This is a genomic window from Paraburkholderia sp. D1E (assembly GCF_052682275.1).
Genome location: NZ_JBQYMB010000001.1, coordinates 5,840,571 through 5,898,241 on the forward strand (window position 1 = coordinate 5,840,571; position 57,671 = coordinate 5,898,241).

At 61.0% G+C, this 57,671-nt stretch carries 46 protein-coding genes and 1 pseudogene (1 of these 47 only partly in view); 29 read left to right on the forward strand and 18 right to left on the reverse strand.

The annotated features are described in order from the left end of the window. Positions 1-1,225 carry the 3' portion of a dicarboxylate/amino acid:cation symporter gene (locus ACUN0E_RS26340; protein WP_445568418.1) on the forward strand. The gene continues 74 nt to the left of window position 1, outside the view, so 1,225 of the gene's 1,299 nt are visible here — the last part of the coding sequence; the start codon falls outside the window, past its left edge; its stop codon occupies positions 1,223-1,225. A gap of 184 nt (positions 1,226-1,409) precedes the next feature. On the opposite strand, the gene ACUN0E_RS26345 is transcribed toward ACUN0E_RS26340, so the two are convergent. Continuing rightward, positions 1,410-2,297, reverse strand: coding sequence for a helix-turn-helix transcriptional regulator (locus ACUN0E_RS26345; RefSeq protein ID WP_445568419.1), 888 nt, complete (start codon positions 2,295-2,297; stop codon positions 1,410-1,412). Positions 2,298-2,574: 277 nt separating this feature from the next. On the opposite strand from ACUN0E_RS26345, the gene ACUN0E_RS26350 reads away from it, so the two are divergent. The 3 genes from ACUN0E_RS26350 (at position 2,575) to ACUN0E_RS26360 (ending at position 7,051) form a co-directional block, all read left to right on the forward strand. Continuing rightward, the gene (locus tag ACUN0E_RS26350) at positions 2,575-3,645 is read left to right on the forward strand and encodes an extracellular solute-binding protein (protein WP_445568420.1); all 1,071 of its coding nucleotides are present in this window, start codon (positions 2,575-2,577) and stop codon (positions 3,643-3,645) included. 161 nt (positions 3,646-3,806) lie between these two features. Continuing rightward, positions 3,807-5,393: a DUF3138 family protein gene (locus tag ACUN0E_RS26355; RefSeq protein ID WP_408228831.1), complete on the forward strand. Its 1,587-nt coding sequence runs from the start codon at positions 3,807-3,809 to the stop codon at positions 5,391-5,393. An 8-nt stretch (positions 5,394-5,401) separates the two neighbouring features. After that, positions 5,402-7,051 (forward strand): amidohydrolase, encoded by a 1,650-nt coding sequence (locus ACUN0E_RS26360; protein ID WP_445568421.1) that lies wholly within the window; start codon positions 5,402-5,404, stop codon positions 7,049-7,051. 253 nt (positions 7,052-7,304) lie between these two features. Here the strand turns inward: ACUN0E_RS26360 and tnpC are convergent, their stop codons facing one another. Beyond that, a complete protein-coding gene (gene tnpC, locus ACUN0E_RS26365; protein WP_445565280.1) occupies positions 7,305-8,723 on the reverse strand; it encodes an IS66 family transposase in 1,419 nt (472 codons plus the stop codon). A 249-nt stretch (positions 8,724-8,972) separates the two neighbouring features. Between tnpC and ACUN0E_RS26370 the strand changes: the two genes are divergently transcribed. Beyond that, the gene (locus ACUN0E_RS26370) at positions 8,973-9,353 is read left to right on the forward strand and encodes a DUF5594 family protein (RefSeq protein ID WP_445568422.1); all 381 of its coding nucleotides are present in this window, start codon (positions 8,973-8,975) and stop codon (positions 9,351-9,353) included. A 125-nt stretch (positions 9,354-9,478) separates the two neighbouring features. Here the strand turns inward: ACUN0E_RS26370 and ACUN0E_RS26375 are convergent, their stop codons facing one another. Continuing rightward, positions 9,479-10,870, reverse strand: coding sequence for an aminotransferase-like domain-containing protein (locus ACUN0E_RS26375; RefSeq protein ID WP_445568423.1), 1,392 nt, complete (start codon positions 10,868-10,870; stop codon positions 9,479-9,481). Positions 10,871-11,221: 351 nt separating this feature from the next. On the opposite strand from ACUN0E_RS26375, the gene ACUN0E_RS26380 reads away from it, so the two are divergent. From ACUN0E_RS26380 to ACUN0E_RS26415, 8 genes and pseudogenes are all read left to right on the forward strand, one after another. Next, positions 11,222-11,704, forward strand: coding sequence for an MSMEG_0572/Sll0783 family nitrogen starvation response protein (locus ACUN0E_RS26380; protein WP_408228843.1), 483 nt, complete (start codon positions 11,222-11,224; stop codon positions 11,702-11,704). 19 nt (positions 11,705-11,723) lie between these two features. Further along, positions 11,724-12,758: a Nit6803 family nitrilase gene (locus ACUN0E_RS26385; RefSeq protein WP_445570520.1), complete on the forward strand. Its 1,035-nt coding sequence runs from the start codon at positions 11,724-11,726 to the stop codon at positions 12,756-12,758. Beyond that, positions 12,751-13,821, forward strand: a complete 1,071-nt coding sequence (locus tag ACUN0E_RS26390; RefSeq protein ID WP_445570521.1) for an MSMEG_0568 family radical SAM protein — start codon at positions 12,751-12,753, stop codon at positions 13,819-13,821. The genes ACUN0E_RS26385 and ACUN0E_RS26390 overlap by 8 nt, the downstream gene beginning before the upstream one ends. 2 nt (positions 13,822-13,823) lie before the next feature. Then, complete coding sequence (locus ACUN0E_RS26395) at positions 13,824-14,423, forward strand: MSMEG_0567/Sll0786 family nitrogen starvation N-acetyltransferase (protein WP_445568424.1); 600 nt, start codon at positions 13,824-13,826, stop codon at positions 14,421-14,423. Next, positions 14,420-15,403 carry a sll0787 family AIR synthase-like protein gene (locus tag ACUN0E_RS26400; protein ID WP_445568425.1) on the forward strand — a complete coding sequence of 328 codons (984 nt, stop codon included), beginning with the start codon at positions 14,420-14,422 and terminating at the stop codon, positions 15,401-15,403. The genes ACUN0E_RS26395 and ACUN0E_RS26400 overlap by 4 nt, the downstream gene beginning before the upstream one ends. Continuing rightward, a pseudogene (locus ACUN0E_RS26405) lies at positions 15,400-15,565 on the forward strand (MSMEG_0565 family glycosyltransferase); the annotation flags it as partial. The gene ACUN0E_RS26400 and the pseudogene ACUN0E_RS26405, both read left to right, overlap by 4 nt. A 41-nt stretch (positions 15,566-15,606) precedes the next feature. Next, a complete protein-coding gene (locus ACUN0E_RS26410) occupies positions 15,607-15,891 on the forward strand; it encodes an MSMEG_0570 family nitrogen starvation response protein (protein ID WP_445570522.1) in 285 nt (94 codons plus the stop codon). Between the two features lie 25 nt (positions 15,892-15,916). Next, positions 15,917-17,206 (forward strand): MSMEG_0569 family flavin-dependent oxidoreductase, encoded by a 1,290-nt coding sequence (locus tag ACUN0E_RS26415; RefSeq protein ID WP_445568427.1) that lies wholly within the window; start codon positions 15,917-15,919, stop codon positions 17,204-17,206. A 97-nt stretch (positions 17,207-17,303) separates the two neighbouring features. Here ACUN0E_RS26415 and ACUN0E_RS26420 read toward each other — a convergent pair whose 3' ends face one another. From ACUN0E_RS26420 to ACUN0E_RS26445, 6 genes are all read right to left on the reverse strand, one after another. Beyond that, positions 17,304-19,415, reverse strand: coding sequence for a phosphocholine-specific phospholipase C (locus ACUN0E_RS26420; RefSeq protein ID WP_445568428.1), 2,112 nt, complete (start codon positions 19,413-19,415; stop codon positions 17,304-17,306). Positions 19,416-19,496: 81 nt separating this feature from the next. Further along, positions 19,497-19,832 (reverse strand): hypothetical protein, encoded by a 336-nt coding sequence (locus tag ACUN0E_RS26425; RefSeq protein WP_445568429.1) that lies wholly within the window; start codon positions 19,830-19,832, stop codon positions 19,497-19,499. A 223-nt stretch (positions 19,833-20,055) separates the two neighbouring features. Further along, positions 20,056-20,886 carry an alpha/beta fold hydrolase gene (locus ACUN0E_RS26430; protein ID WP_445568430.1) on the reverse strand — a complete coding sequence of 277 codons (831 nt, stop codon included), beginning with the start codon at positions 20,884-20,886 and terminating at the stop codon, positions 20,056-20,058. 8 nt (positions 20,887-20,894) lie between these two features. Beyond that, positions 20,895-22,487: a benzoate-CoA ligase family protein gene (locus ACUN0E_RS26435; RefSeq protein WP_445568431.1), complete on the reverse strand. Its 1,593-nt coding sequence runs from the start codon at positions 22,485-22,487 to the stop codon at positions 20,895-20,897. Between the two features lie 95 nt (positions 22,488-22,582). Then, positions 22,583-24,181, reverse strand: a complete 1,599-nt coding sequence (locus ACUN0E_RS26440) for a 3,4-dehydroadipyl-CoA semialdehyde dehydrogenase (protein ID WP_445568432.1) — start codon at positions 24,179-24,181, stop codon at positions 22,583-22,585. An 8-nt stretch (positions 24,182-24,189) separates the two neighbouring features. After that, positions 24,190-24,669 carry a DUF4863 family protein gene (locus ACUN0E_RS26445; protein ID WP_445568433.1) on the reverse strand — a complete coding sequence of 160 codons (480 nt, stop codon included), beginning with the start codon at positions 24,667-24,669 and terminating at the stop codon, positions 24,190-24,192. Between the two features lie 183 nt (positions 24,670-24,852). Here ACUN0E_RS26445 and ACUN0E_RS26450 point away from each other — a divergent pair, with 183 nt between their 5' ends. The 4 genes from ACUN0E_RS26450 to boxA all read left to right on the forward strand — a co-directional run bounded on the left by ACUN0E_RS26450 (position 24,853) and on the right by boxA (position 30,467). Continuing rightward, the gene (locus ACUN0E_RS26450; RefSeq protein ID WP_408228871.1) at positions 24,853-25,857 is read left to right on the forward strand and encodes a helix-turn-helix transcriptional regulator; all 1,005 of its coding nucleotides are present in this window, start codon (positions 24,853-24,855) and stop codon (positions 25,855-25,857) included. A gap of 117 nt (positions 25,858-25,974) precedes the next feature. Further along, complete coding sequence (gene boxC, locus ACUN0E_RS26455; protein ID WP_445568434.1) at positions 25,975-27,645, forward strand: 2,3-epoxybenzoyl-CoA dihydrolase; 1,671 nt, start codon at positions 25,975-25,977, stop codon at positions 27,643-27,645. Positions 27,646-27,736: 91 nt separating this feature from the next. Beyond that, positions 27,737-29,164, forward strand: a complete 1,428-nt coding sequence (boxB, locus tag ACUN0E_RS26460) for a benzoyl-CoA 2,3-epoxidase subunit BoxB (protein WP_445568435.1) — start codon at positions 27,737-27,739, stop codon at positions 29,162-29,164. A 64-nt stretch (positions 29,165-29,228) separates the two neighbouring features. Next, positions 29,229-30,467, forward strand: a complete 1,239-nt coding sequence (boxA, locus tag ACUN0E_RS26465; protein WP_445568436.1) for a benzoyl-CoA 2,3-epoxidase subunit BoxA — start codon at positions 29,229-29,231, stop codon at positions 30,465-30,467. A gap of 86 nt (positions 30,468-30,553) precedes the next feature. Here the strand turns inward: boxA and ACUN0E_RS26470 are convergent, their stop codons facing one another. Next, on the reverse strand, positions 30,554-31,318 hold the full coding sequence (locus ACUN0E_RS26470; RefSeq protein ID WP_445568437.1) for a TetR/AcrR family transcriptional regulator: 765 nt from the start codon (positions 31,316-31,318) through the stop codon (positions 30,554-30,556). A 302-nt stretch (positions 31,319-31,620) separates the two neighbouring features. Here ACUN0E_RS26470 and ACUN0E_RS26475 point away from each other — a divergent pair, with 302 nt between their 5' ends. The 9 genes from ACUN0E_RS26475 (at position 31,621) to ACUN0E_RS26515 (ending at position 43,255) form a co-directional block, all read left to right on the forward strand. Next, complete coding sequence (locus tag ACUN0E_RS26475; RefSeq protein ID WP_445568438.1) at positions 31,621-32,901, forward strand: Zn-dependent hydrolase; 1,281 nt, start codon at positions 31,621-31,623, stop codon at positions 32,899-32,901. A gap of 143 nt (positions 32,902-33,044) precedes the next feature. Continuing rightward, entirely contained in the window at positions 33,045-34,394 is a 1,350-nt protein-coding gene (locus ACUN0E_RS26480) for an NAD(P)-dependent oxidoreductase (RefSeq protein WP_445568439.1), read from the forward strand. A 65-nt stretch (positions 34,395-34,459) separates the two neighbouring features. Further along, positions 34,460-35,806, forward strand: coding sequence for an NAD-dependent dihydropyrimidine dehydrogenase subunit PreA (gene preA / locus ACUN0E_RS26485; RefSeq protein WP_408228905.1), 1,347 nt, complete (start codon positions 34,460-34,462; stop codon positions 35,804-35,806). A gap of 118 nt (positions 35,807-35,924) precedes the next feature. Continuing rightward, on the forward strand, positions 35,925-37,436 hold the full coding sequence (locus ACUN0E_RS26490) for an NCS1 family nucleobase:cation symporter-1 (RefSeq protein WP_408228908.1): 1,512 nt from the start codon (positions 35,925-35,927) through the stop codon (positions 37,434-37,436). 63 nt (positions 37,437-37,499) lie between these two features. Continuing rightward, a complete protein-coding gene (gene hydA / locus ACUN0E_RS26495) occupies positions 37,500-38,951 on the forward strand; it encodes a dihydropyrimidinase (RefSeq protein WP_408228911.1) in 1,452 nt (483 codons plus the stop codon). Between the two features lie 353 nt (positions 38,952-39,304). Next, positions 39,305-40,087: an amino acid ABC transporter substrate-binding protein gene (locus tag ACUN0E_RS26500; RefSeq protein ID WP_445568440.1), complete on the forward strand. Its 783-nt coding sequence runs from the start codon at positions 39,305-39,307 to the stop codon at positions 40,085-40,087. A gap of 22 nt (positions 40,088-40,109) precedes the next feature. Next, the gene (locus tag ACUN0E_RS26505) at positions 40,110-40,787 is read left to right on the forward strand and encodes an amino acid ABC transporter permease (protein WP_325044858.1); all 678 of its coding nucleotides are present in this window, start codon (positions 40,110-40,112) and stop codon (positions 40,785-40,787) included. Then, the gene (locus ACUN0E_RS26510) at positions 40,787-41,587 is read left to right on the forward strand and encodes an amino acid ABC transporter ATP-binding protein (RefSeq protein WP_445568441.1); all 801 of its coding nucleotides are present in this window, start codon (positions 40,787-40,789) and stop codon (positions 41,585-41,587) included. Before ACUN0E_RS26505 ends, ACUN0E_RS26510 begins: the two co-directional genes overlap by 1 nt. A 495-nt stretch (positions 41,588-42,082) precedes the next feature. Further along, on the forward strand, positions 42,083-43,255 hold the full coding sequence (locus tag ACUN0E_RS26515; RefSeq protein WP_445568442.1) for a transposase: 1,173 nt from the start codon (positions 42,083-42,085) through the stop codon (positions 43,253-43,255). Positions 43,256-43,386: 131 nt separating this feature from the next. Here the strand turns inward: ACUN0E_RS26515 and leuA are convergent, their stop codons facing one another. The 3 genes from leuA to ACUN0E_RS26530 all read right to left on the reverse strand — a co-directional run bounded on the left by leuA (position 43,387) and on the right by ACUN0E_RS26530 (position 47,095). Further along, positions 43,387-45,105 carry a 2-isopropylmalate synthase gene (gene leuA, locus ACUN0E_RS26520; RefSeq protein ID WP_445568443.1) on the reverse strand — a complete coding sequence of 573 codons (1,719 nt, stop codon included), beginning with the start codon at positions 45,103-45,105 and terminating at the stop codon, positions 43,387-43,389. Positions 45,106-45,426: 321 nt separating this feature from the next. Further along, positions 45,427-46,305: a class I SAM-dependent methyltransferase gene (locus ACUN0E_RS26525; protein ID WP_445568444.1), complete on the reverse strand. Its 879-nt coding sequence runs from the start codon at positions 46,303-46,305 to the stop codon at positions 45,427-45,429. Between the two features lie 154 nt (positions 46,306-46,459). Next, positions 46,460-47,095: a cadmium resistance transporter gene (locus tag ACUN0E_RS26530; RefSeq protein WP_445568445.1), complete on the reverse strand. Its 636-nt coding sequence runs from the start codon at positions 47,093-47,095 to the stop codon at positions 46,460-46,462. Between the two features lie 353 nt (positions 47,096-47,448). Here ACUN0E_RS26530 and ACUN0E_RS26535 point away from each other — a divergent pair, with 353 nt between their 5' ends. Next, positions 47,449-48,012 carry a hypothetical protein gene (locus ACUN0E_RS26535; RefSeq protein WP_445568446.1) on the forward strand — a complete coding sequence of 188 codons (564 nt, stop codon included), beginning with the start codon at positions 47,449-47,451 and terminating at the stop codon, positions 48,010-48,012. Between the two features lie 72 nt (positions 48,013-48,084). Here ACUN0E_RS26535 and ACUN0E_RS26540 read toward each other — a convergent pair whose 3' ends face one another. The 3 genes from ACUN0E_RS26540 to ACUN0E_RS26550 form a co-directional block, all read right to left on the reverse strand. After that, the gene (locus ACUN0E_RS26540; protein ID WP_445568447.1) at positions 48,085-49,956 is read right to left on the reverse strand and encodes a glycosyl transferase family 1; all 1,872 of its coding nucleotides are present in this window, start codon (positions 49,954-49,956) and stop codon (positions 48,085-48,087) included. A gap of 269 nt (positions 49,957-50,225) precedes the next feature. After that, a complete protein-coding gene (locus ACUN0E_RS26545; protein ID WP_445568448.1) occupies positions 50,226-51,503 on the reverse strand; it encodes a DUF3443 domain-containing protein in 1,278 nt (425 codons plus the stop codon). A gap of 48 nt (positions 51,504-51,551) precedes the next feature. Next, entirely contained in the window at positions 51,552-51,974 is a 423-nt protein-coding gene (locus ACUN0E_RS26550) for a DUF2844 domain-containing protein (protein WP_445570523.1), read from the reverse strand. A gap of 503 nt (positions 51,975-52,477) precedes the next feature. Here ACUN0E_RS26550 and bamC point away from each other — a divergent pair. Beyond that, positions 52,478-53,710 carry an outer membrane protein assembly factor BamC gene (bamC, locus tag ACUN0E_RS26555; RefSeq protein ID WP_408228942.1) on the forward strand — a complete coding sequence of 411 codons (1,233 nt, stop codon included), beginning with the start codon at positions 52,478-52,480 and terminating at the stop codon, positions 53,708-53,710. A gap of 180 nt (positions 53,711-53,890) precedes the next feature. Further along, positions 53,891-54,046, forward strand: coding sequence for a hypothetical protein (locus tag ACUN0E_RS26560; RefSeq protein ID WP_408228945.1), 156 nt, complete (start codon positions 53,891-53,893; stop codon positions 54,044-54,046). A 584-nt stretch (positions 54,047-54,630) separates the two neighbouring features. Here ACUN0E_RS26560 and ACUN0E_RS26565 read toward each other — a convergent pair. Together ACUN0E_RS26565 and ACUN0E_RS26570 are read right to left on the reverse strand one after the other, a co-directional pair. Then, positions 54,631-55,557 (reverse strand): DMT family transporter, encoded by a 927-nt coding sequence (locus ACUN0E_RS26565; protein ID WP_445568449.1) that lies wholly within the window; start codon positions 55,555-55,557, stop codon positions 54,631-54,633. 371 nt (positions 55,558-55,928) lie between these two features. Continuing rightward, positions 55,929-57,527, reverse strand: coding sequence for an L-lactate permease (locus ACUN0E_RS26570; RefSeq protein WP_445568450.1), 1,599 nt, complete (start codon positions 57,525-57,527; stop codon positions 55,929-55,931). Positions 57,528-57,671: the final 144 nt, after the last annotated feature.

The window sequence follows — 57,671 nt, forward strand, 5'->3', positions numbered from 1 at the left end:
CCATTTCCTGCCTGCGGATGCGGTGGCGATGAAACCGCTTGGCGATGCATTCATCAAACTTGTGCGCATGATCATCAGCCCGGTGATCTTCTGTACCGTCGTGACCGGCATCGCCAGCATGCACGATATGCGCAAGGTTGGCCGCGTGGGCGGTAAAGCGCTGTTGTATTTCGAAGTGGTGTCGACACTCGCGCTCGCCATCGGCTTGCTGGCCGCGCACGTGCTGAAACCAGGCGCGGGCTTTAACGTCGATCCCGCCACACTCGACGCCGGCGCAGTGTCCAGTTACACCGCGCAAGCCGCGCACGGCGAGGGGCTCGCGGGTTTCTTCATGCACATCATCCCGGAGACGTTCGTCGGTGCGTTCACGCAGGGCGATATTCTGCCGGTGCTGCTGATCGCCATGCTGTTCGGCACGGCGCTCGCGGTCATGGGCGAACCCGCCAGACCAGTCATCAGCCTGATCGAACTGCTGTCGAAAACGTTCTTCCGGATCGTGCGCATGATTACGAGCCTCGCGCCAATCGGCGCGTTTGGCGCCATCGCATTTACGATCGGAAAATATGGCATCGTCTCCTTGCTGCCGATGATGAAACTGATCGGCACGTTCTATCTCACCGCGTTCCTGTTCGTCTCGTGCGGCCTCGGCCTGATTGCGCGAGCATGCGGTTTCAGCCTGTGGCGTTTCGTCGTGTACATCAAGGATGAACTACTGATCGTGCTTGGCACGTCGACATCCGAAGCGGCGTTGCCGCAATTGATGGAAAAACTTGAACGGCTCGGTTGCTCTCGTGGGATCGTTGGACTAGTCGTGCCGACCGGCTATTCGTTCAATCTCGACGGCACCAATATCTATATGACGCTTGCGGTGTTATTTCTCGCCCAGGCCACTAATACCCATTTGACCATCGCTCAGGAGATCACGTTGCTCGCGGTGACGATGCTGACGTCGAAGGGTTCGACCGGCGTCACAGGGGCAGGTTTTATCACGCTGGCCGCGAGTCTTTCGGTCGTGCCAACCGTGCCGGTGACGGCGATGGTACTGATTCTCGGCATCGACCGTTTCATGTCCGAGTGTCGCGCACTGACCAATACGATCGGTAACGGTGTGGCGTCGATCGTGATTGCCGCGTGGGAAAAGGAATTGGATCGCGACAAGCTCAGGGCGGCGTTGGGGAGGCCTGTTGCTGTGCCTTGTGCAGACGTCGAGGGACGCTCTGTCTGACCATGTCGTGATGGTTACCTCGTACGTGTGTGCCTGCGGCGTTGGCCTTTGCTTGTTTTGTTATTGGTTTATTAGTGTTGCCCCTGTGCGGGGCGGCACCTACTTTTCTTTGCCGGCCGCAAAGAAAAGATAGGCAAAAGAAAGCGGCTGACACCGCTAGCTCATAAGCGGGGCCTTCGCACAGTTACGGTAGTGGTGCATCTGGAATCTGTGCTTTCGCACATTCCGCGTTCGTGACAAGGCGCTCATCTGCTCCCACTCCGTGCACCGCGGACAACAAGCCGCGTCGCGAATTCACGCCGAGCTTCGCGAAGGCGCGCTTTGCGTAAGTTTCGACTGTGGACTCCTTTACGCCTATTGCCTCTGCTATCGACAGTGTCGTCATGCCCTTGACGAAGGACGAACACACGCTGGTCTCCCGCGACGAGAGCAGTATCGAGCGGCGTGTCAGATATGCCTGGAGTGCATCCGCAGGCGCGATCCTTTTGATGTTGTCGTCGAGCGGCACGCCGACCATGCGTGTATGCAACTCTGCCAGCGGCAACAGTACCTGGCCGAGATGCTTGAGCACGCTCAACTCATAGAGCGAGAACGCCGGCAAACGCCGTGCGCGGCAGGTGGACAGCGAATAGGCGATGCCGTTGGACGGCCGCACCACGATGCACTCGTCGTGAATATTCGCAACGTCGTAGATCAGACAGCGCAGCTCGGTGTCTTCGATCGTCTGTGCCGACCGGTGAATCAATTCGGCCTGCCGGGCATCGGAAACGCGGTCGTTGAGTGGGTCGCGGTCGGCGAAACTGCCAAAGTACGTTTCCATGGTCCGCTGCAGGTTTTCGTGGTCAGGCGCATAGCTGCCGATCCACTCGATGCGCCGGGCGCGTGTTTCCTGCGACGTAACGCGCGCCCGTTGCAGATGCAACGAATCGCAATCGACAAATTGCCTCACGCAATCGAACAGTTGCCCCAGAAAGCGCGACGAACCGGCAGAATCGACCACTGGACCCAAGGCGTTCGACAGCGCGGCCAATTGTCCGACAGACAGTGGTATGGAGGAGGGGGAAGCGGTCATGACCTTATATTTTCAGCGGAGCATCGCGGCAAGTTGACACTGATAACACGAAAAAATCGGCGCGCCCACTGCGGCTTACCCCTCCACCAACCGGGTGCAAGCGCCTGAACGCCGAGAACCCCAAAGTTGCACGTTTATATCCTGCGTGTCCCCCCTCAGTCGGGACAGACGGCGTAATTTCGTCTCCCTAGACTCTGCCCATCGTTGCATCATCATGAACCGGGGATGGAGGTCGAGGATGGAAATCAGCGGGTGGAGTAAGAGACTGGCGCGGCCGATGCGGGCACTATCGGTATGTTTGCTGACCGCAGCGGCGCATGCGGACCCGGTGGTCGTGAACGTCTACAACTGGGGCAATTCGATCGGTAAGGATACAGTCGCCAACTTCGAGAAGGCGACCGGTATCCACGTGGTGTATCAAGAGTTCGACAGCAACGAGACCTTACAAGCCAAATTGCTCTCCGGCAGCTCCGGCTACGACGTGGTAGTGCCGTCTGACGCCTTCTGGGCGAAGCAGTTGGCCGCCGGCATCTATCAGCCGCTCGACAAAACCAGGCTGCCGAATTACGCACTGCTGGACCCCAAACTGATGGCGCTGCTCGCCGCCGACGACCCCGGGCATCAATACGGCGTGCCCTGGAGTTGGGGGACGGACGGTTTCGGGATCAACGTAGAGAAGGTGCAGGCTGCGCTTGGCAAGGATGCAAAGCTCGACGGCCTCGATCTGCTGTTCGATCCCAGGAACGCGGCGAAGCTGAAAAGCTGCGGCATTTCACTGATCGATTCGCCACGCGATGTATTCGGCAGTGTGCTGCTGTATATGAAGCGTGATCCGAATAGCGCTAATCCCAAGGATTACCAGGACGCGATGAGCGTGTTGAAGGGTATTCGGCCGTATATCGCGCAGTTCAGCACCGGCAGCTATATCGGCGACCTGGCGAACGGCGATATCTGTCTCGCGCTCGGCTGGTCGGGCGACGTGAATACCGCGCGACGCTCCGCGCTGGATGCGCATCGCTCCTATCACATCAAATACATTCTGCCGAACGAAGGCGGCCCGATCTGGTTCGACGTGATGGCCGTGCCGAAAGATGCGCCGCATCCCGATGCCGCGCTGAAGTGGATCAACTTTGTGCTGTCCGAGAAGGAAAGTGCGAACCTGACTAACGACACCTCTTATCCCACCGGGGTCGCGAGCGCGTCGAAACTGGTGCATGCGGAAGTGCTGGCCGATCCGGCGGTTTTCCCGCCACCGGCCGACTTCAACAAGCTGTTCGCGGTCAAGCCCTTACCGACCGAGATCAACCGGCTCGTGACACGCCTGTGGCAACAGTACAAGACGGACTAGCGGCCTGAACGGGTTACGACGACGCTGCACAACCTGACGACAGCAGTGCGTTTGGAACGTAACTGAGTCCCGCAACCCCACGCTCATACAACAAGCACGCTTTCTGCCGCCGCGTCTCGCGACGCGGTGCGGATCAACTCGTCCCTTCGATATCTTCCATCATGAAACTGAAAGTCATTGTTCTGGTGAGTACGCTCGCGTTCCAGTTGACTGCCCTTGCTGCACAGACGGACGCTTCTGCACATCCGTCCGTTGCCGCGCAACTTGATGCATTGCAGGCGCAAATCACTTCGCTGCAAGCGGAGATTCATAGCCTGCAGGCTCAGGCCAAGGTTAAGGCAACGCCGCAGATAGCCGCGGCCGCATCTGCACCGGTGTCTGCCACAGCCGCTGCTTCTGCTTCTGTTTCCGCTTCTGCTTTTGCTTCGGCACAGGACTCCGCAGCATTGGCGCGTGATTTTCAGTCGATGCATGAGCAGGTCAACAATCTCACGCTGAAAACGGACTCGCTTGAAGATGCGGCCACCACCGGCCCGCTCGCCGGCCTGAGCGTGACTGGCTATATCGACCCGCTTTACCTGTACAACCGCGCGCAGCGTTCAGGTGGCTTCCAGTTCCTGAATCATGACCCGGGCGTCTACGACTACTTCGAAAGTCAGATCGGCGATGTCTATCTCGACATCAAGAAGACCTTCGGTGTCGGGCCGCTCGCGCCGGCGGCGGAGATCGTGATCCAGCCCAATCGCGGCGTGGGTTCGACCTTGAGCAGCGGGCACGGCAGTGTCGGCAACAACATTCTGACGCAGGCCGATGTGACGGTGCCGCTGAACTCGCTGACCACTTTCACGGCGGGTCTGTTGCAAAGCCCGATCGGCTATGAGCCACTGCCGTCGAATCAGATGCTGACCCTGACGCACAACCTGCTGTACGACTTCAGCGAACCGGCGGGCATGGTTGGCATCGGCCTGAAGGGGAACAACGCGATCTTCACGCATTTCTGGCAGGTGTACATCGCGAACGAACAGTTGCGCACCGCGGGGGCGATCGTCAAAGGTCCCAACAACACCTCGCAGAGCAACTGGGTGCCGTCGCTCTCTGCGCGCTTCGACGATGCATTGTCGACCGCGCTCGACATTGGCGTGGCCGGCATGTTCGGCCGCTCGACACTGTTCTCGCCGTGCGCGAATCCGGGCGGCTATGGTTACCAATGCAACGCATCGACGCCCTTCGGCATGATGCGCTACGTCGAAACCGATTTGACTTACACGCGCGACAAGCTGCAACTGAACGCGCAACTCGACTACGGCGAACAGCAGAAGGGCGCTTACGACGGCGGCACCGCGCGCTGGTACGGCATTTCATTGCAGGGCCACAAGAAGTGGACTTCCACGTGGCTCGGCCATATGGGCGCGACGCTGCGCTTCGACTACCTGAACGACACGGCCAATGGCGGCGGCGCGCCAAACATTCTGTATGGACTCTCGGGCGGTAATCCTTCGGTGAATGCGACGAGCGGCTTCGGCATCGACCCTGCGTGCTTCTCCGCCTCGACGCGCAATGGCACTGAGTGCAAAGGCGCGACGCACTACGACATCACGGCCGACCTGCTGTTTTTTCCGACCCAACAGATCACGCTCAAGTTCGAGTACCGGCACGACCAGGCCAACCATCCGGTGTTCCTGATGAACGACGGTACCTATTCACGTGCCAACGACATTCTGGCGACCCAATTCATCTATTCATTCTGACGACTATCATGGCTAACTTCTCACACGATGCCGCACGCGACGCGCTGCGCTACCGCAACTGCACCTTCGTCAACGGTGCGATCTACACCGGTGGCCCGACGCCGGCCTTTGCAGAATGTCTTGCCGTGCGCGACGGTTTGATCGCATACGTCGGCCGTCGCGCGGGTTTGCCGGAGGCGCTTCACCAGGCAGAGCAAATCGATTTGCGTGGGCGCATGATCGCGCCGGGCTTTACGGATTCGCACGCGCATCCTGTCGAAGGATTCCAGCTGACGTGTGACGGCGATCTCGGCGACGCGCATTCATTCGACGCAATTGGCCATCAGGTCCGCGAATGCGCCGCTCTGCATCCGCAGCGAAGCTGGGTGATGGCGGGCAACGTTGCACTCGAAGCGCTCGGCGAGCGGCTCAACCGCGCGGCGTTAGACACGATGGTGCGTGACCGTCCGTTGCTGCTGATTGGCCACGACGTGCATTCCGGCTGCCTGAACACAGCCGCATTACGCGCCCTCGGCGTGAGCGCAACGACCCTGGACCCCGAAGGTGGCATTTACGAACGCGACGAGCACGGCGAACCCACGGGTGTCGTGCATGAAGCCGCGCTGTATGGGCTGTTTCGCCATCTCCCGCAAATGGGCGCAGACGAATCCGCGCTGGCGTTGCAGAAGGCGCAACGCCAGGCCCACGAAAACGGCATTACGGGGTGGTTCGAAGCGATGGTGGGGCAACGCCTTGTTGATGCCTACGTGCGTGCACGGGACAATGGCGAATTGAAGGCGAACGTGAGCCTGGGGTTGCTGGTGTCGCCGAATATGTCGCTGGCGCCGCAGATTGCCAAGCTGATCGACTGGCGCCATCAGTACGACGGCGGCCGCGTACGTTTGCACACGGCCAAGATCTTTATCGACGGCGTGCTCGAAAGCCACACAGGCGCATTGCTGGACAACTACGAAGACGCCGACCATAACGGCGCTGCGCATTGGGATCCCGCGCAACTGCGCGAGGCTGTATTTGCCGCTGACGCTGCCGGCTTCGATCTACATTTCCACACGATCGGCGACCGCGCGGTACGAATGGCATTGGACGCACTTGAGGCGCTGAACCACGAACGCGGCCGCCGCGACCGCCGAGCGCAACTGGCGCACGTACAACTGATCGACTCACAGGACGTACCGCGTTTCGCCGAGACCGGTGCCATCGCATCGATTCAGGCCGTCTGGGGCAGTGTCGCACCGGATCTGCAGGATCTGTACACGCAATTGCTGGGAGAACGGCGAATGAGCCGCCACTATGCGTTTGGCGATTTGCAGCGCAATGGTGCGATGTTATCGGGCGGTTCCGACTGGCCGGTATCGACACAAAACCCGCTGGTGGCAATAGAAACCGCGTTGCGCCGTGCGAGGCCTGGCGATATCGACGACACGCCGTTCCTTCCCGAGCAAAGCGTCGATCTCGCAACGATGATGCAGGCGTACACGCACAATTCCGCGTACAGCTTGCGTTTCGACGACCAGGCGGGCCAACTGAGCGTGGGCCGTCCGGCATCGCTCGCGGTACTGAGTGACGACGTACGCGAGGTGGCGCCACATCGGATAGCGGAGGTGGCGACGACGATGACGTTGTTCGAGGGCGAGACGGTGTACGGCAAACTCGATTAATTGAGGCGAGCTAGAAAAGGGAGGGCAAGCGGAGAATTACGCACCCGCCCACGCACCCCGCAGGTTTCCGTGGCATACCCATCCACGACGCACGCAGTGTGGAGTGGGCGCTGATGAGCCCTTTGTCACCACGGCTGAATGTGCGAGGGCACGGATTCCAGATGCACCACTACCGTGGCTGCGCGAGGGACCCGCTTAAAAATTAGCGGTGTGAGCCGCTTTCTCTTGCTTACTTCTCTTTGCGGCGGCGTAACTATTCAGCGGCCGGCAGGGGCGAAACGACCAAACCGGCAAAGCTCAAGGCCAGCGCATCGATCAGCGAGCGGTTCTGCTTACGCAAAGTGGCGAGATAGGAGCGGATTGTGCAGAACGCCTCCATGCCGCAGACAGAGCGGAAACACCCTGATATTTTCTGCTTGAGTTTGGGCATGCGGATATCGCGCTCGGCCAGATTGTTGTCGAACGGCACACGGTGATCTGCAATAAAACGCCATACCTGGCGCGTCTGTGTGTGCAGGCGGCGCAGCAGATTGTAGGCAAAGCTCTGCCTGATCTTGCCGCGCCGCTCCTTGCGCCTGGACTCGCGCGCCTGCTGGGGATTAAGCCTGTCTCCCAGAGCAATCAGCGCCCGACTTCGCCTGGCGTAATAGCGCTGGCGCGATCGACTCAGTGCCGTGTTGCCGCAGGCCAGACTGAGCTCACTCTCGCGTTTGGCCTGACACAGCAGATCAATCATCTGCTGGGCCCACGCCTGCCCGGTGGACTCCAGCACAAACACCAACTCGCGCAGATGGTGGGCATTGCATAGCGCATGGTCGCAGTCATAGTAGGCATACGGTCGCCAGCCGTCATGTACCGCGATGCCCGTGAAGCCAGGCAGAATGCCGAAACTGTCGAGTGCCTCGCGACCGCGCTTGTGGTGCGCACCGTACCAGCTCAGCGTGCGCGTTGACGCGGTATGCAGCCAGTGGGGCGTACGTCCCACGCGCATGCTGCTCTCATCGAAATGCACGACCGGCTGCTTATGCAGTGCCTGGCTGATCTGTTCAACTGCGGGCGCCAGCAGATGTGCTGCCTGATCAATGCTGTGCTGCACGGTGCCGGTACTCACACGCAGACCGAACAGATCCGTCAGCGCCTGAGCGGTGCGTCCCACTGGCAGTTGCTGGTACTGCGTCAGATAGACTGCCGCGGCGCGCACCTGGGCACCGTACTGCACCGCCTGGCTTACGCCTTCGGGAAACACGCCCGAATGACGTTTGCCGCAGCGACACTGTGCGATCTGCACGCGATGTTCGGTCACCTCAAAACGCGTGGGCGGCAAATCGATCACCTGACGTCCTTCAGTCACCACGGTGATCCGTGTGGAATCAAGCCGTGCCCCGCATGCATCGCACACCCGCGCCACCGGGTGAATCTCAATGTGATCGGGTTGCGCCACGCGTTTTAGCGTCTTGCCTTTATGACCGGGCTGCGCTCCCGGGCGTGCACCGCTTACGCCGCGCAACGACTTCGGTTTGCGCTTCGGGCCGTCGCTTGATGGTGGCTTGCTGGAGTTATGACTGTCCTTCTCAAGCTTCGCCTCAAGCTCGTTCAGACGCCTCACAAGATCGACGATCAGTGCGTCCTTCTGTTCAGGCGTCAGATCCTTGATGTCGGGCATCTTCGTCATGTCCTTCACTATGCATGGCCTGGTTCCAGTTTACAACCGCTGAATAGTTACGCGGCGGCAAAGAGAAGTAAGTGCCGCCCCGCACAGGGGCAACGCTAATAAACCAATAAGAAATCAAGGAAAGGCCAACGCCATAGACAACAAGGACGCCACAGCTACGCAGCAAACATGCGACAGGCGAGTAACAGGGCCGAGGCCCACCCGCATGCTACGATACTTCGCTCGTTGTGAAGAACGTCGGAGACATAGATGCGTCCAGAGAGTGCCGTCCGTTTCGATGAACAGTTTGCGCCTCGCATCGCCGAGGCGATCGCCGCATGTTTTGCCACCACTGTGCATACCGAAGTACTGCCTTACGGCGGACATGGGCGTCCCACACGCGTGCGAATTCACGCAGCACCGATCGAGGGCCTCAGCCACTACCCGCATCCCTTGAATCTGTTTCTGACCTGGGATAACGACGAGATCGAACAGTTGATGGGCGCGGAAGGGCCGACGCGCTTCGCCGGCTATCTGGCTGCGCTGCCGCGCAAGCTCGAAGCCTGGCGCCATGTGCGCGAACTGGATTTTCTCTCGCACACACAGGCTGAGCCGGTGGTATTGATCGGCGGGCTCGATTTCGGGTCTTAGAACGCCGCCGTGCCGATCCGGAAGAAACTCACGCTTTGCACCAGACTCGATGCCTTGCTGTGCACCGTATTCATATGACAATAATGGTCGGCGCAACGCATCTATGCCGAAGCAGGCGGACGATTTCACATCACTGGAGAATGCAGATGATGCGGATGGTCGAGTGTCTCGCCCACGATGCACAGCGCCTCTTCGCATTCGTCGCGCGTCTTCGAGCCGCCGAGACACACACGCATGGCGTTCGGCGGATTGCCGTCGGTGGAAAACGCCGCGCCTGCAACCGCGGCGATGCCCTGATTGCGCAGTTGCAACGCGAGTTCCGATGCACTCCAGCCACTTTCGACCGGCACCGGTAACCACAAATGAAAACCATCCGGATGCGCTTCGTAAGGCCACGCTTCGAGCATGCGCGAGGCAATCGCCTGGCGCGCGCGCGATTCATTGCGAATCGCGTTGAGCATGTCGAGCGCGGTGCCGTCGACGATCCATTGCGTCGCGAGCATGACCGTGAACGGACTCGCCATCACCGTGGTCGCGCGCAATGCGCCAGCGAGGCGCTGTGTTTGCCTTGCAGTCGGTGCGTGCAGATGCGCGACCCGCAAACCGGCGCCGAGGCTCTTCGATAAACCCGTCACGTAGTAGGTCAGTTCGGGTGCGAAGCTCGCGAGCGCATCGGGCGCATTCTGCGGCAGCATCGCGTAGGCGTCGTCTTCGATGATCGGGACGTTGTAGCGCAACGCAACGTCTGCGAGGGCCTCGCGCCGTTTGTGCGTGAGCGTCAGCGTGCTCGGGTTCTGCAGCGTCGGATTGCAATAGAACGCGCTCGGCTTGTCGGTCTTGCAGAGCGCTTCGAATGCGTGAGCGAGCGGACCTTCGTCGTCGCGCGGCAGAGCTTGCAGACGCACGCCGAGTTGCGCGGCGATCGCCTTGATGCCGGGGTAGGCGAGCGTGTCGAGGCAGATCGTGCCGCCGGGCCGTGCCAACTGCGAGACGAGCGCCACCAGCGCGCTATGAATGCCAGGGCACACCAGCACGTTCTGCGCGTCGCAATGCGGCACGCGCCGCTTCAGCCATTCGGCGCCCGCGTCCTTGTCGGCGGCGGAACCGCCGAAGTCCTGATAACGGAGTAACTGGTAAGGATCGCAGCCGGTCATCAGGCGCGCGGCCGAGTCGCGCAAATGCGCGGCGTAATCGGGCGGCTCGGGTGGCGTGTTCATCGACATCTCGATGCTGGTGCCGCCGGCCAGCGGCAAGGTCGCGGTGCGGCCGCGCACGAAGGTGCCGCTGCCGGCGCGCGAATCGAGCAAACCGCGCTTTCGCGCTTCCGCATACGCGCGTGCCACCGTTGTGTAGTTCAGTGCGAGTTCCCGGGCGAGATCGCGCAGCCCAGGCAGGCGGTCGCGCGGACGCAGACGGCCGGTGGCGAGATCTTCTTCAATCAGTTCGGGAATCGCGAGGTAGGCCGGTTTGCGGATATCGGCGAGACGTTTGATCCAGTGGTGTGTCGGGCTGCTCATCGCCTTGGGCTTTGGGTGAAGGTCATTAAAGTTGATCGGATGCTGAGGCACTCAATGATCGGATTGATCGCCAGTGGTGAATGAGTGCACCACGCCGACACGTCTTTGCCGGCAAACCGCACCCTGCTGGTGCGATATCGCGGCGCTGAGTGCGAATGCTCGTGACGCCCCGGCTGCATGCAACCTTCGCGCCAAAAGAATTTTCGAGTCGCATGTCGAATCGAGCCGGAATTGATTGCTGATTGATCGCATTTGTGTGGCCGATCAATGGCACGGGCGTTGCATTAGGAGAAGCGCGCACAGATTGAACGCGCGTCATCTTTTACTTAGCAAACCTGATCGGAGAGTGTCATGCCAGCCGTCAACAAACCGCTGCATCAGAAAGGCGATTACCTTGTCGACTACGAAGAGAAAGTCTTCGAAGACGTAAAAGCGGAACCGGGCGAGAAGGCGCTCGTCACGTTTCACACGGTTGCGTTCGAAGGCTCGATCGGTTTCGTCAACTTGCTTCAGGCCACCCGTCTGCAACGCAAGGGTTTCGAGACGTCAGTACTGCTGTATGGACCGGGCGTCACGCTCGGTCTGCAACGCGGCTTTCCAACCCTCGGCGACGAAGCGTTCCCCGGTCACCTGAACTTCAACAAGCAACTGATGAAATTCATGGAAGAGGGCGGCAAGGTGTACGCCTGCCGCTTCGCACTGCAAGCCTTGTATGGACACGGCGAAGCGTCGCTGATCGAAGGCATCCGCCCGGTCAGTCCGCTCGACGTGCTCGATATCCAGCTGCTTCATCGCAAGGACAACGCGCTGATCATCCACACGTGGACGGTTTGACGAGAGGCGGGTGACCACTATGTCCGACAAGCGCATCGTGCGTTCCGCCGCAGTCCAGATCGCACCGGACTTCGAACGGAGCGGCGGCACCCTCGAGAAGGTATGCGAGGCCATCGAGAAGGCCGCACGCGAAGGCGTGCAACTGATCGTGTTCCCGGAAACCTTCGTGCCGTACTACCCGTACTTTTCTTTCGTGCGGCCGCCGGTTGCATCCGGCGCCGATCACATGAAGCTCTATGAGGAAGCCGTGATCGTGCCGGGCCCGGTGACGCAAGCGGTGGCTGAGCGGGCGCGTTTGCATAGGATGGTGGTGGTGCTAGGCGTCAACGAGCGCGACCACGGCAGCCTCTACAACACGCAACTGATCTTCGACGCGGACGGCCAACTGGTGCTCAAGCGCCGCAAGATCACGCCGACGTTTCACGAACGGATGATCTGGGGCCAGGGCGACGCGGCGGGTTTAAAAGTCGCTCAAACGGCCGTGGCGCGTGTCGGTGCGCTCGCTTGCTGGGAGCACTATAACCCCCTCGCGCGCTACGCATTGATGACGCAGCATGAAGAGATTCATTGCAGCCAGTTTCCCGGTTCGCTGGTGGGGCCGATCTTCGCCGATCAGATCGAGGTGACCATCCGGCATCACGCGCTGGAGTCGGGCTGCTTTGTGGTCAATGCAACGGGCTGGCTTACCGAAGCGCAGATCGCGTCGGTCACGCCGGATACGAATCTGCAGAAAGCGCTGCGCGGCGGCTGCAATACCGCGATCGTGTCGCCCGATGGGCAACATCTGGCCCAGCCGCTGCGTGAAGGTGAGGGCATGGTAATCGCCGATCTCGACATGACGTTGATCACCAAACGCAAACGCATGATGGATTCGGTCGGCCATTACGCGCGGCCTGAATTGCTCAGCCTTGCGATCAACCGGCGGCCGGCGGAAACCGTCGCACCGATGGCGGTGTGGTCCAGTGCTTCGAGTACTGGTTTTGATTCAGACGAGGGATGGCGCGATGAACTCCAGCGAGACACTGTCGGCAGCGAGCCGGCAATTGATGACTGAATTGCAGTCGGCCGGTTTGCGGCTCGTGTCTCCGGATGCGGGCGCCGCGAGCCGGCGCGGCGGCGCAGGCCCATCGGACCACAAGGCCGTAACGGTGGACGGCGTGACGATCATGGTGCCGGTGCATACGAGCACCGCATGGCACTCGCCGTTCGTCGCGCAGACGCCGGACGCGAACGGCTCGAGCGCGTTGTTGCGGGGCATGATTCCGATTGCCAATATCAGCTTTCCGAAAGCACCGCGTTTTTACGGCATGCAAACGCTCGACGGTGTGCCGTACTCGCACATCGCCACCTTGCATAGTGCGGACGTGCTGGCCACGACGGTGCTACAAACCTGCATCCGCTACGAGAGCCGTCACAAGAGTTGCAAGTTCTGCGCAATCGGGCAGTCGCTCGCGGCAGGCCGCACGATCGCCCGCAAAACGCCGGAACAATTGGCCGAAGTGGCGCGTGCAGCGGTGTTGCTCGACGGCGTCAAGCACATGGTGCTGACCACCGGCACGCCGCCCACGCCTGATCGTGGCGCGCGGATTCTGTGCGAGAGCGCGTTCGCCATCAAGGCGGCGGTGGATCTGCCGATTCAGGCGCAATGTGAGCCGCCTGACGACGATCGCTGGTTCACGCGCATGAAGGCGAGCGGCATCGATACGCTCGGCATGCATCTCGAAGTGGTGGCGCCCGCATTGCGCAAACGCATCATGCCGGGCAAAGCGGGCGTGCCGATGTCGCGTTACATGGAGGCGTTCAAGGCCGCGGTTGCCGTATTCGGGCGCGGCCAGGTCAGCACGTACATACTCGCCGGTCTCGGCGATAGTGCCGAAGCGATTCTGACCGTGTCGCGTGAACTGATCGAACTCGGCGTCTATCCGTTCGTGGTGCCGTTCGTGCCGATCAGCGGCACACCGCTCGAAGATCATCCGGCGCCCACTCCTGAATTCATGAAGTCGGTCCTGCAGCCGCTCGGTGGCATGCTCAACGCCGCCGCGATGCGTTCGAGCGATATCAAGGCGGGATGCGGCAAATGCGGCGCGTGTTCATCGCTGTCATCGTACGAGGAGTGATCATGTTCGGGGAAGCGATTGCAGGCGAGGCACTGGATGGCGACGTTGTTTTTGCACCGTATACGCCGAGCGAATTCCGTATCAAATGGACCACCCTGGATTGGGAAGCCGACGAAGCGTACAAGTTGAGGCGCGCAGTGTTCTGCATTGAGCAGGGCATTTTTGTCGGCGATGATCGCGACGATATCGATCGACACGCGCAGCAACTGGTGGCAGTCAGTTGCGTGGCCGGCATGCCGGAGCAGGTGGTCGGCACTGTGCGGATTCATCGCGATGAGGGCAACGTGTGGTTCGGTTCGCGACTTGCCGTGCATGCGGCGTTTCGCCGTCACGGCAAGATCGGTGCTACGCTGATTCGTCTCGCGGTGAGCAGCGCCCATGCGCTCGGCTGCGAGACTTTTTTCGCGCATGTGCAGAGCCAGAACGTGCCGCTCTTTTGCGCGATGCATTGGGACGTGCTTGCTAAAGAAACGCTATTGGGGCGACCTCATCATCTGATGCAGGCGCAGCTGGATTGGTATCCGCCATGCGTGACGCCGTATGGCGGCTTGGTGACTCACACGCAACCACATGGCCTTCAGTCCGCACGGAGAGCCGCATGAACGTGGCCGATCTCGTTGCCAGCTTGCGCGAAAGCCGCGGGTTTCGGCACAAGACTGATATCGCCGATGTGGTCAGCTCGCTCGCACGGCATCTGCCTGGCGGTGCGCAGGATCTCGCACAGGCCGTCGCACTTGGCGACGACTGCGCGGCACTCGCCGATGGCGATGGCTATCTACTGTTCGCAATCGAAGGCATGGTCAGCGATTTCGTGAGCGCGATGCCGTGGTTCGCCGGCTATAGCAGTGTGATGGTCAACGTCAGCGACATCTACGCGATGGGTGGTCGGCCCCTTGCGGTGGTTGATGCGCTGTGGAGTGAGGGCATTGGCGCGGCCGGGGACATGCTTGCAGGCATGGCGGCGGCCTCTGTCGCTTATGGCGTGCCGATTGTCGGCGGTCATACGAATACGCGCAGCAATGCAGCGCAACTGGCGGTGTCGATTGTGGGGCGAGCGAAGACGCTGCTTTCGAGTTTCAACGCGAAACCGGGTGACCGGCTGATGATGGCTGTCGATTTGCGAGGCCGGTTTGAGGAACCTTATCCGTTCTGGAATGCATCGGTGGACGCGCCGTCTGGACGCCTTGGAGCGGATCTGGAACTGCTGCCGAAATTGGCGGAAGGTGGCTTGTGCGACGCGGCGAAAGACATCAGCATGGCCGGCACGCTCGGCACGGCGCTGATGTTGCTCGAATGCTCGCGGGTGGGCGCGCGGATAGATATCGATCGTATTCCGAAGCCTGCAGATGTTCCGTTGGAGCGCTGGGTCACAGCGTTTCCGAGTTTCGGCTATCTGCTATCGGTGCGGGAAGAACAGGTGGAAGCCGTGCAGGCGCAGTTTGACTCGCGTTCGCTCGCGTGCGCGGTGATTGGTTCGGTCGATGCAACGCGTGAAGTGGTTTTGCGTCAGCACGAAGAGACTGCGGTGTTGTGGGATTTCAATCGCGAGCCGTTCATGATCGCGACGGACGGTCCGCGGTGAACAGGTTGCGTAGCGCATTGCTGACGCATTCAGTCAACCCGCGCGGTGGCGTGATGCATACGCTCGAACTGGCGACGGCGTTGACTGCGCTCGGCCATGATGTGACGCCCTTTGCACCGGTCGTGCCGGGCGAAACGCTGCTTTACTTGCCGCTTCCTTGCAAAGCGCACGCCGGCTATTCATTGATTGATAGAGGATTTGCGATGCCTGTCATGCACTTTCGGATTCAGTGGCCCGATGGCGACGAAGCGAACTGTTATTCGCCGTCGCTCGTCATCGGCGATTTTTTCAAGCCTGGAGAGACCTATGCGCTGGACGATTTCGTCGAACGTTCACGGCAGGCGTTAGGTATCGCGTCGGAACGCGTACGCGAGAAATACGGCTTTGCCTGCTCTGCGGCGATGGACCAGCTTGCGCAGATCGAACGCGATGCTGAGCGCTTTCGCGATCACCCAGAGGCGACCGTCAAGGTTCTCGAATTCATCTAGACACTTATTTTGCAGAGGACGCATCATGTCGAATCCAACACATCATGCGCGTGCCGATGGGCATTACAGTGTGCTCATCGTCGGCGGCGGGCAGGCGGGCCTATCGGTCAGCTATTTCCTCAAGCAGGCGGGTATCGACCATCTGGTCGTGGAAAAGAACTCAATCACGCATACGTGGCGCCAGCAACGTTGGGACGCCTTCTGTCTCGTGACGCCGAACTGGCAATGCGCATTGCCGGGCTATCCATACCGGGGCGACGATCCGCACGGGTTCATGAAGAAAGACGAGATCATCGACTATCTCGACGGCTTCATCGCGCACGTCGATGCGCCGGTGATCGAGCATGTGGAAGTGAGGCGCGTTAAGCAACGCAACGATGGGGTCTATACGATCGCGACCACGCAAGGCGATTTCACGGCGGAGCAGGTCGTGGTGGCTTCGGGCGGCTATCACACGCCTATCGTGCCGCGTCTCGCCGAGCGCTTGCCCGCAGGCATCGTGCAGTTGCAGTCGTCGGCTTATCGGAATCCACAGGCCTTGCCTGAAGGCGCGGTCATGGTGGTCGGCACGGGGCAATCCGGCGCGCAGATCGCGGAGGACTTGCATCTGGCGGGGCGCAAGGTGGTTCTCGCGGTTGGCGAGGCACCGCGCTGCGCGCGCTTCTATCGGGGTCGTGATGTGGTCGATTGGCTTGCCGACATGCAGTACTACGACATGCCGGTCGAAAAGCATCCGCTACGCGAAGGCGTACGTGACAACACCAATCACTATGTGACCGGCCGGGATGGCGGCCGCGACATCGACCTGCGCAAGTTCGCTGCTGAAGGCATGGAGTTGTACGGCAGGCTCGACGATCTGCGCGACGGGCAATTCCATTTCGCGCCGACGCTCGCTGTCAATCTCGACGCCGCAGACGATACGTATAACCGGATCAATGCGAGCATCGACGGCTTCATTGAAAAGCATGGCATCGACGCACCCGCGGGCGAGGTCTACGAACCCCTCTGGCGGCCGGCCGAAGAACGTACCACGCTCGATCTGGAGGCTAGCAGTATTTCGGCGATTATCTGGTGCATCGGCTTCACGCCGGACTTCAGCTGGCTCGACGCGCCCGTGTTCAATGGCCGGGGATATCCGGCGCATACGCGCGGCATTACATTGAACGATGGTTTGTATTTCGTCGGCCTGCCGTGGCTGCATACGTGGGGTTCAGGACGCTTCTCCGGTGTCGCGCGCGATGCGGAGTTCGTTGTGCAAGCGATTCACGAGAAGATGTGTGAGCGCGCCTCGGCGAGGGCGGCTGTAGCGGCTTGAGACTACGGTTTAAGCGTTGCGATGCGTACGCATGAAAAAGCGGCCGTTGCTTTCTATCGCAGCGACCGCTTCTTTTTGGTAAAGGCTTAGTGGAAACTTAGCTGCCCAGTGCCGGATCGCTCATGCTGCTCTTGCCGGTTTCCACGTGTCCGGCGAAACGTCGCGCGAACGACGGGTCTGTGTCGACGGTAATTGCGAGGTCGTACCAGCCATAGGCGTTGCGCAGATCGAGGTATAGCTGTTCAGTGTCGCCACCGCGCACCGAATGTTTGACCACGTTGCTCGCATCATAGGCATTGACGATGGTGAACTGGCAACGTGCGCTGCCCACGTTCTCCAACCGCAATTGCAGGTTGCCGTTCGCGACGTCGTAGCCTTCGGCGACTTCCGGCCGCGCGATATCGGAGCCGTGCCACCAGCTTCTCGCAACCGGCTTGCCCGCGAAGCGGCGCAGAAAACCGTTCGGGCCATAGACCGTGTAATCGTACGTACCGTCGACATTCAATGGCAATTGATCCTGCAGCCGCTTGCCGGCTTCGACCGTATACGTAAGCGGCGCGGCGAGACCATTCGCTGCATAGACGAGAAACACGGCGCCCGTGCGGCCCGAATTGACGAAACGCATCGTCAGCTTGTTGGCCGAGCCTTCACCATGCACGCGCACGAACAGCTCGTACGGGAGGGCGCGGGCCGGGCGTACGCCGGGTTCCTGCTTCGGCACAGCCTGCAGGAGCGGCGGCAGCGGGACATAGTCCGGATGGCGGCTCTGGTCGGGCGGCACATAGCCGCTCGTGCTCGGCAGCGTCGGAAACGCGTCGTTCGGGGTGCTGAAGTTGAATGCCGACATCAGATCGCCGCACACCGCGCGGCGCCACGGCGTGATGTTCGATTCGCCGAGATTGTGCTGCTCGCCGAAGCGTTTTTCGATGAAGCGGATCACCGACGTATGGTCGAACAGTTCCGAGCACACGTAGCCGCCTTTCGACCACGGCGAGACCACCAGCATCGGCACGCGCGGACCGAGTCCGTACGGACCCGCCGGCGTACTACCGTTGCCTGCATAGTTTTCATTGCTGGTGTCGGCGGTGGACAAACCGTTTGCACTCGACGCCGGCGCGAACGGCGGCGCCATGTGATCGAAGAAGCCGTCGTTTTCGTCGTAATTGATCAGCAGCACGGTCTTGCTCCATACCTCCGGATTCGACGTGAGAATCTGCAAGACCTGATCGACGTACCACGCACCATAGTTGGACGGCCAGTTCGGGTGCTCGGAATACGCTTCCGGCGCGACGATCCACGAAACTTGCGGCAAGGCATTGTTCTGCACGTCGCGCTTGAGGATGTCGAAGTAACCGTCGCCATTGGCTGCGTTGGTGCCCGTGCGGGCGTTGTCATACAGCGGGTTGCCCGGCTGCGCGTTGCGGTACTGGTTGAAGTAGAGCAGCGAGTTGTCGCCGTAGTTGCCGATGTACGGGTTCTGCGTCCAGCCCCACGAGCCGTTTGAGTTGAGTCCGGTGCCGATGTCCTGATAGATCTTCCAGGTGATGCCGGCGTTCTGCAGCACTTCCGGATACGTGGACCAGCCGTAGCCGAGCTCCGAGTTATCGATCACCGGGCCGCCACCGTTGCCGTCGTTGCCGACCCATCCGCTCCACATGTAGTAGCGGTTCGGGTCGGTCGGGCCCATCAGCGAGCAGTGGTACGCGTCGCAGATCGTGAACGCGTCGGCAAGTTGATAGTGGAACGGAATGTCGTCGCGCGTGAGGTAAGCCATCGTCGTGGTGCCCTTGGACGGCACCCATTGATCGTAGCGGCCGCCGTTCCATGCTGCGTGCGTGCTGGTCCAGTCGTGCGCGAGGTCCTGCAGGAACTGCAGACCGAGGTTCGGCGCGCTGGGGCGGAACGGCAACACATAACCGACATCCGCGGCGAGCGGCTGATACCACACCGGCTTCCCGTTGGGCAGATTGATCGCGCGCGTGTCGCCGAAACCACGTACGCCCTTGAGCGTGCCGAAGTAGTGATCGAACGAGCGGTTTTCCTGCATCAGCACGATGATGTGCTCGACGTCGCGAATGCTGCCGGTCTTGTTGTTGGCGGGAATCGCGAGAGCGTTGCGAATGCCCAGCGGCAACATGCTCAACGCGGTGGCGGATCCGGCGGCGTGCGCGGCGGAGCGCAGAAATTCACGGCGATTTTTTGAAGTCATGGTTTTGGCTTTCGATCTTCATAAGAGGAACGAACCACGCGGCGCGCTAACATGAGCCGCGCATCGCGTGGGGCGCGGAACTCAATCTACGGTGTGGATGACGGGTGTGGCGAGCGGCGTCGATGCGGCAGCGGACAGAGCCGTGTCGGCGCTTGATGCGGGCAGCGCTGGGGTTTGAATCGTGAGTGCGGGTGAGGCGGGTGAGGCGGGTGAGGCGGAAGACGGGCTCGCTGCCAAGACCTGTGAAGCGCCGTTGTCATCACCGGCACTATTGGTAGAACTCACTGCGTTCGTGTCCGGCGCTTTGTCGTCGTCGTTGCCGCAGGCGCCGAGCAATCCGCACAGCGACATGGCAATCAGTGCGCCTGCCAAACGTTTGCGATGTAAGGCAACAGTCGGCTTCGACACAACGGACATGGAATGCCTCCGGCACGGGGGAGTGAGCGCCAGGGCATTCGCGTGCCCGGGTCAACGATGCAGAAGAATAATCGCCGACCTGTGTAAGTTTTGTGAAGATTCGGTGAGAAATAGTGAGGAATCTGCCGGCCCTCGATCCTTAATCGTGGATCGCTACGATTTGCCGGCTATGGAAAACGCGATAGCCGGTGCACACCGGCGGGAGAGCGTACCGCGATGATGTTCAACGCTGCCGCGAGATAAACGCCGCAATCGCCTCGTTCAACGCGTCCGGCGCATCGCGATGCGGCGAGTGTCTGCAAGCATCGAGTTTGACCAATTGCGCATGAGGCACTCGCTCGGCGATCGTATCGATCTGCGCCATCGTGCCGTAGTTATCGTCGTGGCCTTGCACCGCAAGCAGAGGTTGCTTGATGGCGGCCAGTTCACTAGCGATGTTCCATTCCCTGAACGCCGGATTCAACCAGATATCGTTCCAGCCATAAAACGCGGAATCGACGTCAGCGTGATAGCGACTGAGCTTGCTGCGCAGATCCGTGGTTTCGTAGAGTTCTTTGGTCTGCGCGATGCTTTCCACCGAGATGTCTTCGACGAATACATGCGGTGCGATTGCTACCGCGCCGGCCAATTCATCTGGATGCATCGCCGCGTACAGCAGCGCAATTGAGCCGCCGTCGCTATGGCCGACCACCCACATGAGTCTGCGCTCCTGCATGCCGATATCGAGCGCGTCGAGCAAGGCGGGCAGGATATCGCGTGCTTGCTCCGTCATGAAATCGACTGGCCATTTGACGTCGTGTTCGCGCGGTGTGGAGAGTCCATAACCGGGCCGCGAATACACGAGGCCACGTATGCCGAGCCGCTCGCACAAGACTTGCGGCCAGTCGCGCCACATTGCAATCGAGCCGAGTCCTTCGTGCAGGAAGACGGCAATGGGTGCATCGCCTGCCGCCTCATTCACCCAACGATATTCGATCCGCAAAGGCCCATGCGATGCCGTGGCAGGCAACTCAGCGAAGTCGCTAACAATGGTTGAGCTTGCGGGGTTCTGCATGGATCACCTTATGACTGTTCGCGCAGTTTGAAGCGTTGGATCTTGCCGGTAGCCGTTTTCGGCAAATCGTCGACGAATAAAATATCGCGAGGATACTTATGCGGCGCGAGCCGCTCCTTGACGAAAGCCTTCAACTCATCCACGAGTATCTCAGACGGCGCGAATTCGCGCTTCAACACCACGAATGCGCGGGTTTTCACGAGGCCGCCGTGATCTACGCCGACCACCGCGGCTTCCAGCACCGCATCATGCTGCACCAGGACCATTTCCACTTCGACGGGCGATACGTACTGGCCGCTCACTTTCAACATGTCGTCGCTACGGCCCGCGTACACGTAGCAGCCGTTCGCGAGGCGGCAGTATTTATCGCCACTGCGAATCCACTCTCCGAGGAACGTCGCACGCGACTTCTCGCGATTGCTCCAGTACATCAGTGCGGCACTCGGCCCCTTGATATACAGATCGCCTACTTCGCCATCAGGCACCGCATGGCCCGCTTCGTCGCGCAGTTCGATTTCATAGCCGGGCACCGGACGGCCCGTGGTGCCGTATTCGACCGCGCCCGCACGATTCGACAGGAAGATATGCAGCATTTCGGTCGAGCCGATACCGTCGAGAATCTCACAGCCGAAGTGTGCTGTGAAGCGCTCGCCAATTTCGCGTGGCAGCGCTTCGCCCGCCGACGTGCACACGCGCATCGCGACATCGGCGCGCGCGGGCAGGTTAGGGCACACGAGCATGCTCGCGTACAGCGTCGGCACGCCGTAGAAAATGGTCGGGCGATGCCGCACGAGGCGCGTGAAAATGGCCTCGGCGGTGGGACGTTCGGCCATCAATACGGCTGTGGCGCCGACCGAAAGCGGGAACGTCAGACCGTTGCCCAGACCATACGCAAAGAACAATTTGGCCGCCGAGAAAACCACGTCGCTTTCGACGATGCCAAGAATCGGCTTCGCGTACAGCTCAGCCGTCCAGTACAGATTCGCGTGCGTGTGGACGGTGCCTTTCGGTTTGCCGGTCGACCCTGACGAATACAGCCAGAACGCGATATCGTCGCAACCTGTCGTGGGCGCCTTGATGGCCGGCGTGGCCGCGTCGATCAGATCCTTGAGTAGCGGCGCGATTAAGGGCTCGTTTTCGGGCGGCTGCGAAACGATCAACTGGCAACCGTCGTGTTCGGCGGTATCCATCGCCTGCGTGACATTCGGCAGCAAGGCACCCGATGCGATCACGGCGCGCGCGTGGCTGTGCGTCAGCATGTACACATAGTCGGCGGCGGTGAGCAGCGTGTTCGCAACGACCGGCACGACGCCCGCATAGAGCGCGCCGAGAAAGGCGACCGGCAGCTCGACGGTATCGAGCATCACCAGCAGCACGCGTTCTTCCGGATGCACGCCGAGGGCGCGCAATGCGCTTGCGAAACGCCGGGCCCGCTCTTCGAGTTCGCCGTAAGTGGTGGTGCCGGTATCGTCGATATAAGCGGTCTTGGCGGCGCGCGATTCGTTCAATCGGAACAGGTAGGCCGCGAAGTTAAATACCGCGGGCGGCGGTTCGACCGTCGCGGCGGGCTGACTCGCAGCCGGTTCCAGCAGGGTTTCCATATGTCTCCTCCATCGGGTGGGGGCGGTCCGGCGGTTATGTGCTCGTGATCCGCTCGATGCTTGCTACCTCATTGCTTGATGCCTGTCTTGCGCCGTTACGCTGCCGGCAAATGCGTGGTTTGCGTCAATGCGTCGATCGCCGCGCTCGATGCCTGAATGGCCGAGCGTCTGTGATAGAAACCCAGGGCACGCAGGCCGCCGAGTTCTTCTCCGCCGCCTGCGCGGCCCGGTCCGCCATGCAGCGACATCGGCATCACGTTGCCGTGGCCGGTTTGACTCTGCTGGACTGAGGGCGAGATCGCGTGCACACGCCCATGCGAATCGGCGAGTTCCAGCGCGAGGCGGCCGAGATGCGCGTCGTCGTTCGAATAGATCGACGCGACGAGCGAACCCTGGCCGCGTCGCGCGAGTGCGACGGCGTGCGCTTCGGGAAGGGCACCGCTTGCCGCGGCGGCGACGCGATAGGGCGCCACGGTTGCCACCGGTCCGAACACTTCGACATCGTGCAGCAGTGTTGCGCGATCGGGATCGTTGACGACGAACAGATGCGGCGCGACGCAGGCCGCAATCGATGCGTCCGCATCGATCAGCGGTGCAGCCGAACCGTCGTACGCGAGCACGGCTTCCTCGCGCAACGCGGCGATGCCGGCCAGCACGTTCTCGTACTGCTCGCGGCTCACGAGCGAGCCCATCCGCACCGCGTCGTTGCGCGGATTGCCGACGCTTATTTTCGCGAGCTTTGCTTTGAGTGCATCCAGGACCGCTTCGAGCGTTGCTTCCGGCACGAACGCGCGCCGGATCGCCGTGCATTTCTGACCGGACTTCACGGTCATTTCCCGTACTACCTCCTTGATGAACAATTCGAAGGCTGGCGTATCGGGTGTTGCATCGGCACAGAGAATGGCGCTGTTGAGGCTGTCGGCCTCGACATTCAGGCGCGCACCGCGCTCGACGAAAGCCGGGTGCGCGCGCAATGTTGTGGCGGTTTGCGCGGAGCCGGTGAACGACACCACGTCGAATGCCTGAATCTGATCGAGCAGACCCGCTGAACCGCCGCAGATGACTGACAATGCGCCGGGCGGCAGAATGCCTGCGTCGACCACATCGGCAACCATTTTTTGCGTGAGCCATGCTGTCGCCGTAGCGGGCTTGATGATGACAGGCACGCCGGACAACAACGCGGGCGCTGCTTTCTCCCACAAGCCCCACGACGGAAAATTGAACGCGTTGATGAAGAGCGCGACGCCGCGCGTTGGCGTCAACACATGCTGCACGGAGAACGATTGGTCTTTGCTCAGCGATGCGGCGTTGCCGTCGCGCAGCGCATGCACGTCGCCGAGCGACACACCGAGTTTCGCGTAGTACGACAGCGTGAAGATTCCACCGTCGATGTCGACCGCCGAATCATTGCGCGTCGTGCCCGAGTTCGCGGTCGCGATCGCATAGTAGTCGTCGCGCCTCGCTTGCAACAGTTTCACGATCTCGGCAAGACGGGCGGCGCGCTGCGCATAGGTCAACTCACGTAAAGCTGCGCCGCCGTCTTCTCGGGCGAAACCGAATGCGTGAGCGAGATCCAGACCTTGGCTCGACACGCGCACGAGCGCTTCACCGGTGATCGGATCGGTTAGCGTCACGCCTTCTCCGCCGCCTGCGATCCACTGGCCGGCAACGTAGTTTTTCAATAGTTCAGTCATGGCGAAGCTCAGGCGGAAGGTGGGGTGACGGTGAATTCGATCGCGCCTTGCGGCAGCAGATACAGCACCAGCGCCTGGCCATTCGCGACGGTCGGACGATGCGCGCTGCCGGGGCCGTACACGCACCAGCCGGCCGGATGACCGTCGAAGGTGGCGCCTTCGGTGAGTGGCATGATCAGATCGATTTCGCCGTTCGGGTGAACGTGATGCGGACCGGCAATATCCTTCATATCGACCACGTCGACGGAAAAGCCGTGGGTATCCGGCAGTGCCTTGAAGATCCGGCCATAGCGGATGCCACCGCCTTCGCGGTTGCACAGCCAGCCTTCGGTCACGCCGGTGCGGCAGGCATCGGTGAGATCGCGGAAGGTCGTGCCATCCGCGGGATAGGTATCGTTGAGCCACGTGGCCAGCGTGCCGTCGAGCGGCCGACTGGCGAGTTGCTCTGTCACGCCCGCAATCAGGCATTGAAACTCATGTGGGGACATGTGAGCCTCCAGATCAGCGCGCTCACGCACCTTAATTCATGCGTGTTGCGCGCCTTTTCCGTGATGCCGCCGAAAAATCTCGACAGCGTTTGTTATTGGATCAATATTTGGCGAAAATTAACCGTTCACTCAGTGCGTGTCAAGCACTATAGTACATTTAACGCAGTCAAAAGGCAGTTAAACATGAACCAAAATTACTCTTCCGCGCCGCTGGACGACCCTGCCGATGAGGACGCAAGCCGTGCGGGCCGGGCCAGCCCCGGGGCGGACAGCGGTGCTGAGCGCGGCGGCGAGCGAGAGGAGCGCGATCCTTTCCTGACGGCAATGGGCGATCGCGTGCGTCTGCTGCGCGCGCGCCGCGGCATGACGCGCAAGACGCTGGCGACTGAAACCGGCTTGTCGGAGCGTCATCTGGCGAATCTGGAATCGGGCGTGGGGAATGCGTCGGTACTGGTATTGCGGCAGATCGCGGCGACGCTGAACTGCCCGCTGGCCGAAGTGATCGGCGACGAAACCACCGCTTCCGCCGAATGGCTGCTGATCCGCGAACTGCTGCAAGGGCGTGACCAGGCGGCGTTACAGCGTGCCCGTGTGGCGCTCGCCGAAATGTTCGCGCAAGCGCCGCGCGACCCGCATCGCAAGGACCGGATCGCGCTGATTGGCCTGCGCGGGGCAGGCAAGTCAACCTTCGGGCGGATGCTGGCGCAGGAGCGCAAGGTGCCATTCGTCGAACTCACGCGCGTGATCGAACAACTCGCCGGCTGCCCGCCGTCGGAGATTCACTCCCTCTATGGTGCGAGCGCTTACCGGCGCTATGAACACCGCGCGCTCGAGGCGGTGATTCAGGAGCACGAGCGCGCGGTGATCGCGTCGCCGGGCGGACTGGTGTCGGAGTCGGGCACCTTTAACGCGCTGCTGTCGCACTGTTTCACCGTGTGGTTGCAGGCCACGCCGGAAGAGCATATGCGCCGTGTCGTCGCGCAAGGCGATCTGCGGCCGATGTCCGGCAACAAGGAGGCGATGGACGACCTCAAACGCATCCTGGCAGGGCGCAGTGAACTGTACGGCCGTGCCGACATGACCTTCGACACTAGCGAGAAAACCTTGGCCGACGCCTATTTGCAGCTGCGTGACCGGCTTGCGGCAAGGCTCGCAGCGGAATCTCCGGACGAAGTACGGGTGAGCTGAAATGCAGTGCGGCGTCAGGGTTTACTAGCAAATATGCATTAAAGTGCTTTACATGGATTTGGAGATGCACTATTGTTCAAAAAACAAGTTTTGCATCGTCCAGTCAGGAGACGCCCCATGTCCACAGCAGAAACCGCAATCGCGCCGGTCGACTACCGCACCGATCCCTCGCAGTACAAGCATTGGAAGCTGAGTTTCAACGGCCCTGTCGCGACCCTCGGCATCGATATCGCCGAAGATGGCGGGATCCGTGACGGCTACAAGCTGAAGCTGAATTCGTACGACCTCGGCGTCGACATCGAACTGCACGACGCGATACAGCGCATCCGCTTCGAGCATCCCGAAGTGAAAACGGTGGTGCTGACGAGCCTGAAGGACCGCGTGTTCTGCTCGGGCGCGAACATCTTCATGCTGGGTCTGTCCACGCATGCGTGGAAGGTCAACTTCTGCAAGTTCACCAACGAAACGCGCAACGGTCTCGAAGACTCGTCGCGTCATTCAGGTCTGAAGTTTCTCGCTGCCGTGAACGGCGCATGCGCTGGCGGCGGTTATGAACTCGCGCTCGCTTGCGACGAAATCTATCTGGTGGATGACCGCTCGTCGTCCGTCTCGTTGCCGGAAGTGCCCCTGTTAGGTGTGCTGCCGGGCACGGGCGGCCTGACGCGTGTTACCGATAAACGTAAGGTGCGCCACGATCGTGCGGACATCTTCTGCACGGTGGTTGAAGGCATTCGCGGCGAACGGGCGAAAGCATGGCGTCTTGTGGATGAGGTCGTGAAGCCGAATCAGTTCGACCAGACGATTCAGGCCCGCGCGCTCGAACTCGCCGAGCAAAGCGATCGTCCCGCGGACGCACAAGGCGTCATGCTCACGCGAATCGAACGCACTGAGCGCGAAGACGGCCTGACTTATAAAACGCTCGATATCACGATCGATCGTGCGAAGCGCATTGCTACCTTCACCGCGAAAGCCCCGCAAGCCGAACAGCCCACGGGGATCGACGCGATCGTCGCGGCCGGCACGAGCTGGTGGCCGCTGCAGTTTGCTCGCGAACTCGACGACGCGATCCTCACGATGCGCACCAACGAACTCGACGTCGGCACCTGGGTCTTCAAGACCGAAGGCGATGCCCGTAACCTGCTCGCCGCCGACGCCACCCTGATGCAGCACAAGGACCACTGGTTCGTGCGCGAAACCATCGGCTTGCTGCGCCGTACGCTGGCGCGCATTGACGTGTCGTCACGTTCGTTGTTCGCGCTGATCGAGCCGGGCTCGTGTTTTGCCGGCACCTTTGCGGAACTCGCGTTCGCCTGCGACCGCAGCTATATGGCGGCACTGCCGAGTAACGAAGACGAAGAACCGGCGATCACACTGTCGGAAGTCAACTTCGGTCTCTATCCGATGGTTACGCATCAATCGCGTCTCGCTCGCCGCTTCTATGAAGAAGTCGAACCGCTCGACGCCGTGCGCTCGAAGATCGGCCAGACGATCAAACCGGTTGAAGCCGAACGCCTGGGTCTCGTGACCGCATCGCCCGACGATATCGATTGGGCCGACGAAATCCGCATCGCGCTCGAAGAACGCGCGGCCATGTCGCCGGATGCATTGACCGGCCTGGAAGCGAATCTGCGCTTCAACGGCCCGGAAACGATGGAGACGCGTATTTTCGGGCGTCTCACCGCCTGGCAAAACTGGATCTTCAACCGGCCGAACGCCGTGGGCGAGAAGGGCGCACTCAAGGTGTACGGCAAGGGCAGCAAAGCGCAATTCGACGTCTCGCGCGTTTGATCCTTTCGACGCGACGCAACTGAAAGCAACGCCGCCTGCCTGATACGCGCATCCCATACGCAAGCTCTGTATTCCGACCAAGGAACCGACCATGTCAACGATCAACTACAGCGAAAAGATTCCGAACAACGTCAATCTCGCCGACGACCGCACGCTGCAACGCGCGCTCGAACAATGGCAGCCGAATTTTCTGGCGTGGTGGGGCGATATGGGCCCGGAAGGCTCGCACGGCTATGACGTGTATCTGCGCACGGCGGTGAGCGTCGATGCGGGTGGTTGGGCGCATTTCGATCACGTGAAGATGCCGGACTATCGCTGGGGCATTTTCCTCACGCCCGGCGAGCAGGACCGCAAGATTCATTTCGGTGAGCACAAGGGAGAGGCTGCGTGGCAGGACGTGCCCGGCGAGCATCGCGCGAATCTGCGCCGCATCATTGTGACGCAAGGCGACACAGAACCGGCTTCGGTCGAGCAGCAACGGCATCTGGGTCTGACCGCGCCGTCGATGTACGACTTGCGCAACCTGTTTCAGGTGAACGTGGAAGAAGGGCGCCATTTATGGGCGATGGTGTATCTGCTGCATCGCTACTTCGGCCGTGATGGACGTGAGGAAGCCGAAGCACTGCTCGGCCGCCGTTCGGGCGACGAAGACAATCCGCGCATTCTCGGCGCCTTCAACGAGAAAACGCCGGACTGGCTCGCGTTCTACATGTTCACGTACTTTACCGACCGCGACGGCAAGTTCCAGTTGTCGGCACTCGCCGAGTCGGGTTTCGATCCGCTGGCGCGCACCACGAAGTTCATGCTGACCGAAGAAGCGCATCACATGTTCGTCGGCGAATCGGGGGTGTCGCGTGTGATTCAGCGCACCGCGCAAGTGATGAACGAACTGGGCACGGATGACGTCGCAAAGATTCGTGCAGCCGGTGTGATCGATCTGCCGACAATCCAGCGTTATCTGAACTTCCATTACTCGGTGACGATCGATCTGTTCGGCGCCGATCATTCCTCGAATGCGGCCACGTTCTATAGCTCGGGCCTGAAGGGTCGCTACGAGGAGAACAAGCGTGACGACGATCATCAATTGAACGGTCAAAACTACAAACTGCTCGATGTGCAGGACGGCAAGCTGGTCGAGCGCGAAGTGCCGATGCTCAACGCGATGAATGAAGTGCTGCGCGACGACTATATTAAAGATTCGGTGGCGGGCGTTGGCCGCTGGAACAAGGTGCTCGAAAAAGCCGGCATCGATTTCCGTATGACGGTGCCTCACAAAGCGTTCAATCGCCAGATCGGCACCTTCGCGAACACCCGTGTATCGCCGGATGGCCGCGTGATCGGCGGGACCGAATGGGCCGCCAATGAAGCGAAGTGGCTCGCCACACCGGAAGACCGTGCCTATGTCGCTTCGCTGATGGGCCGTGTCGCCGAACCCGGCAAGTTCGCGAACTGGATTGCGCCGCCGGCAATGGGCGTGAACCGTCAGCCGGTCGATTTCGAATACGTGCGCTTCAACTGAGCAGGCGATTAAAGACGTGTGGCGTACGACGTCGTATTCGCACGAATATAGGGTGGAGGAAGTCATGAACGGCCCAGTATCGATCGAAGTTCTCAGGCAGCATCTGATCGATCCGGAAATCTGCATTCGCTGCAATACCTGCGAAGAGACTTGCCCGGTCGATGCGATCACGCACGACGAGAACAATTATGTGGTCAAGGCGGATGTCTGCAACGGTTGCATGGCGTGCGTGCCACCATGTCCGACCGGTGCGATTGATAACTGGCGCACGGTGCTGAAAGCCGATGCATATCCCATCGGCGAGCAGTTCAAATGGGACGTGTTGCCTGAGCAGAACACAATGGCCGTGCCGGCAGCGGAAGATGCAGCGACGGGATCGTCAGGCGAGACACCGGCGGACGCGAGCGGTATTGAAGTCGATACCGTGCGCGGGTCGGTCGTGCCGCCGTGGTCCGCTGCGAAGCCGTACGTGAATCTCTATACGCACAAGGAGCCAACTACCGCGACGGTGGTCGGCAACTACCGGCTCACCGACGGCTCGACCGATAGCGATATCCACCACATCGTGTTCGATTTCGGTTCGATGCCTTTTCCTGTGCTGGAGGGACAGTCGATCGGTATCCTGCCGCCGGGAGCGACCGCGGATGGCCGCACACATCACGCACGACAGTATTCGATTGCGAGCCCGCGCGACGGCGAACGGCCCGGCTATAACAACGTTTCTCTCACCGTGAAACGCGTTTCCCAGCAGCACGGCGATGCACTCGATGGTGTCTGCTCGAATTATCTGTGCGATCTGAAGAAGGGTGACGTCGTGAGCGTGATCGGCCCGTTCGGCGGTACCTTCCTGATGCCGAATCATCCGAACTCGCATTTGCTGATGATTTGCACGGGCACGGGTTCTGCGCCGATGCGCGCGATGACCGAGTATCGCAGGCGGCGTCGTCTGAAAGGCGCGACCGGCAAGCTGATGTTGTTCTTCGGCGCACGCACGAAAGAAGAGTTGCCGTACTTTGGGCCACTGACGAATCTGCCCAAGGATTTCATCGACACGAATCTGGCGTTTTCGCGCACGCCGGGTCAGCCCAGGCGCTACGTGCAGGATGTCATGCGTGAGCGCGCGGTCGACGTCGCGCACATGCTCAAGGACGACAACACGCATATCTACGTGTGCGGATTGAAGGGTATGGAAGATGGCGTGTTGCAGGCACTCAAGGAAATTGGCGAGCAGCACCAACTCGATTGGGAAGCGTTATGGATGAAGCTGAAGCGGGAGGGGCGGCTGCATCTGGAGACTTACTGAACCACTAAGCCTCGGGCGAGGTTCACGTTTCACGCCATAGGGCGAAGGCCCGGCTGCAGTTAAAAACGCAGCCGGGCTTTTGCTTTTTATCTCGACGGGTCCGCGCCGTCCTCATGCTGTGCTGGCGACACCGCCCCACACGCCCGAATCACCAGTTGCACGACTTCCTCGGTTGTCGCTTCGAACGCCTTCTGCGTGAGCGCTCGCTTGCCTTTAAGCGCGCGAATCTGCGCATCGAAGTCGGCGTAATGCTGAGTGGTTGCCCAGATCATGTACATCAGCGTTTGCGCATTCACGGGCGCCAGCAAGCCGCGCGCGATCCAGTCGTCGATGACCTTCACCCGGCTGTCCAGCCACGGCTTTACGCGCCCGGTGAGAATGTCCTCCATATGCTCCGCGCCGTGGATGATCTCGCTCGCCCACACCTTCGAGCCCAAAGGCCGGCGGCGCGACAATTCCATCTTCGCGCGTACGTATCCGCCGATTGCCTCGACCGGATCATCGCTGCATTCAAACGTATCCGCCGCGCGGTGCCAGTCTTCGAACAGGTCTTCCAGCACGCGCCGGTACAACGCGAGCTTTGTCGGGAAGTAGTAATGCAAGTTAGCTTTCGGTAAGCCTGCGCGTTCCGCGATCATCGCCGTACTGGTTCCGTCGAGTCCTCGCTCCGCGAAAACCGCTTCGGCACACGCCAATAAATGCGCTTCATTCGACTCGCGAATGTGTGCCTTGCGCCGCCGCAAAGGTGCGCGAGTTTCGTCCCCCGTCTCGTTGTTTTCCGTGATGTCGGCAGCCACGTTGTCGTCTCTCATGTTGGCCTTCATCGGCATGTGTGCCGCGTCGCGCTTCATTCTAGTCGTTTGGGCGCGGATGGACACGCGCATTCGAGGCCGTCGATAAACGCGTGTTGCAGTGCAATGGCACGCTTCTCGCTATGTTTCCCACCGTACGAAAGGTATTGATTTGGCGGGCTTAATCGTCTACAACCTGTCCAACTGGACAGGATTGAGAGAGCGGGCGATGCCCCAGGGTTTGCCCTCTGACGAAGAGGCAATTAAAGGCATTGAGTGTGCACCGCCGCCGTGCGGCCACGCCCCAAAATTTGCCGCCCATGCACCAGTTTCATGTCGGTTCACCGAAAGGAGCGAGACGAATGAACGCGGTATCCGAAGCGCTGAAGCACTCCGAACCCGCTACGTCGATCAAGGTCGATGGCAAGCGGCTGTGGGACAGCCTGATGACGATGGCGAAGATCGGCGCAACACCCAAAGGCGGCGTGTGCCGGCTGGCACTGACCGACCTCGACAAACAAGGGCGCGACCTGATCGTCAGTTGGGCGAAGGAAGCGGGTTGTGCTGTCACTGTCGATCAGATGGGCAATGTATTCATGCGCCGCGCCGGGCGTAATCCCGATGCGTTGCCGGTTGTGACCGGTTCGCATGCTGACTCGCAGCCGACCGGCGGGCGGTTCGACGGTATCTACGGCGTGCTCGGTGGACTCGAAGTCATCCGCAGTCTGAACGATCACGGCATCGAGACCGAGCATCCCGTTGAAGTGGTGATCTGGACCAATGAGGAAGGCTCGCGCTTCGCGCCTGCAATGGTCGCCTCGGGTGTATTCGCCGGCGTCTTTACGCTGGACTACGGCCTCTCGCGCAAGGACGTGGACGGCAAGACCATCGGCGACGAACTTAAGCGCATTGGCTACGCGGGCAATGTTCCTTGCGGTGGCCGTCCCTTGCATGCCGCGTTCGAATTGCATATCGAACAAGGGCCGATTCTCGAAGCTGAGCAGAAAACCATTGGCGTGGTGACCGATGCGCAAGGTCAACGCTGGTACGAAATCACGCTGACGGGGCAGGAGGCGCATGCGGGTCCGACGCCGATGCCGCGCCGTCGCGATGCATTGCTCGGCGCCGCGCGCGTGGTCGATCTGGTCAATCGCATCGGGCTGGATAACGCGCCGTTCGGCTGCGCAACGGTCGGCATGATGCAGGTCTATCCGAACTCACGCAATGTGATTCCGGGGCGCGTGTTCTTCACGGTCGACTTTCGCCATCCGGATGACGCCGTACTCGCGAAGATGGATGCCGCGTTGCGCGAAGGGGTGGCGAAGATCACGGGCGCGATCGGTCTGGAAACCGAACTCGAGCAGATCTTTTACTACGCGCCAGTCGCTTTCGACGAGGCATGCGTGAAGTCGGTACGCGCCGCGGCTGAACGCTTTGGCTACCCGCACCGCAACATGGTGTCCGGTGCGGGACACGACGCCTGCTATCTCTCGCAAGTAGCGCCGACTTCGATGGTGTTCGTGCCGTGTGTCGACGGGATCAGTCACAACGAGATCGAGGACGCGACCTTCGAATGGATCGAAGCGGGCGCGAATGTCTTGCTGCACGCCATGCTCGGACGAGCGTGCGAGCCGGTTTCATAACGCTTTAGCGGTAGCAGGTTGTGGTTGCGGGTTGTAGTTGATTCCCTGGCCTCACCGTAGCGCCCATAAAACATGCCGCCCCGGCTCCGCTTCTGCGCAGTCGGCGGGGACGGCTACGTCCTCACATCGAAGAAGGAACGTGTATGGCCATCAAGCAAACCGGCGATATTGCGGCTCAGCGCCTATCGGCCGATCAACTCTCGTGCGAGTTCTCCGACATCGCGCCGTTGCTCGACGCGAGTGCCGCGGCCGCAGCCGCGAGCCGCTGTCACTACTGTTATGACGCACCGTGCGTAAATGCGTGTCCGACGCAGATCGACATTCCCAGCTTCATTCGCAAGATCAGCAACGGCAATCTGAAGGGCGCGGCCGTCGATATTCTCTCGGCGAATCCGCTGGGCGGCATGTGCGCGCGCGTTTGCCCGACCGAGATTCTTTGCGAGGGTGCTTGTGTGCGCAACCATCAGGATGCGAAGCCGGTGGCGATCGGCGCGCTGCAACGTCATGCGACTGATTGGGCGATGGCGCGCGGTGAAGCGCTGTTCAAGCGCGCGGCCGAAACGGGTCGGCATGTCGCGGTGGTCGGTGCGGGACCGGCGGGACTGGCGTGTGCACATCGGCTTGCATTGGCCGGCCATAACGTGACGATTTACGATGCTAACGAGAAGGCGGGCGGTTTGAACGAGTACGGTATTGCTGCCTATAAAACGGTCGACGATTTTGCGCAGCGCGAAGTGGCGTGGCTGTGCTCGATCGGTGGCATCGAGATCAGGCACGGCGTAGCGCTTGGACGTGACGTGGATCTCGATGCGCTGCGCAAGCAGCACGATGCGGTCTTCCTCGCGATGGGTCTCACGGGCGTGCGTGCCCTGGCGATGGAGGGCGAGGATCTGAGTGGTGTGATGAACGCAGTGGATTTCATCGAACAGGTGCGCACCGCGCGTGACTTCGGCACGGTGCCGGTGGGCCGCCGGGTCGTCGTGATCGGCGGCGGCAATACGGCGGTGGATGCGGCCGTGCAAAGTCGCAAGCTCGGCGCGACGTCAGTGACGATGGTGTATCGACGCGGCGTCCAGTCGATGAGCGCGACGTGGGCCGAGCGCGATTTCGCGCAGACCAACGGCGTCACGCTCGTCACGCACGCAACGCCGACTCGTTTGATCGGAGAAAGCGGTGTGGTCACGGGTGTTGAATTCGAACGTACGTCGAGCGATGGCAATCGGGAGCGCTTCGTGGTCGAAGCCGACGTGGTGCTCAAAGCGATTGGGCAAACATTGGTGCCAGTCGGCATCGAGCGAGAACTTCTGACGCTTGATGGCAGCCGCATCGCGGTGGATGCAAACGGACAAACTTCGTTGCCTGGTGTGTGGGCAGGCGGTGATTGCGCGGCGACAGGCGGAATCGATCTGACGGTACAAGCGGTGCAGGACGGCAAGATCGCCGCCGCCGCGATTGACGCGCAGTTCGCCCGCACAGCTGTCAAAGCCGCCTGAGTCGCTTAAGCACATTAAGTCACGCATCCCACCAGATAAAAACAGCAGTCCCCAAGGAGCCGAACATGGCCGATCTGCGCTGTACGATTGCCGGCATTACGTCGCCGAATCCTTTCTGGCTTGCCTCCGCGCCGCCGACCGACAAAGCCTATAACGTGAACCGCGCGTTCGAAGCGGGCTGGGGCGGCGTGGTGTGGAAGACCCTGGGCCTCGACCCGCATGTAGTGAATGTCAGTTCGCGCTATGGCGCAGTGCAATGGAACGGCCAGCGCATCGCGGGTCTGAACAACATCGAACTGATCACCGACCGTCCGCTCGACATCAACCTTAAGGAAATCGCCCAGGTCAAACGCGACTGGCCGGACCGCGCGATGATCGTCTCGCTGATGGTGCCGTGCAACGAGCACGACTGGAAGTGGATTTTGCCCCTCGTCGAAGATACCGGCGCCGATGCGGTCGAACTGAATTTCGGTTGCCCGCACGGCATGAGCGAACGCGGCATGGGCGCGGCCGTGGGCCAGGTGCCCGAGTATGTGGAGATGGTCACGCGCTGGGTCAAGGAAGGCACGAAGCTGCCATGTCTCGTCAAGCTCACGCCGAATATCAGTGACATTCGCACCAGTTCTCGCGCGGCTTATAAAGGCGGCGCGGACGGCGTGTCGCTGATCAACACCATCAATTCCATCGTCGCCGTGGATCTCGATGCAATGTCGCCGTTGCCGATGGTCGATGGCAAGGGCACGCACGGCGGCTACTGCGGTCCGGCTGTGAAGCCGATCGCACTGAACATGGTGGCTGAAATTGCTCGCGACGTGGAAACACCGAATCTGCCGATCTCCGGCATCGGCGGTATTTCGACGTGGCGCGACGCGGCCGAATTCATGGTGCTCGGCGCGGGCAGCGTACAGGTCTGCACGGCGGCGATGCACTATGGATTCCGTATCGTCTCCGATCTCGCGGATGGTCTTTCAAACTGGATGGACGAAAAAGGCTACGCGACGCTTGACGACATTCGCGGTCGCGCCGTGCCGAACGTCACCGACTGGAAGTACCTGAACCTCAAATACGACATCAAGGCGCGCATCGATCAGGACAAGTGCATCCAGTGCGGCCTTTGCCATATCGCGTGCGAAGACACCGCTCACCAGGCGATCATGAAAGAAAAAGCTGGCGTCCGGCATTTTGAAGTGATGGACTCCGAATGTGTCGGCTGTAATCTGTGCATGCATGTATGCCCGGTCGAACAGTGCATCACGATGGAACGTGTGGACAACGGTGAGTACGCTAACTGGACGACGCATCCGAACAACCCAGCGCGTGTTGATGCCGGTGAAAGCGACAAGTCGGATGCCGCTGAAACCGCCGGGCATGCGCAGGCCCACGCTCACGCTCACGCAGCGAAAGCAGCCTGAAACATGAGCTACCTGCAGGAAAGGAAACGAAGCGCTTGTACTGAACCTGTAATTTTCCCCAAGGCCTGACGCACCATCAGAAGCCGCGCGGGCCACAACGATCAGTGGAGATCTTTCGATGAAGCAGACAGCGCAACCCGTCGATCCGCAGTTTGCGGCCGGCGCGCAGGGCAGCAGTCTTTATAACGATGACCTTGCGCCGACCGGCGTCGCACAGCGCACGTGGAGGTGGTATCACTTCGCCGCGCTCTGGGTGGGGATGGTGATGAACATCGCCTCATACATGCTCGCGGCCGGTTTGACGGAAGAGGGCATGTCGCCGTGGCAGGCGGTGGCGACCGTGCTGCTCGGCAATCTGATTGTGCTGGTGCCGATGCTGCTGATCGGGCATGCGGGCGCGAAGCACGGTATTCCGTATGCCGTGCTGGTGCGTTCCTCCTTCGGCACGCAAGGCGCGAAATTGCCGGCGATGTTGAGGGCGATCGTCGCGTGTGGCTGGTACGGCATTCAGACATGGCTTGGCGGCAGCGCGATCTATACGTTGCTGAACATCCTGTCTGGCAACGCGCTGCACGGTGCGGCCTTGCCCTTCCTCGATATCTCGTTCGCACAGCTCGCGTGCTTCCTCGTGTTCTGGGCGCTGCAGATCTACTTCATCATCCACGGCACCGATTCGATTCGCTGGCTCGAAAGCTGGTCCGCGCCGATCAAGATCGTGATGTGTGTCGCGCTGGTGTGGTGGGCCACCTCGAAAGCGGGCGGCCTCGGTTCGATGCTGTCGGCGCCGTCGCAGTTCGTGCCGGGCGGCAAGAAGGAGGGCATGTTCTGGGTCACCTTCTGGCCTGGCCTCACGGCGATGGTGGGCTTCTGGGCGACGCTCGCGCTGAATATCCCTGACTTCACACGCTTTGCGAAAACGCAGCGCGATCAGATCATCGGCCAGTCGGTTGGATTGCCGATTCCGATGGCGCTGCTCTCGGTGATCTCCGTGGTGGTGACGTCGGCGACCGTGGTGATCTACGGCAAGGCGATCTGGGACCCGATCGACCTCACGAGCCGCATGACCGGCATCGGCGTCGGGCTCGCGCTGATCATCCTGACGCTGGATACGATGTGCTGCAATCTCGCGGCGAACCTCGTGGGGCCGGCCTATGACTTTTCGAGCCTGTGGCCCAAGGGTATTTCGTATCGTGTCGGCGGCATGATTACCGCGACCATCGCCATTGTGATGATGCCGTGGAAGATTCTCGCCACCACGCAGGGCTACATCTTCACGTGGCTGGTCGGATACTCGGCCTTGCTTGGTCCAGTGGCAGGTATTCTGATGGTCGACTATTTTCTGATTCGAGGCACACGGCTGGACCCGCGTGAACTGTTCGACGAGCATGGCGAGTACAGCTACACCGGCGGCTGGAACATCGGCGCGGTGGTGGCGCTCGCGATCGGCGTGCTGCCGAATCTGCCGGGCTTTTTGCATACCGCGTTTCCGGCATCGTTCCCGAATGTGCCGGCGATTTTCAACACGCTCTATACGTATGCATGGTTTGTCGGACTCGCGTTGGCATCGATCGTATACAGCGCATGGATGAAGCTGAGCCAGGGACCGAGCGCGGGTGTGGTGCGTGCATAAACCACACAAGAAACAAACGAAGTACGTAGCACCGAAACCAGCAGTTCATAAGGAGGCGGCAACATGACGACCCTGATTCGCGGCGGCACGATTATCGACGCGGAGAACACGTATCGTGCGGACGTGTTGTGTGCGGACCCGGAAGATGGTGGCACGATCCTGCAGATCGGAGCGGACCTGGAAGCACCGGCGGGTGCCACGATCGTCGATGCGGGCGGGCAATATGTGATGCCCGGCGGCATCGATCCGCATACGCACATGGAATTGCCGTTCATGGGCACGACGGCGAGCGACGATTTCTATACCGGTACGGCCGCGGGTTTATCCGGCGGCACGACCAGCATCATCGACTTCGTGATTCCGAGTCCGAAGCAGCCGTTGATGGAGGCCTTCAAGGAATGGCGCGGTTGGGCTGAAAAGGCGTCGGCGGACTATGGCTTTCACGTTGCGGTGACGTGGTGGGACGATTCGGTCTATCGCGACATGGGCACGCTGGTGCACGAACACGGCGTGTCGAGTTTCAAGCACTTCATGGCCTACAAAAACGCGATCATGGCCGACGACGAAGTACTGGTGAACAGTTTCTCGCGTTCGCTCGAACTCGGCGCGCTGCCCACTGTGCATGCGGAAAATGGTGAGCTGGTGTTTCAGTTGCAGCGTCAATTGCTTGCGAAAGGCTTTACGGGTCCGGAGGCGCATCCATTGTCGCGGCCACCGGAAGTGGAGGGCGAGGCCGCCAATCGTGCAATCCGTATCGCGCAGGTGCTAGGCGTGCCGGTGTATATCGTCCACGTGTCCTCGAAAGATGCGGTCGATGCGATTGCACGTGCCCGCAGCGAAGGCCTTCGGGTGTTCGGTGAAGTGTTGCCGGGCCATCTGGTGATCGACGAGGCGGTGTATCGCGATCCAGACTGGGCCCGTGCGGCGGCGCACGTAATGAGCCCGCCGTTCCGCTCCGCGGAGCATCGGGAGGCATTGTGGCGTGGTCTGCAAGCGGGACAATTGCACACCACAGCGACCGATCATTGCGTGTTCTGCGCATCGCAGAAGGCCATGGGCCGTGAGGACTTTACGAAGATCCCGAACGGCTGCGGTGGCGTCGAAGATCGTATGGCGGTGCTCTGGCATCACGGTGTGAATTCGGGGCGCCTCACGCCGAATGAATTCGTGCGCATCACGTCGACCAACGCCGCGCAGATTTTCAACCTGTATCCGCGTAAAGGTGCGGTACAGGTGGGCGCGGACGCGGACCTGGTCGTGTGGGATCCGAAGGCAAGTAAAACGATTTCGGTGAAGACGCATCATCAGAAGGTCGACTTCAACGTGTTCGAAGGGATGACGGTGCAGGGTACGGCGATGCACACGCTCACGCGCGGCGCACTGGCATGGACCGATGGTGAGCTGCGGGCCGTGCGTGGCGCGGGGCGCTATCTGAAGCGCCCACCGAATCCGGCTTACTTCGATGCGATCCGGGTTGCCAATAAACGGAAGGAGCCGCATCCGGTGGAACGGTAAGCGGTTTGCAATCTGGCGGGCGGCCTCGCAGTGCCGCCCATGCCGGCTGTTTTTCACCGCCGCGCGTTCGCCGCGGCGACACCCTCCCGCGTTTTCCCCGATGGCGCTCGGCACGCGTTCCGTGGTGCGATGCATGCCGCGTCTATGATATCTGCTTCAGAGTCGAATTCGACGTTGTATGAGCTGCCTTGGCTGTCCGCTTAGCACGCAAGCGCATATTGATCGGAAACCTGATCCTTTGTAAAAACGCAGACCGTTTGCTACAGTCCGCCCACTCTGCCGGGCCTGACCGCTGGCGGAATGCCGCACACAAAACCATGCAACTGACGTAGCAAACTTTACGGAGCCACCTGATGAAGTCGATTCGTTCCATTCTACTGATCGCGCTGCTGCAAGCGGTGACCCTGAGCCCGGCGTTTGCCGCCGACGAACTGGCGCAGATCAAGTCAGCGGGTGTGTTCAAGATCGGCACCGAAGGCACCTACGCACCGTTCACGTACCACGACGAATCCGGCAAGCTGACCGGTTTCGACGTCGAGATCGGCACGGCGATCGCGCAACGCCTGGGCGTCAAGCCGCAATTCGTCGAAGGCAAATGGGACGGTCTGATCGCCGGTCTCGATGTGAACCGCTACGACGCGGTGATCAATGAAGTCGCTGTCACCGACGCGCGCAAGGTGAAATACGATTTCTCGGACCCGTACATCACTTCGCACGCGGCGCTGATCGTGGCCTCGAACAACACCGCGATCAAGAGCTTTGACGACCTGAAAGGCAAGAAGTCGGCGAATACGCTGACCAGCAATTTCGGCAAGATCGCGGCCGCGCATGGCGCGGAGGTGATTCCCGTGCAGGGCTTCAACGAATCGATCGATCTGTTGACCTCGGGCCGAGTCGACGCGACTGTTAACGATTCGCTGTCGTTCCTCGACTTCAAGAAGCACAAGCCCGATGCGAAGGTAAAGATCGCCGCGCTCGATACTTCTTCCGATAGCAGCGACAAGTCCGCAGTGCTGATTCGCAAGGGCAGCCCGGAATTGCAGGCAGCAATCAATAAGGCACTCGCCGACATGAGGAAAGACGGCACGTATTTGAAAATTTCGCAGAAGTATTTCGGTAAAGACGTCTCCCAATAAGCGCCACCTGCGAGTCTGAATCATGCCGGCATGGTTGCATCTGATGGCGCAGTCGCTGTGGCCCCTTCTGTACGCGGGGCTTGTCTTCACCGTGCCGCTCACACTGGCATCGTTCGCGATCGGGATCGTGGTGGCATTTATCGTCGCGCTGGTCCGGCTATTCGGACCGCGCTGGGCGGTAGTGTGCGTGCGCTTCTACGTGTGGCTATTTCGCGGCTCGCCGTTACTGGTGCAACTGTTCGTGATTTTCTACGGACTACCGAACGTGGGCATCGTGCTCGATCCGTTGACGGCGGCGATCATCGGTTTTTCGCTGAATGTCGGTGCGTATAACTCGGAAGTGATCCGCGGCGTGATCGAGTCGATTCCGAAGGGGCAGTGGGAAGCGGCGTACTCGATGGGCATGACGCGTGAGCAGGCGTTGCGCCGCGCGATCTTGCCGCAAGCCGCGCGTGTCGCACTGCCGCCACTGTCGAACTCGTTTATCGCGTTGGTGAAGGACACCTCGCTCGCCGCGGTACTGACAGTACCGGAGGTGTTTCAGGCGGCGCAGCGGATTGCGTCGGTGACGTATGAGCCGTTGATTCTGTACACCGAGGCGGCACTCGTTTATCTCGTGTTCAGTTCGGTATTGTCGTCGGCGCAAGTCCGGCTCGAACGCAAGTTCGGCCGCCACGCACTTTTCCAGGCGAGCAACTGATGATTCGACTGGAAAAAATCGACAAATACTTCGGCGAGAACCAGGTTCTGAATTCGGTGGACCTGCAACTCGCGTCAGGCAACGTTACCGCACTGATCGGCCCATCCGGCAGCGGCAAGAGTACGCTTTTGCGCTGCGTGAATCTGCTGGAAATTCCCGAGGCTGGATCACTTGAACTGGGCGACCAGCGCCTCGAATTCAGTCGCGATCACAAACCATCGCGCGAAGCCGTGCTGACGATTCGGCGCCGCACCGGCATGGTGTTCCAGAATTTCCAGTTGTTTCCGCATCTGACGGTGCGGCAGAACGTAATGGAAGGCCTGCTGACGGTACAGAAGTGGGACAAGGAAAAAGCGCGCGTACGTGCGGACGAATTACTTGAGAAAGTGGGCATCGCACACAAAGCGGACGCATGGCCCTCAACGCTTTCCGGCGGCCAGCAACAACGCGTAGCGATTGCGAGGGCATTGGCACCGTCGCCGGAAGTATTGTTGTGCGACGAGCCCACATCTGCACTCGATCCGGGACTAGCCGCGGAGGTGGTGGAAGTACTCAAGCAGCTCGCCACGGAAGGCATGACGATGTTGATGGCGACACATGACTTGCGTCTTGCCGCGACGATTGCGCGGGACGTAGTTTTCCTGAACAACGGCGTGGTGGTAGAGCAGGGCCCGTCGCGCGACATTTTCATGAATCCCCGCGAGCTGGAGACAGAACGCTTCGTGTCGACGCTGACGCATAGTTTGCCGGACGCGTGGGCAGAGCGGGGCCGACCTGAGAGAGGGCAAGACGGGGAATAAAAGGAAAGACGGGACTACAAGCCACAGACCTGTTCGTCGGCAGACAGAGGCACAGAAAAAAGAAGAGGGGCGCAGAAGCGCCCCTCAAAAAATCACGACAAAAAACACCATTGGGTTTGCTAGCCGACCCTTCCGGCGAGCACACAGTGCGAGGCGGGAAGTATGACTCCCTTGTCACTCACGGGGAATGTGCGAAAACACAGATTCCAGATGCACCACTACCGCAACTGTGCGGGGGCCCCGCTTAAGAATTAGCGGTGTGAGCCGCTTTCTCTTGTTTACTTCTCTTTGCGGCGGCAAAGAGAAGTAAGTGCCTGCCCCGCACAGCAATGCTCTCAACTTAAGCCCAAAATGGCTTGTATACGGGGCGTTTGCCCTGTAAACTTCATCGCATAACTGATTGATAAATAAACGATATGAACTCAAATACCAGCGTCCTCCCAACTCCTGGCTGAGTTCTCCGATTTCCTGTTCGATCCGGCACTCGCTGAGCGCGTGCGTCTTTCTCCCACTGCCTTTACCCGCAATCGCATCCTGACGCTGCCACGCATGGCCGCGTTGCTGATGTCGGGGATGCGCACGAGCGTGCAGGCCGAGCTCGACGGGCTGTTTGGCGCGCTGCACGGGCAGGCGGTGCGCGCCCGCGCGGTGAGTGCACAGGCCTTCAGCAAGGCGCGCCGCGGCCTGTCGGCCGAGCTGTTCGAACTGGCCCGCGCGCGCCTGGTTGAACTGGCCCAACCCTACATTGATTCGATGCGCTGGAATGGCCTGAGGCTGGTCGCCGCCGACGGTAGCCGTCTGCGGGTAGGCACGCGCGAAGGCCATGATCTGCGCGCCGACCACTACGCATTTGCACTGTTCCTGCCGGGGCCCGAACTGACCCTGCACGCCGCGCTTCATCCGGCCGACGGCTCCGAGCGGCAGATGCTGTTCGAAGCGCTGGATGTGCTGCAGCCGCACACCGATCTGCTACTGCTTGATCGCGGCTATCTCGGCAACATGATGGTGGCCGCGCTGGCGCAGCGCGAGATCCCGTTCTGTCTGCGCGTGGATGCACGCGCCTGGACGTGCGTCACCGCCTTTGCGCGCAGTGGCGAGGCTGAGCGCATCGTGACACTGGCCGCGCCCAATGAACAGGACGCCCTTGACTATGAACTGGTGCGCACGCCCACCACGGTGCGCCTGATCCGTGATGTCACCCCTGGCGGACGTGTGCGTGTGCTGATGACCTCGCTGCTTGATCGCCAGCGCTATCCGGCTGCCACCTTCGGGGCGCTCTATCATCAGCGCTGGCGCATCGGGGAAGCGTTCAAACGGCTCAAGCACCGGCTGCGGCTGGAGGCCGTCACGGGGCTGGACTACCTGGCGCTGCAGCAGGACTTCGGCGCAAAAACCGTCGCCGACAACCTGTGCACACTGCTCAGCGATCTGGACGATGCGCATCATGATGATGAGCCTGCCAGCCGTCCTGATCGTGTTTATGCGCTGGGTGCCCTCAAGCCGATCCTCGGCGCGTGCCTGCTACGGATTGAACACTGCCTGAACCTGCTGCCCAAAGTCATGCCGGCCATCCACCAGGCCCGGTGTCGGATCCAGCCCGCCCGCTCTTACCCTCGACCGCCCCGAAAAGCCAAGCCCCATCACCATCTCGCGTACAAGCTTGCTTGATGAAATGGGGCTTAAGTTGAGAGCATTGCCCCGCACAGGGGCGACACTAATAAACCAATAAGAATTCAAGGAAAGGCCAAAGCCCCGAGACCAAACACCAAAGAATCCAGATCAAGAAAAAATCAAAACCCTCATACAGCAACCCGCTCCACATCACCCCTCAGCGCAACTTCAAAAAACTGCCCTTGGGCCTCAACATTAACCCGCGCATAAGCCCGATTAACCCCACTAATCACAGCCCGAATAGAAGCCGTCACCAGATTGGCATCGATGCCAACCCCAAACGCGCTCCCGGCCACATCAGCCCCAGCCATCTCGGCAACAGCCACAGCGCGAGCATCCGCACCTTGAGTCAAAGCCCGCTCTTCATAGTGCTGAATGCGAACAGGCACCCCAATAGCATGCATCAACGCATCAAGCGGCCCATTCCCTTCACCGTTCAAGACGCGCCGCGAGCCATTAATCTCGACAGTGAGCTTGATATGTTCACGCCCGTTGCGTTCAGACAGACTATGTCCAACGTAGTGAATCGGCGCAGCACTGTGCACATACTCCTGCTGGAACAATTCCCAGATCTGCGAAGGCGTCACTTCCTGACCGCTAGCGTCGGTAAACCGCTGCACAGCAGAGCTGAAATCGACCTGCAAGCGCCGCGGCAGGACCACCCCATAGCTCTGCTCGAGCAAATAAGCGATCCCACCCTTACCGGACTGGCTATTTACACGAATGACGGAATCATAAGTCCGCCCGAGATCGCTCGGATCAATCGGCATATAAGGCACTTCCCAGACCGCATCCGGTTTCTGAACAGCAAGCCCCTTCTTGATCGCATCCTGATGCGAGCCGGAGAAAGCCGTGAACACCAGATCGCCGACATACGGATGACGCGGATGCACCGGCAACTGCGTGCATTCCTCAGCGGTACGCGCGACTTCATTGATATTCGAAAAGTCGAGTTCAGGATCGACACCCTGCGTATACAGATTCAACGCAAGCGTCACGAGATCGACATTGCCGGTGCGTTCACCATTGCCGAACAGGCACCCTTCGATACGATCCGCTCCCGCCATCACCGCCAGTTCCGCAGCAGCCACGGCAGTGCCGCGATCGTTATGCGGATGCACCGAAACGATCAACGAATCGCGACGTGCGAGATTGCGATGCATCCATTCGATCTGGTCCGCGTAGACATTCGGCGTGGCCATTTCAACGGTAGCGGGCAGGTTGACGATTGCCTTGTGTTCGGGCGTCGGTTGCCAGATGTCGAACACGGCGTCGCACACTTCCTTGGCGAATTCGAGTTCGGTGCCGCTGAACACTTCCGGGCTGTATTGCAGCGTGAAGTGCGTTTCCGGCGTGGCGTCAGCGAGACGTTTCATCGTACGCGCGGCGTTTTGCGCGAGTTCTTTCACACCGCTCTTTTCGAGGCCGAACACGATGCGGCGGAATTCCGGCGCAGTGGCGTTGTACAGATGGACGATGGCACGCGGTGCACCACGCAAGGATTCGAAGGTGCGTTCGATCAGGTCGTCGCGAGCTTGTGTCAATACTTCGATCGTGACGTCGTCGGGGATATGGCCGCCTTCGATCAGCTCACGCACGAAATTGAAGTCGGTCTGCGAGGCAGACGGAAATGCGACTTCGATTTCCTTGAAGCCGATCTGCACCAGCGTCTTGAACATGCGCATCTTGCGTTGCGCGTTCATCGGCTCGAACAGCGCCTGATTGCCGTCACGCAGGTCGGTACTCATCCAGATCGGCGCGCGCGTGATGGTGCGCGACGGCCACTGGCGGTCCGTCAAATTGATGGGCTTGAACGAGTGATATTTGGTAGCAGGGTTCTTCAACATTTTCATCATCCTTGGGATCGATCAACCTCGGTGTCGACCGGACGACGAAAACGTAAAGCATGGCCGCCGGTCGGAAACCGGGGCTGGGTCAGTTACTGGGGAATTGAGCGGTGCTTCGGGTGTATCAGATGGAAGCGCGCAGCAGCAGACCTAGCCCGGTAGAGCGGGCTAGTAGTAGCGATAAGGTGGTCTGGGCGCGATACATGGTGTGCAATATGAACATACTATTGGGACTGCGTCAAGCGCAGTGCGGCGAAGAGCGTGCCGACCGGGGGGCTTATGCCGGCCGGGGCGCGTTGAGGCCCAAGCCGGTCATGCCTGTCACCTGGGTTTCACGAAACGCAACGTCATGCGATCCGATTCACCGATCGCCGCGTATTTCGCCCGGTCGACGTCGTGGCCGTCATAGGTGGGCGGCAGGGACCACACGCCGTGCGGATAGTTTTTCGTGTCGCGAGGATTGCTGTTCACCTCGCTTTGGCCGGCCAATTCGAAACCTGCGGCGCGCGCGTGTTCGATGACATAGGCTTGGGTCACATAGCCGGTGTCGATGATCTGTTGCAGGGAGGTGCCTGGCGCCGCGCGATGCTCCTCGACACCGAGGATGCCACCGGGCTTCAGTGCCGCGTAAAAGGCGCGGAGGTTGGCGTCGATCTGGCCGTCCTTGATCCAGTTGTGGATATTGCGGAAGGTCAGCACCTCGTCGACGCTGCCATCGGCCGGAAAGCCGCTGAACTGGCCCGCGCGCAGCGTGCCGACCACCACATTGCCATAGACCGCCGGCGTGGCCGCCAGCTTGCGCGCGAAAGGCGCCCGGCTAGCCTGCTCCTCTGCCGCCGACGCAGCCTCCGGGCTTTCATATTGCGCCTCGTACAGCTTGCCGTGGTCGTGCAGATAGGGCGCGAGTATTTCCGTGTACCAGCCGCCGCCGGGCGCGATCTCCAACACGGTTTGCGACGATTCCACTCCGAAGAACTGCAGCGTTTCCTTCGGATGGCGATAGACGTCGCGTGCGCGGTTCTTGTCGCTGCGCTGCGGCCCGGAGATTGCGGCGTCGAGCGAGGCAGAATCAGCCGCGGTGGAAGTGGTCGATGCCGTCGGGGCCGCGCAGGCGGCCAGCAGCAGCGCCGCGCTTAGCGCCGCGAACGTGGAACGCAGCGCGCGGGCTTGGGGAGTGGGGGGCGTGTTCATGGCACCCATTATCGGCCGCGATCCGCCTGGAAAGAAATCGCCAATCGCCATAACGATATGCGACTGCGGTATTTGCTATGTCCCGGGGGATTGGGTCACCTCACGGTGCGCGCCTGTTTCCGGCGCGACTACCCGCGACTGGATTGCTGGCTCGGCCTCTGGCTCACATACCGAACACGATCCGCAGCGTATCGTTCTGCACAATCACGGAGATGCCGATTACCAGTAGGATCAACGGCAGCAGCGCAGTACCGTAGCGCCGGATCGGCGCGCCCAGCAGCGGATGCTCCACCAGCCACACCGCGCCCGCGCACCACAGCCCGATCATCACGACGAACACTAACGAGATAAACATACCCTCGCTGTGCGAATGACTGGCGTACAAGGGCACGTAGACGGCGAGGTTATCCGAGCCGTTGGCGACCGCCACGCACGCGACTGTCCACCATGACGAGCGTGTGACGGTCACAGTCGATGTGCCCGGTGCATTCGTGTGCGCGGTGGTCTGCGCTTCTTTGTCCTGATCCGCGTTGGCGGGGCGAAAGCGTGTCCATGCTTTGCTCAGGCCCACGCCGATCGGCAGAATGCCGAGCAAACCGACATAGCCTGCGGGTAACCGCGTCAACAACGCGGCAAGCAGAATCGACCCCACGATCAAGACCAGCGAACCGGCAAACTGCCCGGCGATCACCCGACGCCGCTGGCCGCGCGCTTCCGCAAGGAAGGCGAGCAGCACGAAAAGGTTGTCGATATTGGTGGCGGCGTAAGCCGCGACGGCGAGCAGGGCAACGCTGAACATGCGGGAAAGCCGGTCAATGCACAGTGGGGAAGCGGATCTGCACCCGTGAAGCGGGCCCAGCTGAAGAGGCGGCAGCGCGCAGGCGGCATGGCGGCCGGTCAACACGATGCCGATGCGAGGCGTTGCGGTCAAGCCGTCTTTTTGTCTTGCACTATCTATACGCCCTGCGGTTCAGTATGTTCACGCTCATATACGGTGCGGTGCGGTGCGGTGCGGTGCGGTCCCGTCCCGTCCCGTCCCGTCCCGTCCCGTCCCGTCCCCGTTCTATGCCTATGCCACCCCCATGAGAGCCACGGTGCCGATCCCTCAGCCCGTAAGCTACAATTGCCGACAGCTTGAAAAACGGAACATCAATGAAGATTCGGATTCTCCCTATCGCCTGCATCACGACCGCTGCCGCGCTGCTGGCGGCCTGCACGGCCGTCTACAAGAACTCGGATGCATGCGAGCAGTTGATGCGAAGCAAGCTGGCTGAAACGTCGCCGGATACGCTGAAAGTCGCTCATAAGGGTGTCGGTATCGACGGCTCGCGGGTGGTCGTCGAAGGTTCGATCGAGCATATGGTGACGGCTTCGGAGGCCGCGGCAGCTTCCGCCGCGCAACTCGCGAATGCGCCCCGCCCGGCTTCGGGCGTGCGCGCGGCGTCGGCGGTATCGGCGGCCGCTTCGGCTTCGGGCGTTGCGGCAGCCTCCGGCGTGACGGCTGGCGTGGCTTCTGCTGCTACGGCCGCCTCCGCAAGCGTTGCTGCGTCAGGGAGCGAAGCGGCTTCGCTCAAATCGGCCAAGCCGAAGAAGACCAGCACGGCGGCCGCTGCTGAATGCACGTTTCATGGTTCGGCGCTGAGCGCATTCAGCTGGTTGGCGCCGGCCAAGCTCGCCACGCCGGCCAGCGGCGCTGCCAGCGAAGCCGTGGAGTAAAACCCGCGTTCCCAGCGGGTGCAGCCGGCTTTCGCCCGCGTCTCGTCAATCGCAAACCTCAAGCCGCGAACCTCAAGCGGCCCCGTCTGCGTGGCGGCTTTTGTTTTCGCGTATCAATTTCAGCACGCTTTCACCGAACGCCTGCGGCCGCCCTTCAAAGCAGCGCTGCACCGCCTGCGTATCGATCAGGCGTTGCCGCAGCGCGGTGCGCTCGTCTTGCTGGTCGATCATTCGGACGGCCGCAGCGATATAAGCCTCGACGCTGTCCGTGGTGGTCCACGACGGCATGCCCACGCGCTCGAACAGCGCGCCGTCGATCTGTTCGAACACTTCCTGCCCGCGTTTGCATACCCCGGGCAAGCCGAGCGTCAATGCATCGACGATACCGTTGGTATTGCCGAACGGAAACGGGCTGAGGAACAGGTCAGACTGGTTGACGCGCGCCAGATATGCGGCGTAGTCGTGAAAGTCGTGCACGACGGCGCCCGGCACCGACTGCGTGACGACGTCGCGCAGTCGGTAGAGCGGTAGACCCAACGGCACACCGGTCATGAAATGAAATTCAACGGGTGTCGCGGCACGCTCGCCGATCGCGCGGCAAGCATCGAGAAAACCAGGATTGAGCTTCATCGCGCTGGCCGTGATGACAATCTGCAGCGTTTCGCGTGGCGGGGGAATTTGCGCGACGATGTCAGGCAGCGCGACGGACGCCCGATACGGTTGCCCGTCTCTCGGCAGCTTCATCAGGCGTTCGCTGAAGCAGGCCGGGTCGCCGACATAATCTTCCTCGACGCTGACGTAGTCGATCTTGTCTGAGTGCGTGGTGGCGGGGTGCCCGAGCGCCGCGATCTGCAACGGCGCGATGCGCAGATTGGACATGAACACCGTCAGCACGAACATGCCGACGCTCGGCATGTACAACACGTCCGGCTGCTCGGCCTCGGCAAAGTCGCGAATGGTCTTCATGCACTCGCCGATGTAGTCCGGCTGCTCCAGTTCGATGAAACGGTCGAAGATGTTCCGCCCCACTTCGTCCACGGCGTAACCGAAGCCGAAGCCCACCACCTCGAAATGTTCGCGCGCAGCTTCGAGCGTACGCGAATGCGTTCGGTAGATCGAATGGGCGCCGCTGAACCACTCAAGCACGACCACCATCAAGGGCTTCCTGCCGCGCCGTGGTTTGCCTCTGGCAGGCGTGCGCTTTGGCGTGGGCAGGTCGGTCAGGCCGAGTTGTTCGAGCTTGCGGCGCACCAGCACATTGATGTCCTGCTTGATCGCATGCCGGCGCGGTGTGTCGGCATAGCTGCAGAACATATAGGCGTTGTGCAGCACGGCCGACGGCAGATCGTCGAGGTCGTCGATTTGCTGCAGCTTGCCGGGCAGCCACTCCAGTAACGCCTCGCGCTTGCCGTGCGCGTTTGCCGAGCCCTTGAAGACAGGCGCCAGCAAGGTGAGGGCGAGACAGGCGGCGATGGTTTTGTCGTACGCCCAGAGCGCAGCAAAGTCGAGTTCCAGTTCGGATTCGGCCGAATAGAGCACGCAGAGCTTTTCAATGAACGTGTCGCCGGGCAGAAACTGCGTGTCCGCCGGGCCGCGAGGATTCAGGTGACGGGTGACGTGGTCAGTATTGCCGAACGCTGTGGTCGAGAACAGCATGCCGATCCATTCATGCAGCGTGAAGAACAGTCTGGAACACGCGGGGATGGGCTGAAAATCCGGGTTGGCGAACAACGTTGACGCTGCGCTCGCCAGGCGCGTGCAGAAACGCTGACGTTGTTCGTAGGGAGACAGATTGACCATGCCGGAGGCTTCGAAGCTGCCGTCCAGCTCGCCACGATTATGTTGAAGCAGCGCCAGCGCGGCGACAAGCTGGACCGAAGCTTGCGGGTGTTGTTGCGTATAGACGAGTTGCTCGAAGTGGTCGAGCGAAAAGGTGAATTCCATTAGTTGACTATTTTAAGATATGCATGACTAACTATATTGAAGGGAAGTTAGCCGGGGCGCCGATTATCGCAGTCAGGGCGTATCAAATAATCCCGGGATAGGAGTTTGGGAATTTTCTGTGCGGGAGAATCTGATCGGTTCGTGGGATTTATTCTGTTTTGGCGCGGTAGAACGAGATGACGGGGAGTCTGTTCGGACACTCAATCGACCCCGCCCAACTCAGTTGTCTGCGCAAGGCGGGTCCCGACATCGGGCACTCGAAATGCATTTCAGAACGCGTAATACGGACCCGGCCCGGCCGACGTTGCGCGCGACGCGATCGCCGTGTAGACCCGCCGTCCGAAAAAGAACGGCAGGCCCCAGCCGAAGCTGTTGCTGGCCATGCCGGCCAGGTTGTTAAAGGCATTATTCGACGATGCGAACAGCGCGGCCGAATTGCCGATCGCAAACGATACCGCGGTCGACGCGCCATCGGTACCCACGATCGAGGCGCTCGCTGTTTGCGTCGAAGCTGGGCAGTACCAGTAACCGCATTGCGGCAACTGGCTATTGCTGAAGAACAGGCCGTTCGAGCCGCTGTCGAGGTAACTTTGCGCATAAGTCTGGCCGGCGCTGCGGGTGGCCACATACCCTGTGACCTGATTCGCCTTGACAACACTTGCGCCGCCGAGCGCGTTGTTCGCCTGGGTGCCGATGCCGAAAATCATCGAGCCTGACACACTGGCTGCGCCGGCGTCGGCGATCGCCGGCAGGTCGATTACCACGCCGTTGTTGTCGAGCGCGAAGCTGCTGACCGGATTGGTCACCTGCTGCGCAAGCGCTTGTATGCTCGCAAGGCAGGTGCCGCTGGCGTTGCAACTGTAATACCAGCGCGGCAGCGCGGCATTGACGCAGCCGCTGCCGCAGTCGGCCGCGAACAGGCCGACGCCGAGAATGCCGTTGGCGCGCAGGCTCGAGAGGGTCAGCATCGCCGGGCCCGAGCCCGCACAGTCGGTGGGTACGTTGGGCAGGGAGGGGTCGGAGATCACCTGGATTGGAATGGCTGCGGCTAACTGACCGGCCATGCGCACATCCGCGCTGCGCACCGCGCCCCAGGCGTAGCCGCCGCCGAATACCGCGCACTCGCCGGTGACGCCGCTGCCCGAACCTACCGCCGCCAGCGTGAGGCTGGCCGGCAGCGCGGACGCGAGAATTCGCAGGCCATGCGAGCCGGTGTCGACCTGAATATTGTTGATCGTCGCGCAGTTGCTGGTGCCAGTCTGGCAGACGGTGACACTCGTCGTCAGCATGTTGCGCGTCAGGCCCGGCGCTGCGGCGACCGTGATCGGCTGAACGTTCGGCGTGCTCGACTGTGGCACGGAGGTGGCTGTGCTCGAAACGGCGGCCCCGGACGGCGCGCTGGCTCCTGACGGGCTTGACGCGTTCGGGCTGCTGGCCGGGTTGGCAGCCGCTGTCTGTGAAGAGCCGGCGGTGCCGCCACCGCCGCCGCAACCGGCGAGTGCCGCGCAGACGAGGAGCAGGGCATGGAGACGAGAAGAGGGTTTCATGATGTCGAGGGCAATCGCCGAGGCGTTTTTTTTATTGGTTTGAGCGCGTCAGTGGAAATCGTCGGCTGTGACGCCGGACGGCAAGGCCGAAGGCAGCCAGGCGCGCCCTGCATAGCCGCGCATCGGGCCGCCGGATTCCACGATTACGTCCGGGCGAACGACCCGCGAGGCATGCAGGTTGCCGTCCGGCACCGACGCTGCGGCCCCGGTTCTGTAGGAGTCGGCGTACTTCCCCAGCAACGCGCGCAGGTCCGGCATGGTCGGGCCTTGCCACGTGTAAGCGATGATCTGTCCAGTATTCGTCGCGTATTCGTTGATAGTGGTATTGCCCGCATCGGTCAGCGTGCGCAGGCGTAAGGCGCCGTTCAGCAGGGTTTGGGACGCAGCGGCTATCGAATTCGCCTGGGCCGGCATCGTGCCGCCCAATTCGGCACGCGCGTCGGTGCCGGTACATAGCACGGCAATCACCATTGCCGGGACGGCGAGGGCAGGTAAGAAAGAAGAATTTGGCATGGCAACCTGTCTCGCAGTTGGAGCGCTCAATCTTTTATTGAGATGTCCAATTCAAGATAACACCCGGGTTTCCTGATCCTTGTCAGGAGCGGCGCGCGGCGCTTGAGGTAATCTCGAAAATAGCGTGTGACAAGGGTGGAAAGTGTCTTTTAAAACAATGATCTGACGACTGGCCAGGACATGTCTGACAGGTGGTTGGGAAGTGTTGTGAACTGTTAAATCTGCGGCCGGCGGAGATGATCGCCGCCGGCGAAGCGGGGTGCTTTTCTGCAGCGCGAAGCTCTCGCTGCGCGACGATTCATCGGTGTCCAGGCCACTTGTCGCAACCCGCGTTTTTGCCGGCCGAGCGCCGCTCAATTCGCGGGCAAACCCGGGTTTTTGCACATGTCGCGCTGGGATCGGTAAAATGTTGGGTTGATCCACGGAAACTTGCCGTGGCGTAGCGGAAGGATTCCCTGAACATGACTGATCTTCGTCTTACCAAGCGGTTTGCAGTAATGCTGATGGCAGGCGGTCTGGTCGCCGGCTGCGGCACGTCGTCGCCGACCAAAATTGACTACAAAAGCGACTCGAAATCGAAGCAGGTATCGCTTGCCGTACCGCCGAACATGATCGATGAGACGTCCGATCAGCGTTCGTTGCCCCCGCAAGGCGGCGAAACCTCGCTGTCCACGCTCAAGCAGGTCCAGGCGCAAGCACCGGCCACCAGCACCCTGACGGTGGTGCCACAGGTCACCGGCATGCATATTCAGCGCGACGGCACGGAAAGCTGGCTCGTGATCGACAACAAGGCGCCCGACCAGGCGTGGCCGCAAATTCGCCGTTTCTGGCAGGAGCAGGGCTTCCTGCTGGTGGTCGACCAGCGCGACAAGGGCGTGATGGAAACGGACTGGAACGAAACGCACGCGCAGATCAACGACGGCCTGATCCGCGACACGCTGTCCAAGGCAATGGGCAACAGCTATGTGAGTTCTGAGCGCAACAAGTACCGCACGCGTCTCGAAACGGCGCCGAACGGCGGCACTTATGTGTTCATCAGCCAGAAGGGCATGCGCGAGGCGATCACCGGCACGAACAACGATTCGACCAGGTGGGAAGCCAAGCCGAACGATCCGGGCCTCGAACAGGAATATCTGAAGCGGCTGATGGCAGCGCTGGCGCTGACCGATTCACGCACGAAGTCGGCTGATACGCAGAGCGCCGAGTTGTCGCCGGCGGGTACGCAAACGGCGCCGAACGCGGCTACAGCGGGTGCGAAGTCGGCGGCTGCGGCCACGGCGGCGCAAAACGTGGCACTGTCGGCGCAACCGCCCATGCCGGATGACGCGGCGAACAGCACGGCGGCACAGTTCTCGTCCACCGAACTTACCCTCGGCGAGCCGTATGACCGTGCATGGCTGCGCGTGGGCCTCGCACTCGACCGCAGTAACTTCACTGTCGACGATCGCGATGCGAGCCGCGGTTTGTACTTCGTGCGCTACGTCGATCCGAAGGATATGACCTCGGCGGAGCAAGGCTTCTGGAGCCAGGTGTTCCACGGCAAGAAGGAAAAGGTCGCCAAGCAGTATCTCGTGAACGTGCGCGCGGTGACGCCTAACCAGACCCGTGTGGCAGTCGTCGACGACAAGGGCGCTATCGATCAGAGCCCGCAGGCCAAGCAGATCATGGGTCTGATGGTCGACCAGTTGCACTGAACGAAGTCGTAGCACGCAGTGAACGCTGTCTGAAAACCCGCCCGGAGTGCAACCCGGGCGGGTTTTTTTATGTCCGTTTCATCTTTCGCGCCGCGAGTCGTCAGATTGCCGGCGTGGCGCGCACGCGTTTTGCTTCTGTCTGGAACACCGGTATAAACCGGCGCTCAACGGGAGATGGCCATGTTCGACGTGATTCCTTACTGGATGTGGGCGGCGAGCTTGCTCGTCCTGGCACTTGTCTGCGGTGCGGCCTTGTCGCCACGCGAGACGCGGCGGCCGGCGGTCGTGCGTGTCCGGCATACGGCTGCACACCGTACGAAATGGCCGATGTCCTGATGTCAGGCCTCGCTTCAAACGCAAGAAGCGAGGCATCGCGGCCGCCCCGTGCGGCCGCATGTTACGTGACGTTACCCCGGTGACGTAACTCGCCGAACCCTCTCCGCCAACCTCCCTCGCATGTTTTCATCGCAAAACAATCCAATAACAATCAATGGTTTGCGAACAATTTCTTGTGAATCTTTATAACTGGCACGCAAGCTGCTTTTATAGACTCATGGGGCCGGATTCGTAACATCCGCCGTGAGCTTGCGGCGCTTCTCGAATCGGCGATTTCCCAACCCTTTCAGCACCGGCGAACGAACCGGTGCTTAGCCCGATGATGGCCTGCGCGCGTGGCGCGCGGCCTCGGTGGCCCCGTCGCCTATCCTCGTAGGGCGACGGTTTCGCCCGCACTCCAATGGAGTGCGGGCTATTTTTTTGGGTGCTCGGGATGGGTTGCGAGGAGGCAGCCGACGCGGCGACCGGTGCATGACGGGAAATGGCGACGCTGAAGAAGGCGTCGCTCGAAGGGGGGCCGTGTCGGCGCGATTCTCGTCAGGGCGAGAACCGGACTGCGCCGGACGTATTGCGCGAGGCGGTTTTCAGGTGTCGGCGCGGCGCGGGCCGCTCCAGGGCAGACGTTTGATCACGCCGGTGGCCAGCGCGGTGCCGACGAGAATCACACCGCAGCCTTCCAGCATGCCCGGCGACACGGTTTCGCTGAGAAATAACGCGCCCCACAGAATGCCGAAGATCGGAATCACGAAGGTCACCGTAATCGCGCGTGCCGGCCCGACCACTGCGATCAGGTGGAAGAACAGCATGTACGCGACGCCGGTACATGCGACACCCAGTGTGAAGACCGCGCCCCAGGCGTGCAGCGAGATCGGCGCAGCCGGCCAGTAGATTGCGGCGAGCGGCAGCAGCACGATGGTGGCGCCGGTCATCGTACCGGTCGCGACGGTCAATGCGTCGACGCCGGTCAGGTGGCGCTTTGTGTAATTGGCGGCGATGCCGTAAAGCAGCGTGGCGCCGAGCGCGGCGGCTGCTGCGAGCGCGGTGCTCAACGGCGTGGCGGCCGAACCGTTCGGCGCGGCGATCTGATCCCACACCAGCATCAGTACGCCGAGAAAGCCGATCACGAGACCGAGCGTGCGTAGCGCGCTCAGGCGGTCACGCAGCCAGAGAAAGCCGACGAGGGCGCCCCACAGCGGTGTGCTGGCATTGATGACAGACGTCACGCCTGCCGACAGCGTCAGCTCGGCATAGGCGAACAGGCAGAACGGCGCCGCCGAATTCAGGATGCCGACCACCAGCAGCGGAAAGGCGCGTGTGCGCAGGATCGTCGCGGACTGACGCAATGGCCGCCGCGCGACGAGCACGACTGCAAGGAAGATCGCGCCGATGCCGACCCGCAACGCCATCAGCGGCGCGACGCCGAAGTCGGCCACGCCGACACGTATAAACAGAAACGAGGCGCCCCATAGGGCGGCCAGGATCAGCAACTGCAACAGGTTCTTGGTATTCATTGTCGTGGCGCCGCGCGCGGTTGAGTCGAGACGCCCGCGCATCGTAGCAGCGCGATCGCGCAAAACGTTTCAGGCTGGAATGAAACGGCAAGATTCGTGGGATGAAGGGGCCTGATAGGCATCATCGTATGTGCGGCCGGGCTGGGTGCAAAACGAGCAATTCTCACGCTAATGTGAGAAAAATTGCGATGAGATTAACGCGGCCTCGGGGTGCGTCGAATGCACGCTGTCAAAAAAACGGACGTGCCCGAAAGAGCACGTCCGCCGATTCATCCATTCAGTTGTTCACTAGCTGAGCGGATCCATTGCGCAAGCTATCGTCCACAAGGAAGTGGCAAGCGCATACCTTTACAGCCCCGATCAGGCAAACCTCAGTGCGGAATCATCCCCTGCAGGAAGTTCTGCTGCACCCACACCAGCACGCCGAGGATCACCGTCAACAGAATCGAATGCTTGAAGGTCTTGGCGAATACGACGCCTTCCTTGCCCTTGAGTTCGGTCGTCGCCACGCCGGTCGAGATGTTTTGCGGCGAGATCATCTTGCCCATCACGCCACCTGACGAATTGGTTGCTGCCATCAGGATCGGGTTCAGGTTCAGCTGATGGGCCGCCACCACCTGCAGGTTGCCGAATAGCGCATTGCCCGAGGTATCGCTGCCGGACAGGAACACCGCGACCCAGCCGAGGAACGCCGATACCAGCGGAAAGAACGGTCCGACCGACGCAGCCCCGAGCCCGAGTGTGTAGGTGAGCCCGGAGTAGTTCATCAGATACGCGAGCGCGACGATGGTCGCCACCGTCAGAATGGCGATGCGCGTCTGGATCCACGTGTCGACAATGGCCTTGCCAAATTCGCGCACGCCCAGACCCGTCACGAACGAAGTAATGATGGCAGCGACCAGAATCGCCGTGCCGGTGGCAAGCGGCTGGAAGTCCCACACCGCGCCGTATGGCGTGTTGTACAGGGTGATGTACACGGCCTTGTCGAGGCCCGGCCACGGCACCTTGACGTCGCCGATCAGGAAAATTTTGGCGATGGTCCAGACGATTACCACCGCCGAGACGATGATCCACGGATACCAGCCCTGGCCGCCGCTGATCTTGCCGCGCACCTCGCCCACGCGATCGATGTTGATCGCGAACTTTGGGTCGACGGCGGGCTTCCATACACGCAGGAACGCGATCGTCAGGATCAGTGACACCATCGACGACAACACGTCGGTCAGGCTGTAGTTCACGTAGTTCGATGCGACGAACTGCGTCAGTGCGAAGCTGGCGCCCGACACCAGCAGTACCGGCCACACGCGCAGCATGTTACGAAAGCCCGCATACACGCCGATCACGTAGAACGGCAGCAGCAAGGCGAAAAACGGCAACTGCCGTCCGACCATCTTGGCGAGCGTGTCGGCAGGCAGGTGCGTGACCGCGCCGAGCACCGTGATCGGTACGCCTAGCGCGCCGAACGCGACCGGCGCGGTATTGAAGATCAGCGTAAAGGTGAGCGCTTCGAGGGTGGGGAAACCGAGCAGGATCAGCAGCGAACTGGTGATCGCGACCGGCGTGCCGAAGCCGGAAATCCCTTCGAGCAGTGCGCCGAACGAAAAACCGATCACGACCAGCACGACGCGCCGGTCGTTCGGCAGGTTGTCGATCATCCACATACGGAAGGCCGCGAAGCGGCCCGAGCGTTGCGAGATGTTGTAAAGCAGGATCGCCGCGAACACGATCCACATCACCGGCCAGCAGGCGAAGACCGCACCGTTGGCTACCGAAGTGAGCGCGAGTCCGACCGGGAACTGCCATACGAAAATCGCCACGATCAGGCCGACGATCAGCCCCGCGAGTGAGGCCTGCCAGGCAGGCCGGCGTGCCCAGCCAAGCAGTAGCAGGACGACGATGATCGGCAGCGCGGCAACCAGGAACGACGGCAATAGCGCATTGCCGACGGGGGTGAGTAGTTGGTGAAACATCACGTCTCCTTCGTTGTTGTTTGAACTCGACGCGGGACTACGCACTACGGGCGCGTCGCTGTGGCAGGACGGACGGGCGTCGGCGGCGGGTGCAGGACGCGCCGGGTCGCTTATTTAAACGGGTACTGCGTGTGACTTCCCCAA

What these genes read in the sequence shown, in the direction of transcription:
- ACUN0E_RS26345 (WP_445568419.1), bottom strand. Translation starts at nt 2,297, where the DNA reads ATGACCGCTTCCCCCTCCTCCATACCACTGTCTGTCGGACAATTGGCC.
- ACUN0E_RS26350 (WP_445568420.1), top strand. Translation starts at nt 2,575, where the DNA reads ATGCGGGCACTATCGGTATGTTTGCTGACCGCAGCGGCGCATGCGGAC.
- ACUN0E_RS26355 (WP_408228831.1), top strand. Translation starts at nt 3,807, where the DNA reads ATGAAACTGAAAGTCATTGTTCTGGTGAGTACGCTCGCGTTCCAGTTG.
- ACUN0E_RS26360 (WP_445568421.1), top strand. Translation starts at nt 5,402, where the DNA reads ATGGCTAACTTCTCACACGATGCCGCACGCGACGCGCTGCGCTACCGC.
- tnpC (WP_445565280.1), bottom strand. Translation starts at nt 8,723, where the DNA reads ATGACGAAGATGCCCGACATCAAGGATCTGACGCCTGAACAGAAGGAC.
- ACUN0E_RS26370 (WP_445568422.1), top strand. Translation starts at nt 8,973, where the DNA reads ATGCGTCCAGAGAGTGCCGTCCGTTTCGATGAACAGTTTGCGCCTCGC.
- ACUN0E_RS26375 (WP_445568423.1), bottom strand. Translation starts at nt 10,870, where the DNA reads ATGAGCAGCCCGACACACCACTGGATCAAACGTCTCGCCGATATCCGC.
- ACUN0E_RS26380 (WP_408228843.1), top strand. Translation starts at nt 11,222, where the DNA reads ATGCCAGCCGTCAACAAACCGCTGCATCAGAAAGGCGATTACCTTGTC.
- ACUN0E_RS26385 (WP_445570520.1), top strand. Translation starts at nt 11,724, where the DNA reads ATGTCCGACAAGCGCATCGTGCGTTCCGCCGCAGTCCAGATCGCACCG.
- ACUN0E_RS26390 (WP_445570521.1), top strand. Translation starts at nt 12,751, where the DNA reads ATGACTGAATTGCAGTCGGCCGGTTTGCGGCTCGTGTCTCCGGATGCG.
- ACUN0E_RS26395 (WP_445568424.1), top strand. Translation starts at nt 13,824, where the DNA reads ATGTTCGGGGAAGCGATTGCAGGCGAGGCACTGGATGGCGACGTTGTT.
- ACUN0E_RS26400 (WP_445568425.1), top strand. Translation starts at nt 14,420, where the DNA reads ATGAACGTGGCCGATCTCGTTGCCAGCTTGCGCGAAAGCCGCGGGTTT.
- ACUN0E_RS26410 (WP_445570522.1), top strand. Translation starts at nt 15,607, where the DNA reads ATGCCTGTCATGCACTTTCGGATTCAGTGGCCCGATGGCGACGAAGCG.
- ACUN0E_RS26415 (WP_445568427.1), top strand. Translation starts at nt 15,917, where the DNA reads ATGTCGAATCCAACACATCATGCGCGTGCCGATGGGCATTACAGTGTG.
- ACUN0E_RS26420 (WP_445568428.1), bottom strand. Translation starts at nt 19,415, where the DNA reads ATGACTTCAAAAAATCGCCGTGAATTTCTGCGCTCCGCCGCGCACGCC.
- ACUN0E_RS26425 (WP_445568429.1), bottom strand. Translation starts at nt 19,832, where the DNA reads ATGTCCGTTGTGTCGAAGCCGACTGTTGCCTTACATCGCAAACGTTTG.
- ACUN0E_RS26430 (WP_445568430.1), bottom strand. Translation starts at nt 20,886, where the DNA reads ATGCAGAACCCCGCAAGCTCAACCATTGTTAGCGACTTCGCTGAGTTG.
- ACUN0E_RS26435 (WP_445568431.1), bottom strand. Translation starts at nt 22,487, where the DNA reads ATGGAAACCCTGCTGGAACCGGCTGCGAGTCAGCCCGCCGCGACGGTC.
- ACUN0E_RS26440 (WP_445568432.1), bottom strand. Translation starts at nt 24,181, where the DNA reads ATGACTGAACTATTGAAAAACTACGTTGCCGGCCAGTGGATCGCAGGC.
- ACUN0E_RS26445 (WP_445568433.1), bottom strand. Translation starts at nt 24,669, where the DNA reads ATGTCCCCACATGAGTTTCAATGCCTGATTGCGGGCGTGACAGAGCAA.
- ACUN0E_RS26450 (WP_408228871.1), top strand. Translation starts at nt 24,853, where the DNA reads ATGAACCAAAATTACTCTTCCGCGCCGCTGGACGACCCTGCCGATGAG.
- boxC (WP_445568434.1), top strand. Translation starts at nt 25,975, where the DNA reads ATGTCCACAGCAGAAACCGCAATCGCGCCGGTCGACTACCGCACCGAT.
- boxB (WP_445568435.1), top strand. Translation starts at nt 27,737, where the DNA reads ATGTCAACGATCAACTACAGCGAAAAGATTCCGAACAACGTCAATCTC.
- boxA (WP_445568436.1), top strand. Translation starts at nt 29,229, where the DNA reads ATGAACGGCCCAGTATCGATCGAAGTTCTCAGGCAGCATCTGATCGAT.
- ACUN0E_RS26470 (WP_445568437.1), bottom strand. Translation starts at nt 31,318, where the DNA reads ATGAAGCGCGACGCGGCACACATGCCGATGAAGGCCAACATGAGAGAC.
- ACUN0E_RS26475 (WP_445568438.1), top strand. Translation starts at nt 31,621, where the DNA reads ATGAACGCGGTATCCGAAGCGCTGAAGCACTCCGAACCCGCTACGTCG.
- ACUN0E_RS26480 (WP_445568439.1), top strand. Translation starts at nt 33,045, where the DNA reads ATGGCCATCAAGCAAACCGGCGATATTGCGGCTCAGCGCCTATCGGCC.
- preA (WP_408228905.1), top strand. Translation starts at nt 34,460, where the DNA reads ATGGCCGATCTGCGCTGTACGATTGCCGGCATTACGTCGCCGAATCCT.
- ACUN0E_RS26490 (WP_408228908.1), top strand. Translation starts at nt 35,925, where the DNA reads ATGAAGCAGACAGCGCAACCCGTCGATCCGCAGTTTGCGGCCGGCGCG.
- hydA (WP_408228911.1), top strand. Translation starts at nt 37,500, where the DNA reads ATGACGACCCTGATTCGCGGCGGCACGATTATCGACGCGGAGAACACG.
- ACUN0E_RS26500 (WP_445568440.1), top strand. Translation starts at nt 39,305, where the DNA reads ATGAAGTCGATTCGTTCCATTCTACTGATCGCGCTGCTGCAAGCGGTG.
- ACUN0E_RS26505 (WP_325044858.1), top strand. Translation starts at nt 40,110, where the DNA reads ATGCCGGCATGGTTGCATCTGATGGCGCAGTCGCTGTGGCCCCTTCTG.
- ACUN0E_RS26510 (WP_445568441.1), top strand. Translation starts at nt 40,787, where the DNA reads ATGATTCGACTGGAAAAAATCGACAAATACTTCGGCGAGAACCAGGTT.
- leuA (WP_445568443.1), bottom strand. Translation starts at nt 45,105, where the DNA reads ATGTTGAAGAACCCTGCTACCAAATATCACTCGTTCAAGCCCATCAAT.
- ACUN0E_RS26525 (WP_445568444.1), bottom strand. Translation starts at nt 46,305, where the DNA reads ATGGGTGCCATGAACACGCCCCCCACTCCCCAAGCCCGCGCGCTGCGT.
- ACUN0E_RS26530 (WP_445568445.1), bottom strand. Translation starts at nt 47,095, where the DNA reads ATGTTCAGCGTTGCCCTGCTCGCCGTCGCGGCTTACGCCGCCACCAAT.
- ACUN0E_RS26535 (WP_445568446.1), top strand. Translation starts at nt 47,449, where the DNA reads ATGAAGATTCGGATTCTCCCTATCGCCTGCATCACGACCGCTGCCGCG.
- ACUN0E_RS26540 (WP_445568447.1), bottom strand. Translation starts at nt 49,956, where the DNA reads ATGGAATTCACCTTTTCGCTCGACCACTTCGAGCAACTCGTCTATACG.
- ACUN0E_RS26545 (WP_445568448.1), bottom strand. Translation starts at nt 51,503, where the DNA reads ATGAAACCCTCTTCTCGTCTCCATGCCCTGCTCCTCGTCTGCGCGGCA.
- ACUN0E_RS26550 (WP_445570523.1), bottom strand. Translation starts at nt 51,974, where the DNA reads ATGGTGATTGCCGTGCTATGTACCGGCACCGACGCGCGTGCCGAATTG.
- bamC (WP_408228942.1), top strand. Translation starts at nt 52,478, where the DNA reads ATGACTGATCTTCGTCTTACCAAGCGGTTTGCAGTAATGCTGATGGCA.
- ACUN0E_RS26560 (WP_408228945.1), top strand. Translation starts at nt 53,891, where the DNA reads ATGTTCGACGTGATTCCTTACTGGATGTGGGCGGCGAGCTTGCTCGTC.
- ACUN0E_RS26565 (WP_445568449.1), bottom strand. Translation starts at nt 55,557, where the DNA reads ATGAATACCAAGAACCTGTTGCAGTTGCTGATCCTGGCCGCCCTATGG.
- ACUN0E_RS26570 (WP_445568450.1), bottom strand. Translation starts at nt 57,527, where the DNA reads ATGTTTCACCAACTACTCACCCCCGTCGGCAATGCGCTATTGCCGTCG.